Consider the following 57,671-nt stretch of genomic DNA (forward strand, 5'->3'; position numbering starts at 1 on the left):
GAACAGATCCGGATGGAGATTCTATCGTTTACTCTCTTTCAACACCGCTGAACAGTTCTGTTGGTGGCATACCCCTTCCAATTCCACAACCAAAACCCTTCCCTGAAGTTTTCTTTGCTGGTGGCTATAGTATAGATAATGTAATTCCTGGAAACCCATCATTGGGTATCACTAAAAATGGATTTTTAACTGTAAATCCTTCGAATGTTGGATTATACGTGTTTTCAGTTTTGGTGGAGGAATACCGGGACGATGTCAAAATTGGCGAACAAAGAAGAGACTTTCAAATGCTTGTAGTAGATGGATGCGACCCTCCTACTCCACCAAATGCTGAAGTGAGACTGGATGGAGAAACAGGTTTATACGATGGTTCCACAATCAACTATTCAACAGCAGATGAAAAATGTTTCGAAATATTGGTTGTTGATAATGTTGGAGAAAATGTAAATTTTAAGGCTGTTGGGGTCAATTTCGATGAAGAAGTTTCAGATATTTTCAAAATAGAAAGTAGCACAACGATTAACGACGAAGGTGATACCTTGAGAGTAGAGGTTTGTATTTCGGATTGCCCTTACATACAAGATGAGCCTTTCATCATTGATCTTATTGCTTCTGACAACGCTTGTCCACTCCCTCAAAGAGACACAGTTAGAATGACTTTTGATGTGCAACCGCCAAATAACAATGATCCATTTTATGACAGTCCAAATTCTTCTACGACAGTCACTCGAGAAGTAGCCGAAGGAATTGAAGTGGCTGTGGATGACCTCTTGATAGGAAAAGATATTGATCTAGACTCCTTGCAGTTTTTCTTTGTAGCAGATGGGTATAACCCAGAAGAATATGGAATGTCATTGGACACTACCTATGACGAATTAGGTGAAAAAAGAGTTCGATTCAATTGGAATACTAGTTGCGAGTTCTTCCCATTTGGCAACAAAAACACATTTGATTTAGGGATTGTTTTAGAAGATTACGACACATGTTTATTAGTGAATGGTGATACGTTGTTTTATGAATTGGAAGTGATCATACCAGAGAACACTTTACCAACGATCTCTGTACCATCAACTACATTCATTAGGCAAATCAAATCAAACTTACCTTTTGAAGTTAGTGCATCTGACGCTGATAATGACCCTATTGTTTTAAATGCACATGGAGTTGGTTTTGACCTTCAAAGCATAGGAATAGAATTTGAAAATCAATCAGGAAACGGGTTTGTTTCATCAGATTTTTTCTGGGATTTATCTTGTGAGAATTTAAATATCACCTCTAACCGATCTTATAAGGTACTTTTCGCAGTAGAAGATGAAGATGTATGCCATGAATCCAATCAAGACACGGTGGAAGTGGTTATCAATGTAATAGTTCCTCCTAATAACAAACCCATATTTGAAGTAGAAAACAACTACGCACTAAGTATCAATGAAGAATTTGTTTTGGACATCATCGCTAGCGATGGAGACAATCTAGACTTACTTACGTTGGACTTACTTTCGATTAATTCAGCTCCACCTTCAGAAGGATTTTCCTTTGAAGGCAGCACAGGAGTTGGTACCGTATCTTCTACTCTGACTTGGATTCCAGAATGTGGCCTTCTTGGCGATAATTTTGAGCCTGACAATTACTCAGTAGACTTTATAGTTTATGATGACAACTGCCCAAATATTGAATCAGAAGTGCATACCATTTCGTTTGAAATCAACGAACTCGACGTAGATTATGGAGAATTTGCGCCGCCCAATGCATTTTCTCCAAATGGAGATGGACACAACGATACGTACACATTAAGCAATCTAACTGATGAATTTTACAATCTCCCACCTGACAATTGCGCGGATCAATTCCAATCTATTGTAATATTTGATAGAGCTGGAGGAACGGTTTTTAAATCCAGTAACCGAGAGTTTGAATGGACTGGTGATGGTGCGGATGCAGGTACTTACTATTATCATATTGATTATCTCCATACGGATTACAAAGGAGTGCTCACATTAGTCAGGTGAATTAGAATCCAAGACCTACTCTGAATCCATTTCCATAATTGGACCCGTTTTGAACGGCTCCATAAAAGTCAACTCTCAGAACTTTGAACAAGTGTTCTAACCCAATTCCATACTCGAAATAATGTTGTGTAGCATCAGAATGAAGATAGTTAACAGATGCAACCACCTGAGCCTTGGTTTTTCTGATTAAAGGGAACTTGTTTAAAATAAATCCATTGAAATGATGGTCTACATGTACGCCAATCCATGATTTACTCGTACTGAATTGATAGTAGTCCAGAAGCTGATAATTGTCATTATCAAATTTGGCAAAAACAGATTGATTACCTGCATGATGTTTGAAATCAGCGAAAGTCATTTTTTTGTCATTTAGAAAAGTCCCAGCCCAAATGGTGTAGTTACCACTTCCTAAGAGTCCGTATTGCAACTCTTGATAAACTCTCATCACCACTTCATCAAAATCGACATCTGACCCCAACACTGGAATTCCCTTTTTATAATGCACAAAAAAAGAAGGGTAATCACTGTCCAAATTGTACTTCATGTCGGGTCGAGTAATATACTTCTGCCCTATTTTGATAAACAAACTGGTGGTAAATACTAATGCATCACTTGAACCGAACGAGGTATCATCTATCTCAGCATTCCCTGGCGCGTTCGGCGTGAACGCACGATCATTTTCATAGAAAAATGAATAATCAGTGGTATTATAAAGTTCATTTCTTCTGCCGTATTCAAGTGTTGATTTCAATCTGAGTCCATTGACCACTTCGCTCGAATAGTACAACTTGACAAATGACTTTTCATACAACTTCATGTGATTTCTTCGATTGACTAGTGTTTCGAATGAGTTAATCAAAGGTGTAATGGGTACGTATTCATTAAACTGAGAAACAAATTTACCAGCTTCAATAAAGGCTCTGGTTCTTTTAATTGGATCAAACTGATAGGAAAATTTAGCCTTATAATAGAAGTCTTCACTCGAAAACCCATAGCGTAAAGTCGGAGTAATCTGATATTTCCAAATCCCCTCCTTCTCTTGCGTATAAATGGTTTTGAAATTGACTAGCGCCCCTTCTACCGTATTGTATTGGATCAGATCATAAATGGGCTGAAATTTAAAATATTGTTCTCTGTAAGACTTTTGGTAAAAATACCCGCCAACAAAAAGATTTTCTATATTGAATTTATTTACCGCCTTATCTATAGAATCCTTATATGGTTTTGAATTCATTAAAACTTCCAGACTATCTTTCCAGAAATAATCTATTTTTTCAATTCGAGTAAGTGGAATGGGTCTCACTTCTTCCCAGTAAGAGGCATCTCTCAGATTGGCCTCTTTTTCAATTTTAAGAATTTCATTATCAAAATAACCATCTGGAAATAATGGAGAATCGGCCTCATCGCCACCATTTCCATGTTTTTTAGGCTGAATTTCATAATCCGAATGTATACCCACAAAGTTTCCATTTCCCCTAAAGCCCAAGACATTGAGGTAATAAGTGAACTGTTGGGAGAAAAGCATCCAAATATCGTCCTGTACTGGTGCAAACACCTGATTAATGTTTACTTCGTCTATGAATTCAACTTGGTGATCTTTGGTCAATTTCAGGTCTATGCTGTGCAGTCGCCATGAATCTTCTATGATGTAAATAAATCCCTCGAATACCGGGTCATTTTTCCTTTTTGGAATGACTTTGATTTTGTTGATCAACATACCACTTTCCATAAAGGTACCTTCCAGTTTATAGTCATAAAACATCAAAGCATTATTCGCAATAGGCGAAACAAAACCCCTCTCGGATAAACCTGGAAATGTCATGAGATTGTCATAAAAAGAGATGAGCATTTGAGATCCTTGGTTATAGCTAAAGGCGGAATTGCTCCCACTCACTTTTGAGGATATCATGACCTCCTTTATCTGATCTGGCCGAGCCACACTCAACTCAGACACAGATTCTGACAGATAGACTATACCAGTATCAAGTGCTATATTGACTCCTAAGATTTGATCTGGTTTCTCATCTAAGGTTTGCATGCCTTTGATATACACTTTACACTTGTAGGCCTGCACCTCTTCTAAGTGATACTTTCTCTTGGCTATGGCTTCTCTAATCACGGCATAAGCCGGATCCTCGCCACCTGCTATTACTACCACCTCTTCTAATTGCAATACTTCTGGCTCTAGTACCACATTCAAAAGAATTCGTCTATTATCTACTTTAAGTGGAATTTGTTGCTTTTTGTATCCGACGTATTGGTAAATCAATTCGTAGTTGCCAGGCGGAAGATCTAGACTATACCGCCCTTCTATGTTAGTGGTGGTGCCTTTTGTAGTATTCAAAATGTACAAAGTAGCATAAGGCAAGGGTTCGCCTTTTTGATCAGTTACAGTACCGAAAAGTTCTGTTGCCATCGCTTGAAACGATAGCGTAATCAGTAATAAACCAACAAATACATTTTTTAAATATAGACGCATGAAGGAGCTGTCCAATAAAGCGAATTCAAGTACAAATTAATAAAGAAATCAAAGCTGGAAACAATTTATCCCAAAAACGAGTATTACCTCAAGACTTGTTAAATTCGAGCAGAAATAATTATAAATGCCCAAAACACAAACCGCAATAATCACAGGAGGAACTTCCGGCATAGGTAAAGCTTGTGCAGAACTCTATGCTTCCAAAGGATACAACATTGTAATCACTGGTCGTGATCAAAAAAAACTTGATGCGGTAGTACAATCTTTCGAATCCTCAGATTACACCATATTGGGAATACAGGCTGATACCGCAAGTGAATCTGGTGCTAAAGAAGTAGTCGAACAAAGCATCAATAAATTTGGCTCTATAGATGTGCTCATCTGTAACGCTGGAGTTTCTATGCGCGCTATGTTTGAAGATTTGGACTTGAAAGTCTTCAAAGAGGTGATGGATATCAATTTCATGGGCACTGTAAACTACGTAAAGTATGCCCTACCGCATTTATTAGAGTCCAAAGGAACTATCATTGGTATTTCATCCATAAATGGACACAGAGGCACTCCAGCTCGAACGGCCTATTCATCATCCAAATTTGCTATGGTTGGCTTCTTTGAGGCCTTACGTACTGAGCTGCTGTATCGTGGGGTACATGTACTTGTTGCCAGTCCTGGATATACTGGAACTAATATTAGAAATTCCGCATTGACTGCGCACGGAGATATTCAAGGAGAATCCCCTAAAGATGAAAGCAAAATGATGACCGCTGAGGAAGTAGCACTAAAGATTTATAAAGGCCATCAAAAAAAGACCAGAAATTTCATCCTGACACCCTTATGTTGGTGGTTGAATTTCTTAAATCACTTCGTACCCAGACTTATGGATAAAATTGTGTACAATGTATTGGCTAAAGAAGCAGATTCACCTTTAAAAGAAAAAACTAGCTGACCCGTTTGATCATTTTAGATCGAACATAAGCTTCCTGGCCATTCCAATCAACTTTAATCCAAATTCCATCTTCTTCTATAATTTTAAGGCGGTGACCTTTTTTGACTACTTCCACTAAATCTGCACCAGCAGACGGCCCAGTCATGAGATAGGCATGATTTTCTATAATAATGCCACGTGGTTCACTCAACTCAAAATTAGTTACCCACAAAAACAGCAGCAATATAACGACCGCTGATATGGCATAAGGAGTTGCATTCGAGCCAGATTTGAATTTACGATAAAGGACAATCCCAAAAAGAAATAGTATAACACTAAAAAGAAGAATATTAAACTCCACATAGTACTTATTCACCAGTCCTTTAATAAATGTAGTATCTGAAAGTGCATAGCCGTTCAGATCATTTTCTGTAGCCAGCTCTTCCATCTTGTTTTGCGCACGTTTGTCGGAAGTCTGCAAATAATATTTATTCAGGTAAAGCAGTGCCTGACTATAATCCCCTAGACCTTCCTTGATATAAGCCATTTTCATAAGCATTTGTGGTGACGCCTCATTTTTATCATTCAACAACTGCTCATAAAGTTCGAAAGACTCCGTATATTTTTGAAGCTTAAAAAGTGAATCTGCTTCGGCTAATTGTTGCTTCATATCTCCTCCAAAGGAGGAAAAAGAAGTAGCCATAAAGCCGACCAAAAGTATTGTAATAAAATTGAAGATATTGTTTTGTTTTTTACTCATCTCGTGCCTACATTTGCAACCGCAAAATAAGGGAAGGCTCAATAAAAATGAAACTTTCAACTGCGAAAAAAATTTGATTCGTTAGCTCAGCTGGTAGAGCAACGCCCTTTTAAGGCGTGGGTCCTGGGTTCGAGCCCCAGACGAATCACATTCAAATAGAAATCTCGGTACCAGCCGAGTTTTTTATTGCCTTTAGTTAGGCCAACGACTGGTTAGCTCAGCTGGTAGAGCAACGCCCTTTTAAGGCGTGGGTCCTGGGTTCGAGCCCCAGACCAGTCACTTAAAACCGTCACACAAAATGTGGCGGTTTTTTTTGTTTAATCCTTTGAAGCAAAGGAGTAACTTCAAAAATTTACGACTAAATCAAACTGATACTTTTTGGAAATTTAGTGGTAGTATCAATCTAAAAACCGTTCCCATATTTAGTTCACTTTCTACTTCTATCTTTCCATGATGCTTTGCTATAAATTCTTTGGCCAAAATTAAACCTAAGCCAGACCCCATTTCCCCTGAAGTTCCACGAGTGCTCAATTGTCTATTGATCTCAAATAATCTATTCACTTGTTTTTCTGACATCCCCACCCCATTATCGTGAATCGATATTATGGCATTGTCATTCTCACACACAGCACTGATCACTATTTCCCCTCCATTGTTTGAGAACTTAATTGCATTTGAAACTAAATTTCTTATCACTGTTTCTATCATATTTCCATCAGCAAATAATGATAACTCAGATTTAGACTCGTTTTTAATTGTTATGTATTTTAAGGATGCCTGTTCACTGAGTGTATCAATGATTTCCTTTATTAATCCATTTAGACTGAATTGAGTAGGAATAAACTCTATTTCGCCAGTTTGCGAAGTTGCCCATTTCAGCAAATTATTTAGTAGGTTAACAGTATTTTGAACCGATTGCTCCAAGCTGTAAAAAAGACGGTTTAATGAAGTATCCTCTAATTTTTCAGATTTTAAAACATTCAACAATCCCTGTATAGCATTTAATGGCCCACGTACATCATGACCTATTATGGCAAAAAATCTATCCTTTGTTTCATTGAGCTGATTTAATTTATCATTTTTAGTTGAGATTTCTTGCTGATGAAAAGTTAACAGTTTGTTCTTCCTTCTTATGATAGAAGCCATTATTCTAAATCTGGTGATTTGCCAGGTCATAAGTATTAAAAATAAGACGACTACTAGATAAAATAGATAGAGCAAATTACTACTAGCGTAAGATTCTATTTCATTTTTGTAGCTTGTTCCAATTTTAAATTCCCTACCATAAAATTCAATTTTAGAGTAAACAAAGTCATTGCTGTTTACTCTAAAATTTTTATAGTATTCTTTATCCACTTGATTGTTGTAAATTTTAGAACCATCATGATAAGATTCCCGATCAAAATCAAATCCATGGTCCGTGGAAAAATGAAATACAAATTCTTTAGTTACTTCATCATCATAAATGTTTTGGATAATGCTTTTGAAATTAATTAATGCTGCCATATAGCCTAATGTTTGTCCATTCCGATGGACTCTAAAATCAATTGGTATTCCTACCCAGCCCTCAACCAAGTTGAGTGGATACATCAGCTTAACACTATCTGTTTTCATGACCAACTCCAATCTGGCAATTTCAGCATCATCCCGAAACTCTCGCACCGAACGTCCTGTAAGATTAAATGGGTCCATTATTTCTCTTGAAAATGAATAGACAAAATTGTGAGTCGAATCAATGAAAGAGACTATAATTGAATCACCAGCATGGGTCTGATCCAATTGGCCTATAACGAAACGTTGCATTTCTTGCGCAGTAGGAAAATCTCTAGATAAATTTGCATATGCCTGCATACCAGACACCAAAGTAGCAAAATTTTCAACTGATGTAGAAAGTTGATTCAGTGCCCTTTCATGGGTATAATGCAACCTTGATTGACGCTCTTTATAATAATTATTCTCCTGTTTTTTAACTATTAAATATACAGTAATCAAGCCCATAGTCATAATTACTACAGACCATATCCATTCTTTATAGTCATGAACAAATTTTCGCATTCATCAAATTTACAAATTCAGGTTTTATAAAAAGATCCCTGAAAGCACCAAACATTCATTACAAAAAAAGTCCCGATAAAATCGGGACTCAATACCTTTAATAAAAATGAGATATAATTTAAGCTAGTTTTACGTCAACCGCATTCAAGCCTTTTTTACCTTCTTTTAAATCAAACGTCACCGCATCACCTTCTTTCACCTGATCGATCAAACCAGAAATGTGAAGGAAATACTCTTTTGAATCTTCATCATCAACAACAAACCCATATCCTTTAGACTCGTTGAAGAACTTAATTTTACCTTGTTTCATTGTACTATATTAGAATAAATTATACTGTAAAGTATGTAGGTTATATGATAATACAAAAAAATGACAAATTATTTTTATATACATTTCAGGTAACTAAACAGCGATTCCCATCATGAAAACACTAACATCACTATCAATTATTCTAATTTTATGCTACCATGTCTCCGCACAAATTCCATCTGCAGAAGATCAAATTACGGCTGCCATTCAAGCTGGCCCAGAGGAACAGCGGGCAGATGCGACCGTACTAGGATATAATCCCGAAGGGAAACTAATAGAGCTCAAAAAGGGAACTAATCAATTGGTTTGTCTTGCAGATGACCCCAACAAAGATGGATTCAATGCGGCCTGCTACCATTCAAGTTTGGCAGACTTTATGGCAAGAGGGCGTGAACTAAAAGCTGAAGGAAAATCCAGAAAAGAAGTCTCAGACATCCGTGAAGAAGAAGCCAAATCAGGCCAACTTAAGATGCCCGAAAAACCAGCTACACTCCATGTACTTTATGGAAAAGAGGCCTTCTATAACCCTGAGACCAAATTAGTGGAAAATGCCAATTTGAGATATGTGGTCTATACTCCTTGGGCTACTCAAGAGACCAGTGGATTACCTTTAAAGCCAATGGTACCTGGCGGACCTTGGTTGATGTTTCCTGGAACTCATGCAGCTCACATTATGATAACGCCTCCTGGGAAGTGAGAATTTTCACTTCCTTTCTTGTTATCTCGAACGTATGACGGTATGTCGAAACAGAGAAATCAGGATGGTTTCGAATGTGCAATCAATGAACACCGTTTAGAAAAACTTCTATGGCCTCGATAACTTGTCGGGGTTCTTCTATGGTAGAGGAGTGTCCTGCTCGTTTGATTACTGCCAAGTGGGCTTGAGGAATTTTGAGCTTAATATTTCTGGCTTTTTCTAACGTAGTAGCCACATCTTCATCACCAGCAATCACCAGAGTCGGCACTGATACTTTGCCCAGTTCTTTGCTCACAGAATCTCTTTGAATTACACCAGTTACTGATTTGGTTATCGTCTTTTGATTGTTCAATATCTCCCCTCTCCAAAAATCCACTTCATCTTGGCGATTTGGGTCATTCAAGAACGTTTGGCCAAACATAATAGGCATGACTTTATTCACCACTGCTTTGACACCAAACAATTTCACTATCGTATTCAACACATTGTACTTGAATTTATTTGGTTCAACGTCTGCAGAGGTTTCTATCAAAATGATAGACTTGAGCAATTCTCTGTGACGAGCGGCTAATCGCATGGTAACAAAACCGCCCATCGAAAGCCCCACCATATGACAAGGCCCTAGATTCAATTCTTTGATTAAGCCAATCGCATCTGAAGTCAAACTCTCTATATCATATCCTTCTTCTGTGACTTGGCTTCTTCCTTGCCCTCTGTGATCGTAAATCACACATTTATAACGTGCCTTGAAGTAATCTACCTGCGCTTTAAACATCTTTCCACTCATCAATAGGCCATGACTGAAGACAATGGTTTCTGGGTCTATCCCATGTACTTCATAATAAATTTCTGCACCGTTGATATTAATTGAAGGCATATGTAAAGGTTACTTTATGACCTGAGGTCTGGTTAAGGTTAAATACAATTGAATCCAAAGTTATCAAAATTAATGATGGAGTGAGGGTAATTATCGAAACCAATTATCCAATTAATCGGCCATCCAAACTGAAATAAAGCAAATAGAAATCATTAGCCTGACTTATTTCATGAGGCTATATTATTCTATCTAATTTTACATAAACAACTACCCCCACTATATGAAAAGAGCAGCTGTCATTGTCTTCATTACTTTGTCTTCATTCGCGATTTTACAATCTTCAAAAATGGAAATCTCACAAGACACACCATACACAAGGCTGGATAGCCTCAGAGGCTCTATAACGCCAGAAAGAGCTTGGTGGGATTTGACTTATTATCATTTAAACATTAGTGTAGACCCAACGACAAAAACGATCAAAGGAACCAATCAAGTCGACTATAAGGTGTTATCCGAAAATCAGGTCATTCAAATCGACTTACAAACACCCATGATGCTCACCAGTGCCATGCAAAATGGGCAAAATCTTGAATTCACTAAAGAAGGTCCAGCACATTTCATTTCATTAAAAGACAAACAATCCATAGGTGAAGTAAACACTCTAATGCTCTCTTATGAAGGAACGCCGATAGAGGCGAAAAATGCGCCTTGGGATGGTGGCATTACTTGGGCTAAAGATGATAACGGAATTGACTTTGTGGCCTCTTCTTGTCAGGGCATAGGTGCCAGTTTGTGGTGGCCGTGTAAAGATCATATGTACGATGAGGTAGACAGTATGCTTATGAGCATTACGGTTCCAAAACATTTGATGAACGTATCCAATGGAAGACCCAGAGGTGTAGATGAAAACAAAGACGGCACTAACACCTATCATTGGTTCGTGAACAATCCGATCAACAACTATGGAGTAAATATCAACATTGGAGATTATGTACATTTTAATGAAACTTACGATGGAGAAAAAGGCCCATTGGACATGGATTATTATGTACTCAAAGACAATCTCAAAAAAGCCAAAAAACACTTTAAGCTAGCGCCTAAAACCATAGAAGCTTTAGAACATTGGTTTGGACCCTACCCATTCTACGATGATGGCTACAAGTTAGTAGAAGCCCCTTACTTAGGTATGGAACATCAAAGCTCTGTGACTTACGGAAACGGATATCAATATGGATATAGAGGCTATGACCTTTCACGTACTGGTTGGGGAATGAAATGGGATTATATCATCACTCATGAAACTGGCCACGAATGGTTTGCCAATAACATCACCTACGAAGACATGGCCGACATGTGGATTCATGAAAGTTTCACCTGTTATTCCGAAGGCCTCTACACAGAGTACTTCTTTGGTAAAGAAGCCGGTGCAGAATATATCAGAGGGTTGCGAGCCGGAATAGGAAATATTGCACCTATGATCGGTGACTATGATGTAAATTCAGCGGGGCATGGAAATGTGTACTCAAAAGGTGCAAATGTTTTGCATACATTGAGACAAGCTATCAACGATGATGGCAAATGGCGAGGCATACTGAGAGGATTGAATGAGACCTTTTATCACCAAACAGTGACCACTCAACAGATAGAGGAATATATCAGTGAACAAGCAGGACAAAATTTTCAATTCGTTTTTGATCAGTACTTGAGAAACAGCAGTCTACCTGTTTTCGAATATGTCATCAAGGAAGACAAAATCAACTATAGATGGTCAGGTGTCGTTGATGGATTTGATTTGCCAATCAAAGTGACTATCGATGGTCAGGAAAAATGGCTGGAACCCAAAACGAAATGGCAAGAGGTTGAGATGAAAAATACTACCTCACTTGTAGTAGATCCCAATTTTTACGTTTCGGTTTTGAATGTGATGGGGTCGTAATTTAAGTACGTACTGCACCTGTTGCAGCACCCGTTTCCAAAACAACGGCTGTGCTTTCAAACAGATCTCGGAATTGATCCGCGAAGTAAGTGATTAAGGCTTCAATTTATCCCAAAGAACACCTCCTTTGAGCTTTAATTTATCGATCGTGCTCAGGCTAGAAAGTTGTGCAAGCATTTTTTCTTTTATTAAATCAATGGCTTTTAATGGACGCACCATCACTTTGAATTCGGTGATTCTACCAGACTCGTTCCAAGTAATGAGATCAATGCCGTCTATCAGTATTCCATCTATCGCCGCATTGAATTCCAACATGGCATTTCGATCCTGAACAATCTCTTTGATGTATTTGAAATAATCAGCTTGACTAAACATTTGAAAGGCCGCCGTTAGATACATAACTGTTAATCGTTTGCCTTCTTGTGGCTTGAAAACTATTGGAGAATGAAAGATACATTTCTCATCAATCAGTTGATCTAACTGACTCAAATCTTTACTTTCAAGCATCAGGTGCCATTGGGTTAACGGTGAATTGTTCATTGGACTAAGGTAAATGGTTTTTGGGTCACTAAAAATCACCATTCATGTAAAACTATAAACAGCACAACCACATCTCCGTAATAGCAGTTAATCAAAAAACTCAATACTCATGCTAACGGACTATATCAAAGTAACACTTAGAAGCCTTGCCAAGAACAAGCTCATTTCATCCATCAATATTCTTGGGTTGGCTATTAGCCTTTCCGCTTTTATTTTCATTACGCTTTACATTAAGAAAGAGCTCAGCTACGACACCGGACATCCCAATACGGATCGAATGTACAGGGTAGCAGAAATCATCAAAAGTGATAATTTCACAGAGAACTCCGCCAGCTGCCCCCCAAATACGGGCAAATTTCTACTCAAGGACTTCCCTGACGATATCGAATACATGGTAAGGTTTTTCGATTTCCAGAATCCTATCGTCACCATTCAACTCGAGAATCAAGAACTCTACAATGAGAAATATGTCTACTTCACGGACTCGTCTGTCTTTGATATGATGGATTTTGAATTGGTTCAAGGCAATAAAGAGACCGTTCTGGATGCACCGTGGAAAACAGTGGTATCCGAATCCATTGCAAAAAAATACTGGGGAGAAGAAAACCCAATCGGTAAGAAAATTACCCGAGTAGGTTTTCAAAACCCATTCGAAGTCACAGGTGTATACAGACAAAACTCTGTCTCTCACATCAAAACTAACATCTTACATTCGTTTGCTACCGTCGATCCTTTTCCATTCTTACAACAAAACTGGGTTTGGAATCCGGCATGGACTTACATCACACTTAAAGAAAATGTATCCGCAAAAAACTTTGAAGCCAAGTTTCCAGAATTCATTGAGAAGTACTACGATCCTAGGTCTAAAGATGGCACTTCTCATTACTTAATACCAATAGAAGATGTGCATTTGAAATCTCACTTGGAATTTGAAATGGCACCGAATAGCGACATCAAATACGTGTACATTTTTGCTTCTTGTGCAATCTTCTTGCTGATTATTGCTATGGTAAATTTTGTAAACCTCTCCACTTCTTACTCTCTTTTGCGAGGAAAAGAAATAGGAGTTCGAAAAGTAACTGGTGCTACTAAAAGCCAACTGATCATCCAGTTTTTAGCGGAGTCAATTATCATTGCCTTTATCTCCTACCTCATAGCTCTGGTTATCTCATTTGTATCCATTTCTTACCTAGAGCCTTCTTTGGAAATTGGAGTTGGAGAATTATTCAATCTCAAGATGCTTTCGATCATGACTGGCATTGTTTTTCTGATTGGCTTTCTATCAGGTGTTTACCCTGCCTTCTTTATTTCTTCATTCGATCCGTTAGTCGTCTTCAAAGGAAAAATGATCTCTCAAGGCAGTGGAAAAGTATTAAGAAAAGTATTAGTTATAGCTCAATTCACGATTGCCATCGTGCTCATTATTTTCACTTATGTGACTTATAATCAGCTGGCCATGATGAACAACAAAGACTATGGATTTGATGCAGATAAAATCATGGTACTGGATGTAGCCAATACTAGAATAGGTCAAACCTATGATGCTTTCAGAACGCAACTCATGAGCAATGTAGCAGTAGAAAATGTAACGGTTATGAGTGACATTCTAGCCGTAAACAACAACAACCACGAATTCAACCATGAAGGTATGGCGGCTGGTGTTTGGAACTACTACCCTGCTCTGGTGGTGGATGAAGAGTTTGTTTCATCATTGGGAATGGAAATCATCGCCGGCCGAGACTACTCGGTCAAATACGCTCGGGAAGACTCCATGTCTATGATTGTAAATAAAACTTTAGCCAAGACATTAGGCTATGCTAATCCTGAAGACGCCATAGGTCAAAGAATGGTGTCGAGAGGAGGCAATGAAAAAATCATCGGTGTAGTGGAGGATTTTAATTACAAATCACTGCATTCTCCTATCGGCCCTTTTGCACTCGATGTCAGACGAAATCGACAAAACAACAATGGTAATTTCTTTACAAGACACATTGCTATTCGATTGAATAACACGGATAAAGCAACATTGGCTCATTTGGAAGAAGTATGGAAAAAGAATGTAAACAACGTGCCATTCACGTACAAAATGTTAGATGATGAATTGAAGAAACTCTATCAAGAGGAAAACAATATGGGTTCTATCTTGGGCACATTTGCAATTCTTACAGTCATCATTGCCTGTTTAGGGTTATTCGCTTTGGCCTCTTTTATCGCTCAGCAAAAAATGAAAGAAATCGGAATTAGAAAAGTTTTAGGAGCCAACTTTCTGAAATTATTTTATGTTGGTTACAAGGAACAATTTATTCTGATAGTCATCGCATTCACATCTGCTATCCCAATCAGCTACTACTTTATAGAAGGCTGGTTGGATGACTTTGCTTATCGAATCAATATTGGCTTCTGGCCCTATATATTGGCTGGTACGCTGGCCATTGTCATTTCCTCTATTACCGTCTTAAGCAATTTCTACAAGGTGATTATTTCCAACCCTTCTGAAGTATTGAGAGATGAATAAAAATACGATTAGTTAATAGTTAATAATGAATTGCAATTGGTTCAACGAACTCATTGCAAGAATCTTGGTGATAACGAAGCTCATTTGATCATTTACAAATCTCCCTAATGATCGGATGACTTCGTTTTTTTTATGCCTTGCTTCCTAGCGCTGTATTGCTATTGACGGTGAAATTGAGTAACTTTTGTATCAACCAAAACACTACTAGCATGGTCAAAAATTATAAAGGAGCACAAATAGAAAAAGATACTTCAGTAGAATCTCTTCCAGTTTCAGTTAGTGATTATATGTCCACCCGACTCATTACTTTTCACCCAGATCAATCGATGATGGAAGTAGTAGATCAATTGCTTAAAAATCGTATTTCAGGTGCACCAGTTGTCAATGATCAAAAGGAACTTTGTGGTGTGATTTCAGAAGGAGATTGTTTGAAAGAAGTGGTCAAAGGAAAATACCACAACCATCCAATCATGGATGGAAAAGTTAGGGATCACATGGCCAAAAATGTGATTACCATTAAACCTGGAACAAACATTTTCGAAGCGGCGAATATGTTCTTAGAAAAGAAAATCAGAAGATTTCCAGTATTGGATGAGACTGGTAAATTGGTTGGACAAATCAGCCAGAAAGATATCATGCGAGCTGTCAAAAACATAAAAAGCGAGAACTGGCACTAGCCAATTCTCGCTTTATGTTGTATTACTTATGTTACTTCAACTCATTGATTCCAACAAAGACTTTATCCATAATGGACTCATCTTTGAAGTAACCACTTTCATTATTTGACGAGTGAAATACCCACTCATTATTTTTTTGATATCCGTCAAATAAAACCGTTTGACCATTATTCATGTCTATTGCAGCAGAGATAACAGGAACGCCCAACTGCTTTTCTTCATCCATAAATTCTTTACCATTCACATAACCCAGACCGTTCATGTACTTTGCCACAGCGACAGAATCAGCAGGCTCGCCATTAGCTTGCCAAACATCTCCTACTCTGTGCAACTTAAATGAAGAATCCATTGGATAATTGAACGTAATGGCTGCTACAGAATCTTTCTTGATTCTAGCTAGAACCTGATCACGATAAGCCGATGGATCTGAAGAAACAGAAAATCCCATGAAATCCTTAGCCACATATACTTCTTCATCACTAAACAAACGAACGAAGGTATAGAACGAACGCTGTCCTTCGGAACCAAATCTGCCAATAACCAAATCCAGAGTAAGGTCGCTCCCTTCATAAATTCTTACTCGCGTTCCAGTAGAATCCACTTGATAATCTTTCCATTTGGCTTCAGATTTTGTTGCCATACGAGAAGGCGATATGCTCAACAAAGCAAATAACGCATTATCCACCGCACTTGCACTAGCGACCACTTTTTTATCGTTTTCCAACGTAATTTCCCATTCCCCTTTCACCTTATCTAGCAGTACTACCTTGTCGCCAGGTGCTTCGATTTTGATCTGTGTGACTTTCGCTGTATCAATTGTTACTAGCTCCGTTCTTAGCGATTTACTTTTGTTTTTACTTCCGGTAAAGTCTACCACAAAGTATATCAAACAGAGTGCGATTAATACACCAATTAATTTAACATTAGATAGTTTTTTCATTTTTTAGCTGATTAAAAGTTGCCTTCCATCCATCGTTGTTTCTTACTCATATACCGTTGCCTTCGTACGAATGCATAGATAAACACAAGCAATATTGGGATCGCTACGTTGCCATATTTCAGCATTTCACGCGTGCTATCTTCTACAGTATCTAAAGGTCTATTGGTAATTCCTTTTGTTCTCAAGTCAATCAATCCAGTATCGTCAGACAACCAGTCAATCGCATTGGATGCGAAGTTAACATTATCCTCACTGATCTGCTGCGGTGGATTTCCATTGATAATAAACTGGCCATTAGAGACCAAGATTAATTTTGATTCTTGATTACCTACTAGCGCACCTTCCAGAGCCACAGCTAAAGTTTGTGTACCTTCCCGGAAATCATTTTCATTCCACCTTTTTTGAATATCCACACCTGATGGCGTAGGTGCCAGTCCAGACATTTCAGAAGTCAACATTAATGGATTATACCTAATGGTAGAATCATTGCCCGTATAATTGATCGCACTTACAAATGGAAGCATGATTGTTTCCAAACCATTTGTCGTAGCATGTTCTGGAAAATCATTGATCATTGGAAAATACGGGAATTTTAACTGCGAACGATACGTAAATACACCATTATTTTGCTGCACACTTACCGAACCACTTTGTGCGTCCACTACAAATTGACTTCCCAAATTCACCTGTTTATTTCTCAACCAACCTTCCAGTCCTATATCATTTCCTTTGCTTAAATAGCCTTGTTGAAGGTTCCCATTCATATTGGAATAAGCAATAAACACCGCACCGCCATTGCTCATGAAGTCGTCAATTCTTGAAAACTCAACAGCAGAAATAGTGTCGCTAGGATTGATGATTGCCAGCGTCCTCACATAGGACGGCACTTCGGTCTTTTCAGACAAATCTATTGTCTCAATTTCATAAAGTACCGAAAGCTGCTGAGCCAGTTGTGACACTTCTTGCAGTGACGGCTCGCCATGTCCTTGCAATAAGGCCACTTTTGGCTTATCCGTCACAGAAAGTTTTTTAATCGAAGTAGTCAAACCATATTCCATGTCAACTCCTGGTTGTACGACCGGAATGATCTCCTTTTGGTCTCCCATCATCAATACAGCACCCATGTATGCCTTCAATTGCTGCACTTGATCCTTTTCCGACACATTAATTATGATAGGCTGAATTCCGTGTTGCTGTGCTTCAGCTTCCAGCGTTTCGTCTTCATTTGGACTAATGAATTCATATACAATATTTCCTCCACTCCTATTTTCATACTCCAAAAGCAAATCCTCAAAATCTTGACGATTACTTATCAATTGCGTGGGTAGATCCTCTGAAAAGTAGGCTTTTACTGTGATAACATCATCCAAATTGGTGAGTATATCATCAGTAGCTTTACTCAAGGTGTATCTCTGATCTTCCGTGAAATCCAATCGAAAATATAGCTTAGAAGAAATCATGTTTACCACTACTAAAATGAGTGCAAACACCATCAATCTGATTATTACAGTATTTCTCTTCATGTTTTTAGTTCTTTATACTTTTTAAGTCCCTTCTTTGAGATTTATGATTGCCAATTACGCTTAGACAGCATGGCTTGTGCGAATGTCAACCCGATGCCAATCACAGAAAAGAAATAAATCAGATCTCGACTGTCTAAAACGCCTCGCGACAAGGAATCGAAATGTGTTCTCATACTTAGATAGTTCAACACATTGCCTATTGTTCCTCGAAGTGTAAAACCCATAATATCGAAGAGTAGATGAAAGAATATCCCAATCAATAAAGCAATCAGAAAAGCCACAATTTGATTGTTGGTAATAGAACTAGCAAACAGTCCTATACTAATATATCCCGCAGACAGCAGCAACAATCCCAAATAGCCCCCAATCATGGCGCCATGGTCTATAGAGCCCAACTGACTGACGGTCACATAATATGGAATTGTACAAGTCAAAGCGATGACAACCAATAGCAAACAAGCCAAGAATTTGCCGGTTACAATTTCCCAGTCAGAAATGGCTTTGGTACTTAATAATTCGATGGTGCCAGATCTCGTTTCTTCCGCCAACATCTTCATTGTCAATGCTGGAATAAAGAAAAACAACGTCCAGAATCCAATCTGAAAGAAGACTTGCAAGTTGGCTTGCCCCATCAAAAAGATATTATTACCCGTCAACCAGGTAAAAAACCCTGTGAACCCCAAAAACATAATGATGACTACATAGGCAATCAAGGAGTCAAAAAATGAGGCTAGTTCTCTTCTGGTGATAATCCAAATTTTGTTCATTTTCTGTGTTTTTAGTTTGTTAAATCTCTAAATACATCCTCCAATTGGGTTTCTATTCCCCTAAGTTCGGTGAGGTACCATTTTTTGCTGACGCAAAGGTCGAATATGACTTTTCTAGATTCCTTTTCAGGTTTGCTTTGTACGGTAAACAATCCAGATTTACCATCGACAGGTGTTACTGTTTCTACAGTTGCTAATCCTAGCAATTCCTTCTTTACCTCTTCGTCTGCAGCTTCTATGCTCACATGAAGCAACTCCTGCCCTTGAGATTGCTTTCGCAGAGTCTCAGACGAACCATCAGCGACAATTCTGCCTCTGTTGATAATCAAGATTCGATCACAAGTGGCTTCGACTTCTGAAAGAATATGAGAACTGAGAATTACAGTTTTTTCTTTACCGAGCTTCTTGATTAGTTTTCTAATCTCGATAATTTGATTAGGATCAAGTCCGGTAGTGGGCTCATCTAAAATCAACACTTCGGGATCATGGATCATGGCTTGTGCCAACCCTACCCTTTGCCGATATCCTTTAGATAGCTCATTGATTTTTTTGTGTTTTTCCAGATCCAATCCACACATCGCAATCATTTCTGCGATTCTTGATGAGATTTTAGATTTCTCCACTCCCTGTATTTCAGCAGCGAATCGGAGATACTCTACAATTGGCATATCCGAATAAAGTGGATTGTTTTCTGGCAAGTAGCCAATCTTTTTCTTTACTTCTTCTGGTTGATCAAGAATAGACAAGTTGTCCAATCGTACATCTCCAGAACTCGGAGACATAAAGCAAGTGATCATTTTCATGGTGGTACTTTTCCCAGCACCGTTTGGTCCTAAAAACCCCACCACTTCACCCGTTTTCACTTCAAACGAGATATTGTTAACTGCTTTTTGTTCTCCGTACTTCTTGGTCAGATTTTCAATAACTATCGACATGTACTTAAACTGATTTAATTCAATATTTTTTTATTGATCCTGCAAGTATAAAAATCGAATCGAATTATTTCAAGAATTGAAAAATAGATGTTGTTAAATAATGTTAAGCGTTATTAAATCACTTCTAAATTATTCAAACCAACTTTTTGCTATTACATGCGATACGCCAGTCTGGGAATGATCCAAAGCATGCAACCAGGTATTTGATTCCTGATCGAAGTAAGTTTTTGAAACAAACGCATCACCATATTTACCTTCGTGTTTGAAAGTAATATCAATTTTTCTCAGACTATGATTATCTAAATACTCGCCTCCTAGACTATCAAGTACCCATTGATAATACTTGATATTGTTTACATGATCGTTGATATCGATATCAAACCAAGACACTTGAATGTCTCTGGATCGCTGGGTTCGGTTTGTATCGTATTTGACCTTATCGAATATGGGAGCTACATTATTCCTGTCTACGACAAAATTGGCTTCTTTAATGTATTCTGGAATGGCTATTAGTTTTCTTTGGTTGATATCCATCACCAGCCAGTTTGAAGTGGCTTCAACAAGTAGATCTCCATCGAGACTCCAAACCCTAAAATCGCGTTTGGTAAAATACTTATCCATATCAGCTGGCCAAGTTTCGACTTTGATTTTCTCTTTATGTTTAGGCAATCGAATAATCTCCAGTCTCATTCTGTTCATCACCCAAGTAATGTTGTTTTCCATCAAGTCGATAGTCGAGAAACCCAATTTGGTGGCGTTAGACCAAGCTGCTTCTTGCATATGATCCAACAAGTTGGGCAATTTGATGGTTTTAAGTTTGGTGCAGTCTTTTGAAGAAACTTGAAGATGGTGGAAATAAATAGAATCGTCCATTTGGGTTGGGTTGAACTATGAATTTAAAAATTAATGATTTGACTGATCATATGTATTCAAAATTGGTCATAAAAAAACCATTCCGATAGCTATCAGAATGGTTTTTTGAGTGTAAGCTTGATGCTTATTATTTTTCTTCTTTGTCTTCCTTTTTCTTAGCGGCAGCTTTTTTAGCAGCTGGCTTCTTAGCAGCAGTTTTCTTCGCTGCAGGCTTTTTCTCTTCTTTAGCTTCAGCATCCTTTTTAGGAGCAGCAGCTTTTTTCTTAGGAGCAGCCTTCTTTGCTGGAGCCTCTACTACAGCATCCTTAGGAGCTTCTTCTTTTTTAGCAGCAGCTTTAGGTGCTTTAGCAGCAGTTTTGAACTCCTCTTTTATTTGTTCAACATCTACTTGCTTGATGACAGGCGTAGCGCGCAATCTTTGGATTGTAGCCACTTTAGTCTTCGCAACCACTTTATTTCTTCTTCCTTTTCTTTTTAATCTTGTTACAGCCATTGTTCTGCTATTAATTTTCGAGGTGCAAATCTATGTCAATTGATTTTTAATTCAAAGGAGACCTGTAGGATATTTGAATTATTTCAAGATTGATTTTTAAATCATAAAAAAAGCCGAATCACACAACGGCGATTCGGCTCTAATCTGAGTTAGAAAATCCTTAGGCTGTTTCCCCAGCTGCCTTTTCTGTATTCATAATTTCAGTCTGGCGCTTGATTGAATTGTCATGGATCAATTCATACAAATGCTTTACAAAATCTTCTTTCAATAAGACACTTTTTCCTTTCTGAATTCGATCATTCATGATCTCTTCATATCTGTTGACTTGAAGAATGGTAATGTTATGCTCCTTCTTATGTAGTGCAATTTCTTCTGCTACTTGCATTCTCGCGCCCATTACTTCTAATAGCTCACTATCGATCTTATCAATTTTAGAACGTAGCTCTTTCAATCTCAACTCAAAATCCACATTTTCAGTAGCCGGTTCTCTGATGATCAGACGATCTAAAATGCCAGCCAATGTTTTTGGTGTAATCTGCTGCTTCGCATCACTCAGTGCATTATCTGGATCGATATGAGACTCGATCATAATGCCGTTCATTTGTAGATCAAATGCTTTTTGTGAGATCGGCTCAATCAAAGTTCTATTACCCGCAATGTGACTAGGATCACAAACCATTGGGAGTTCAGGTACTATTCTTTTCAATTCGATCGGAATCTCCCAAGATGGATCATTTCTGTATTGCGAACCGCTCATTGGAGAGAAGCCTCTGTGAATACCACCCAGCTTAGTGATGCCTGCCTGGTTGATTCTTTCTAGAGCTCCAATCCACAATTGTAGATCTGGATTGATCGGGTTCTTTACCAATACCGGAACGTCATAACCTCTCAAAGCATCAGCCACTTCTTGTACTGCAAATGGATTCACTGTTGTTCGTGCTCCTACCCATAGGATATCCACGCCAAACTTCAACGCCAACTCCACATGCTCAGCAGTAGCTACTTCAACGGCTGTTAATAATCCAGTTTCCTCTTTGGCTTTCTTCAACCATTTCAATCCTACTACACCAATACCTTCAAAAGCACCTGGTCTGGTTCTAGGCTTCCAGATTCCTGCTCTCAAAACTTTGATATTAGTGTGTGCTTTGAGCTGTCTCGCAGTCTCCAACACTTGCTCTTCGCTTTCTGCACTACAAGGTCCAGATATCACTAGGGGCTGGTCGAGTCCTTCGATCCAGTTTTCTAGTGGGGATAAAGTTAATTTTACGTCCATGTCTATGTATACTCTAAATAATTTGATTCAGTTTTTCTCTTTCTTTTGATTTATCATTGATCCCATCTAATACGCGACGGATCTCATTCGCATTCTCCATACAATCCATCATGGCTTCTTCTTGCCCTTTATCGATCATATTTTTGAATGCTTGTAAATTTTCTATGTATGCTCCCAAGGAGTCTGAAATGTGTTTTTGATTCTGTTTGAAAATCGGTCCCCACATCTTTGGAGAACTCTTAGCCAAACGAACGGTAGATTCAAATCCACTGCCCGCCATATTGAAAATGGTGGCTTCGTCTTTCTCAATTTCCAATACGGTCTGTCCCAACACAAACGAACTGATGTGAGACAAATGTGATACATAGGCTATGTGTAAATCATGCGACTTACTGTCCATCTCCACCACATGCATATCTAACGCCTCCAGGCACGCTTTCGCCAATTGGAACGATGATTCCTGACTTTCTTCTCGATCGCAAAGAATACCAGTCTTACCATCGAACAGAGAATCAAAAGCCGCTTCCGGACCAGAGTTCTCCGTACCAGCAATCGGGTGAGCCGCTACGAAATTTTTTCGGTTTGGATGACCCAATACCGCACCGCAAATGCCAGCTTTGGTTGAACCCAAATCAATCACTGTGGTTCCATCTTCGATGCGATCCAATACGCTTGGCAAAAGTTTTCTGATAGAGTCCACAGGAATTGCCAGAATTACCAAATCCGAAATAGCCAATGCCTTTGGCAACACCAAGGTATCATCCACCAAACCTAATGCTTTGGCTTTCTCCGCATGCTCGTCATTCACATCTACGCCCATGACCTGAGTGGCAAAACCACTCTTTTTGAGCTTGAGCGCTACTGACCCACCGATCAATCCCAATCCAATGATAGATACGATCATGCCTTTACCATTTCCAGCCGTTCGATGGCTGTGTTGAACATTTCTTTGTTTGAGCAAAGTGAGATTCTGATGTATCCTTCTCCATTGGATCCAAATATGGTTCCTGGAGTAATGAACACAAATCGCTCTTGTAATATTTCTTCTATAAACTCTTCGCTTTTTCTTCCTTTAGGAATCTTAGCCCACATGAACATCCCAGATTGTTTACTATCATAACTACATCCTAGTATGTCTAAAATTCTCTCAGCTAATTTTCTTCTTTGAGCGTATTCTAAGTTTACATCTTCAAACCAAGAATCAGGTAAGTTCAAGGCTTCCACAGAAGCTTCCTGCACTGGTTTAAACATACCTGAGTCCACATTGGATTTCACTCTCAAAATGGCATTTACATATTCTTCTCTTCCGCAAACCATTCCTACTCTCCACCCTGCCATATTAAATGCCTTACTCATAGAGTTAAGCTCCAGACAGTTCTCTTTAGCTGCCGGAGCAGAAAGCAAACTCATTGGGTTTTCATTAAGAATGAAACTGTATGGGTTGTCATTCACCACCAGGATATTATGCGTTTGAGCGAAAGCAGCCAATTGCTCATACAACTCAGCTGTAGCCTTTTGCCCGGTTGGCATATTGGGGTAGTTCACCCACATCATTTTGGCGGAAGCCAAAACCTCTGCATCCAGATTGTCTAAATCGGGAAACCAGTTGTTCTCTTCCGTTAGATCAAAAGTTACCGCTTTGGCTCCCATCATGTCAGCAGCCGTCTTGTAAGCAGGGTAACCAGGGTTCGGGATCAACACCGTATCTCCGGGATTTAAAAAAGCCATGGAGATGTACATCACCCCTTCCTTTGAACCCAACAACGGAAGTATCTCTGTTGTGCTATTCAAATTCACATTGTAGTGACGTCTGTAGAAACCAGCAATAGCATCTCTTAACTCAGGGATCGATCGATACGATTGATAGGCATGCGTATTCGCTTGACTAGCACTGTGCACCAATTTGTCCGTTACCTGCTTGGCAGGTGGCAAATCAGGACTACCAATACCTAAGTTGAGTACATCACACCCTCGACTATTCATCTCCCTGATCTCGTCGAGCTTTTTTGAGAAGTAATATTCTTTTACTTCTGCAATTCTGTTTGCTACTTCTATCATACCGTTGGTATATTTCCTTTTTTATATTCTCCATGCACCTTCACGAGTTCAGCTTTTGTGCTCAACGCGTGCAAGGCATCTTTGTAATTATCATAATCTTCCCATACTACATCAATATTGAATGCGTACTGATACGGCTTACCTAATATAGGCATAGACTGAATTTTAGTCATGTTGATTCCATTGAGCTTAAAGATCAACAACACATCCGCTAATGCGCCAGGATCGTGCTTCGTGATTACTCGAAGCGAAGCTTTTTGCGGGATTTGATCATGACCATTCATTCGGCTTTTTATGATCAAGAACCTCGTGTAATTCTTTTTGTTGGTTTCGATATTGCTGTCCACGATATCCATTCCAAAAATCTCAGCGGCTTTTTTGCTAGCAATGGCTCCAGCATTTTCTAGTTGCTTATCACGGATCATTTTCACGCTATCCGCCGTATCGTCATATTCAGACAATTTGATCTGAGGATAGTTGGCCAAGTAATCTGCACACTGTAATAAGGCCATCGGGTGTGAAAACACTTGATCGAGATCAGTAGCTTTCTTGCCTTTGTGCGCAATCAGGTTCATTTCGATTCTCGTGTAGATTTCTCCTGTGATTTTGAGATCGTATTCATTGATCAAAGCATAGTTTGGCAGAATCGTACCAGCAATGGTATTTTCAATAGCCATTACACCATAATCCATATTTTTGGCTCGAATAGATTTTGCCAATGACCTAAAGTCATGAAATGGCTGGATCGCAATCTCCTTATCTACGAAGTACGAACTCGCTGCTTCGTTGTGAAATGATCCCTCTACCCCTTGTATGCCTATTTCCATTTGTTTGTCTAATTCAATTTTTGGTAAAAAAAAAGCCCCGAATAATTTCGGGGCTTTGCTATATTTCTTCAAAAACACTAAAGAACTATTCTCTCAACCCCTTTGCTATCGCATAGAAATAAAAATAATAATAGTTCCAGAAAAATGTTCTTGTGTTGTTCATCTTGTTATTTAACGAGTCAAATGTGCTCATCTAATTTTTAATATCAAAACATAAACAAGAAAAAAATAGCACATTTTCAATTATTCAAGAAAACACTATCATATTTTGCAATTATTCTATCAAAAACTGAAGAGTTGATCTAATTTGCAACTTTATTGAACAACGGCGCATTTGGTACAAAAGACTTTATACTTCATCATTACCTGGTCTATCCAGGTAATCTGTGAGAATTAGACGAACCTTACCAATGCGGATACCTTGAATACCTGCTTATCAGCAAACTAGAATTGGGGTATGACGTCAACAGTTATTAGCTAATTGAATTAAATATATGTCTCCACTAAAGACACTCTTTGTAATAATCCTATTCACCTTCATTGGACAAGCTTCCTATGCACAAGGCATCATCAAACGGGAAGCACTTACCAGCATGGACCGTGGGGTGGAAGCCATGGAGTCTGGCTACTACGAAGCTGCGGACCAGTTTTTTAAAGATGCCCTAAGCAAGATGACGAAGCTCCCGAGTAATCTTACCTATTACTTTGGCAGAAACTCCTATCATCTGGGTAAATACAAACAGGCGATTAACTGGTTGAATAAGTACGTAGAACTCAAAGGCAATACGGGTCAATACAATGACGAGGTAAGAGAATATCTTGAGCTAGCGAATGAAGGCTTTCGCAAACAAAGAGAAAATGAAATAGGCCGAACGCAAAAACAACTGACCGAACAACAATATTTCGATTGCCCATCTGAATATATGCACTGCCCCATCTGCAATGGCACCGGTGTACTCATCACCCCTGGGAAGTTCGGCGCAGTTTATCAAACCTGCCCCTACTCTGGTTTATCCGGCAAGCTCACATGTGATGAATATAATCTTTATCTCCGGGGAGAGTTAGAGAAGAAAACGGAGTAGTTTAACTATTTGAAGGTGGACAATTGATCGGTTAACAAATGATAGTTGATAATTTAAAACAAGGCTATTTTGGCATAGGAATACAAAACGGAAAAACCCCTGAAAATCTAGGTGTACTCTGGCGATCGGCTCAAAATATGGGAGCCAGCTATATCTTCACCATTGGCAAGCGCTATGCGAAGCAAGCCAGTGATACGCATAAAGCGACGGGCGCCATGCCCTATTTTCATTACAAAGACTTCGAGGAGTTTTACGAGCAGCTACCCAAAGGCGCGATGCTGGTAGGCGTAGAATTGGACGACCGAGCGATACCATTGGAGACTTTCGAACACCCAAAAAACTGTGTCTATCTCCTAGGCGCTGAAGACCATGGTCTACCCAAACGAGCCATAGAAAAATCTCATCATTTGGTGAAATTCAGTACTACCCTAAGCATCAATGTAGCCGTAGCCGGTAGTATAGTGATGTATGATCGGAATTTAAAGAGTAACTAGGGCGGAAACTCAACTGAGTAAAAAATGAACCAACATCTTCCGTTTCATAACTTTATTGTCCTTTCGACGAAAGGAGAAACCTCATTACCATATCCAATGCTATTGAGGTTTCTCCCCTTCGGTGAAAAGTCTATGGTCGAAATGGCTCCAATTTACTTCGAAAAGTAGTCCGGAATCACTTGCTTTAGTTGCTCTACTACTTCTTCTACAGAAGCCTTACTCATGCCACCAGCGGCGTTGGCATGTCCACCACCGTCAAAATGTTCTGCTGCTAAGGTGTTGACTGGATTATCATCACCTTTGGATCGGAAAGATAGCTTGACGATGCCGTCTTTTTCAGACATCAAGATCGCCGCTTTCATGCCTTTGATAGACAAAGCCAGATTGGCCAAACTGTCCGTATCTCCTTTTTTATAATTGTATTTGGCCAGCTCCTCTTTCGTAAGCGGAATAAGTGCGACTTTATAATCCTCCAATATCTCCAGTTTCTCTGCCATAGCAAATCCCTGCAAGCGCAATCGGCTGGCCGTATTATTGTCATTGAGTGCTTCGTGAATCAGATGATGCTCCACTCCTTCCGCCAGTAAATTAGCGATCAGCTCATGGGTGCGTGGCTGTACCGCTGGAAATCTAAAACTACCCGTATCAGTCAGTATACCAAGGTATAGTGGCGTTCCGATGTGTGCATCCAGTAGCTCTTCATGCCCTGACTGCATCACCAATTCTGCTATAAGCTGAGCAGTAGAGGACGACGAAGTCTCTGACACCATCAGCGTAGCAAAATCCTGCGGATGCAGGTGATGATCAATCATTATTTTCTTACAGGTAGCCGCTTCCAACAAAGCTTGCATATCTGGCCCGATGCGATCGGTACCATTGTAATCCAAACAAAAAATCAAATCGGCTTTCTCAAAAGCATTCGTCACTTCGGCTGGTTGATCCGTCATAAGCAATATAGGATCAAGACCCACCCACTCCAAAAAATCGGGTGCCCCATCCGGGTGACAAACCACTGCCGAATGTCCAAGTTTTTCGATAAATCTTAGCAAGCCTAGTGAACTCCCAATCGAGTCTCCATCCGGCGACTTATGAGAAGTAATCACAATATGCTTGGCGGAGCGAATTTCGGATACAATCTGTTCGTATATATTCATGGAAATAGGATCTATCTAAATATGAGATCGCGAAAATACAGAAGTCGACATCAATCTTTAGACTTTTTCCATCCTTGTTGACATGATCAACAAGCCTCCGAACCATTAATGAATAGGAATATCCCTTTTCTCGCGGTGTTTGTCGAGGTGAAAATCCAAATGATGGTACAAACTCAGTCGAAAGATACTGCGATGCTCATAGACATGAGGCGCCCCAAAATGGCGAAAAGAATACATATAGCCAGCCTGGACTTGCAACTGCTCGCTGAGATTATAACCTAACCCAGCATAGGTTCTACTGTCCTCCAAATGATTGTAGATCACACTCTCTCCAGCCTGAATGAAGATCTCCTGATAAAAACTCAGAAATAAGGTATGATTTTCAAAAGCTGGTTTATTCAGTGGCACGTACAAAGTGATCTTATACCTGAACCGATGCGTCAGTTTGAAACTAGAGCCTTTCTCGTACCCTCTTTTGTACCGCTGCTCGAACCGCAGCTGATGATACAGTTTGATATGATCAAATGGCGTGGCAAATACCAACTGCTCCCACGTCCTAAACTGAGGCACTACATTATCCAGATTGGGGTCGTCCTGATCGGGTGCCCAGTAGTAGGGATTCACAATTCCCACGGTCAAATCTGCATACTTTGCCAACGTGTACGTGACGCCAAATCTCAGATAGAGTTGCGCCATGTCTTTGAAACCATTTCTCCTACGGATGTGGTACTCCCCATAATACGCCCATTTGTCATTGAAATGATATTTGGTATAGAGACCGAACCACACACCTGTGCTTTGCACTTTTGTTTTTTCCGGTGGAGGGTTATAGGACAAGGATTGTGCTGAGGCACAATAGCCAAAGCCTACACAAAAGAGTGTAAGCCAGATCATTACACGAAAATGACTCATGCGAATTGTAGAGAGTTGAACTGGTAGTTGAATTATTTCAAGTAATTAAAGGAATATTTTAATAGAATAAAAGCAATCTTTGATTTACGTCTGCCCTGCCCTATTTATTCCCTTGCAAACTTCTACTAGATTCTGTATTCTTGTTCATGGCCTGCCTAGCAGCTAGGCCTTGACCATCGCGAGATTGGCCATGCCTGTCGGCATACAAGCCTGACCACAGCACTTCTGAGAAAGCGTATTATTAAACGTTTAAATAAATGTGTAATACATATATAGAGACCTTTGTCCACATATCACTACGTTATCTGGCATACACTAAATGAGAGTGAATAATACAGATAGAATTGGAGTATATGCCGTAGGACATTTAGTTTCAAAAGAATTAGACTGGATATTTAGGGAGCAACCACTAGTAGATGTAGGAATAGATGCTTTACTTGAGGAAGCAATCGAAGGGAATCCAACTGGCAAATTTCTAGCAGCTCAAATCAAAACAGGTCTGGGCAATTTTAACGTCTCAGAAAAACATCTCACATTATATGTATCAAAGGTCCATTATCATTATTGGTTGAATCTTGATCTTCCAATAATACTTGTTGCGCATATTCCTGACTCCAACGAAACATTATGGGAACTGATCAATGAGCAAAACTTAAAACCTACCGATAAAAAATGGAAAATCAACATTCCAAAAAACAAACTGCTGCAACAAGAATCTCTTCCAGAGCTAGCCTCAATAGTAAATAGTGACAATCAAGATGTTTTTACACAAGAATTTATTGACGGAGAAGTTTCTGATGAAGAAATGGATTTTATTTTAAGCTCTGCCAACTCCATAGGTGAATCTGAATCGTCCACATGGAGGATGAATGAAATTGTTGAAAACCTTGGTGCAGAAACAAGTAAAATGACAACCAAAATCAATGGTTATGTGGAACTTGGCTACCTAGACAATGATTCAAGAGTTAAAAAGGCAACAAAAAACTACGCTGAACTTTTAACTTCAATTGCAAGAAAATTGGATGAAGAAATTGACGTTTTTGCAGACTATTTTTCTGAAGGAATAAGAGCATACGAAAAACTGGCAATGATTTACTTTGACATCTCACAGGATTATAAAGCCATTCAAGAATCGCATGATACAATGATTGGTTTGCCAGATGCAATGAATGAAGCAATCGAAGGAATGAAATTTATGAGAAATGAAGTTTCTGGTTTACCTTCCAAATACTCACACCTAAAAAAAGCTAAAATAAAATTCACCTCAACAATAAATGAAATTCTTAACGAGTTCAAAGTGGCTAAAAAAATGAGTGAAGATTTCACTGATCAGTTATCAAAAATACTAGACTAAAAGCCATATAACATTACCTATCTCCCCGCTGGCGTAAGCTTGTAGCTTGTGTCATACGCTGCACAAATTAGACCGCAGTATACTTGAATTAAACTGGATCATTTAGAATTAGGTAATGAGTAGGAAATATAAATTTCATAACCCAGAGGGGTTGTACTTCATCAGTTTTGCTACTGTTTATTGGGTTGATGTGTTTGTACGCGATCAATACTTTGATTTGATAGCCCAATGTTTAGACAGTTTTGGCAGCAACATAATAAGCCCATCGAGCTGTGGAGTTCAAAAGTGATAGATCAGAAAGTAGATTATATACACAATAATCCCGTAGAAGCTGGTTTTGTGATTGAACCAGAGCATTGGAAATACAGTAGTGCCATAGATTATGCTGGTGGTAAAGGGCTTATGGAGATTGATTATCTATGAGCAAGATGGGTGTAGGTACGAGCTACAAGCTCGCACCAGCTAGAGTCAATAAAGAAATATTCAACGAAAAAAAGTACATTAGCCATTCATCTATTTTACCAGATTTCATCAATTGAAAAAGATTAGTCTAGTCCTTATTATATTCATGATCCATTCAATTGCATGGGCTCAAAACATGGACAGCACCAATTCAAATATTAAAGACCTTAGCAAAGACTCGTTGGTTAAACGGGCTCATCAATTACTGGAGACCAAATACCCTGATTTCATTTTCGATGCCAAGAACTACGAAATCACAGCCTGGGCCAATACAAAAAAAACAGTAGTCAAATTCAGGCGTATCCTCCGGTTTACACCCTTAGACAAAAAGGAAGATAATTTGGACTTTGATTTTGAAGTAGACCTCACAAACCAGACTATTTCTCCATTTGATATTTGGGGAATGGGTCGGTTTTACAAGCCAACCAAGGACGAACAAGTGAAAATTGATTTTGTCATTAACGCATTTGGAATGCCAAGGCTGGGCTTCAACAACAGCATTGTAGAAGATTCGGCGATGTATAAAATCCATATCGATAATGAAGTGGCCTTCGGACATTACTTTATCGACAAAATCACTGGAGAAGAATGCATGGGATCCATAGAAGGAAGTTATGCTCCGATGCCTGATGATATTCCAGAGCTGATCGACCCAGACCCTCTGATTGAAATAAAGGAGCAAGTGAAACCACTCTCGGGCACTCTGTGGTAGACCACAGTTTCAGCTATATTGCAAACTAAACCACAAACGGACGTTCGGAGTACTTGAACTTAATTAGAACAAACTTTCGAGAATAGATGATTGAAAAACTTCAAAACAATAAACTTGAAATTTCTGATCAAATACATACTGTTTTTCAATTGTCGTATGCTATTGAAGCAGAACTGTTAAATGCGTCTGATTTTCCTCCACTTAAAAGACCTCGTGAAAGCTATCAATCAAGCAACAATGTGTTTTTTGGATATCGTGAAAACACTGAATTAGCAGGAGTTATTGAGGTTGAATTTACCGATACATACATAGACATCAATAGCTTGGTTGTAAATCCGAAATTCTTTAGACGTGGCATAGCAAGAAAGTTATTAGAATTCATCTTTAATAAGTTTGACGACAAGCCTTGTATTGTTGAAACTGGCTCAAATAACTTACCTGCTACAGAATTATATAAGAAGTTTGGTTTTAAGGAAACAAAGCAATGGGATACTGACTTTGGAATTAGAAAAATTCAATTCGAACGACCAATACGCAACTAAACATAAACCCTCTCTGGTGCCAGAACACTAGAGCAGCTAAACTTTGCGATCCACCCTCCTCAGCTCCTCCAGCTTCCTTTTCAAATCCCAAGACTTGGAGTCCTTACCTAAAGTCTCAAACAACCATTCTACTGCATCCGAGATCAGTACGTTTGGATAAAACTCATCACGTGCGAAGTGAACGAACTTCAACGCTTTAAACCCATCAAACCATTGGTAGAAGCGCTTTTGAAAAGTGGCTAAAGAATTGGCTTGTGAGTTAAATTCCTGAATTTGGTTTTTGAATTCTTCGAATGGAATAAACTGCTGAATAGAATTAGAGAAGTCTTGCCAAACTTGCTCCACTTCAGCCAACTGATACAAGCCATTTACAGACGAAAAGAAGACTTTCAGTTCCTCGAAAATTTGCGGATCGTAGCTGAGCAGTTCGGACTTGCCTTCATCCAACCAAGTTCCAATTGCTCGCCCAGTACCGAAAGGCACGCGATCCGATCGTCTTGGAGATGGGATGATTTTCGTAACGTTTAGTTCTTTAAAATTCCCCAAGGGAATGATCTTGTGCAAGAAGTAGAAGTCCTCTCCTGCCTTGCGGCGATTCATGCCCCCTTGTTTTTGATATGCAGAAGATCGAACTGCCATACTCGACCCAATGGTCTGAAAGGCATAAGGGAAACCCGCGTATTTCAATCCGTCCACATAGTAGCGCAGGTGCAGTTCATAGTTGAGGATACCTTCATAGACTTCTGACTCTAAGCTTCCTTCGAGTGGATGTTCGAAATGAATGCTGCAACCAGGAGTTTTCGGCTGATCTTTGAAAAGTTTTTCTACCTCTACAAGTAGATTGGCTTCGCAAATACTATCCGCATCGAAGCATAGCAAAATACCATCTTTTTCCTGCGCTTCAAATATTCGAGCGGCTTCGTCCATACCGATCTTTCGTGCCAAACCTACCCCGGCGTGTTTTTTGGGCAACTCATTTTCTAGTATGAAATGGTAGTTGTATTTCTTGTCAGATGCTTTCTGCCAGTTTTGACAAGCTACGAATGTTTGTTCATTGTGCTTTTTAATTGCTTGATCGGCTTTTGCCGAAGCATTGATCACCACAATGATAGCTACGTACCCTTCTGGTGATTGGCAGGCTTCCAAGGCCTCCAGAGAAGTCAGCACGTCAGGTTCGTTATGACAAGGCAACACCACAATGAGGTCAGGTTGACCATAGTCAGCGGCCGCTATATAGGTCTGTTGATAAGCATAGCGCTCAAGATAGATATTAGACAAAACTTATGGTGCCAATCTTTTGGTCACCCATTGTCCATCCGCCAGGTCATAGATGATTCGATCATGCAAACGACTTGGACGCCCCTGCCAGAATTCGATTTTGACAGGTGTCAATAAATAGCCACCCCAAAATTCAGGACGTGGAATGTCATGCTGATTTTCAAACTTGTTTTGAATCTCTTCTACACGATCTTCAAGAAAATCTCGATTCGGGATTTCTTGACTTTGTGGAGAGGCCCATGCCCCAATACGACTGCCATAAGGGCGTTCACTAAAGTATGCATCTGAAATTTCCGCAGGTACTTTAGAAATACTGCCTTTGATTCTTACCTGTCTTTCCTGAGATTTCCAATGGAAAGTCATCGACGCAAAAGGGTGTTTTTCCAATTGTTTGGCTTTGTTGCTGGTATAATTGGTGTAAAAAGTAAAACCATCCTCTGCATAGAACTTCAACAAAACGATACGCCCTTCAGGAATTTGATCTTCACCAAGGGTAGAAAGTGTCAATACATTGGCTTCATCACCATCAGACTTCATAGCGTCTTTGAACCAATTTTCAAATTGCATCATCGGATCTGGGTGCACACTTTGCTTGGTCAAAGAGTCCTTTCCATAATCCTTTCTCATCCCGGGTAAAAATTCTTTCGCCATCCTTACAGTTGATTATTTATTGTACTTATTACAAATATCACTAAATGTTAGACTTTAGATGATAGATTTTAGACTTTAGATGTTAAACTTGAAACTTTAGACTTTAAACTTATTTCACTATCTTAAAATATGCAGTTACGAGTTCCCTTATGCTACGACAGTTCACCCGAATGGGTTGAAACTGTGATGAATGATTTCGATTCTTTTTTACAAGACCATGCCGACTGCGAACGCAAAGCCTCCTCAATGGCAATGAGCTTTGTCGCTAAATTTCCTGACCGATTAGAAATTATCCCTGAGCTGATCGACACCGCAGTAGAAGAATTAGAGCACTTTCGTTCGGTCTATCAGATCATGCAAGAAAAAGGCATCAAACTGAATCATGAGATTCGAGAAGATAAATACGTTAAGCAGCTAATCCAATCTTGCAGAAGTGGACGTGAAGAAAGATTCATGGATCGTCTGTTGCTGGCCTCTATTGTAGAAAACAGAGGTGCAGAACGATTCAGACTCGTTTACGAAAATTTACCCAAAGGCAAACTCAAAGAGTTTTATCAAGACCTTTGGGCTTCTGAAGCCAAGCATGGTGAAGTTTTTGTAAAAATGGCTTTGATCTATTTTGATGAGAACGATGTCTACAAAAGAGTAAAAGAAATGAATGAGATAGAAGGCAAAATCATGGAAGCTATGCCGCTATCTCCAAGATTACATTAAATTAAATAGCCTATGGATTACTTTCATTCAAAGCAGAAATTCAACCCTCAACGGGGCGATGTATTAATCTCTGAACCCTATTTGCCAGACCCAAACTTTGAACGCACTGTAGTTCTTATCTGCGAGCATGACGAAAATGGAACGTTCGGATACGTTTTGAATAAACCAACTACAGCCCTGTTTGACGAAGTCATAGATCAGGTCAATGATTTTGGCGAAAAGCTCTTCATAGGTGGCCCTGTACAACAAGACACTCTACATTTCATCCATCGCGCGCCAGATTTAATGCCTGAAGGTAAAGACGTTGGTGGTGGCATCTATTGGGGTGGAGATTATGACAAGCTGCTGTCTTATATAGACCTCAAACAATTGAATCCTAGAGACTTTCGATTTTTTCTTGGGTACTCAGGATGGGCTGCAGGACAGCTGGAGGAAGAACTGGAGGCAAAGTCATGGATCGTATGTAAGGGTATCTCGGCTCAACGTGTTTTTGATATAGAAGAGTCAATGTTATGGAAGGAAGTGTTAGAAAGTTTGGGAGGAAAATTCAAAATGTTTGCCAACTACCCTGCGGATCCTAATATGAACTAATGCCATAAAAATTGCCTAAATTGCAAGGTAGAGAAAAAGATTTATGATTAACGAGAATGAAATGACTGGATCAACTGATGACAAATCAAAGAATCCGGGGGCTGTTCAGGAAAACCCTGAATTAACAAATGAGAATGAAAATACAACGAATTCCACCTCCGATTCCACTGAAAAAGAAGTAGCACCTGAGGCTCCTGTAGCAGCCGAAGAACCGACACCAGAGGTCACCTCTCCTGAGGTCGAAACCGTGGAGGAAATACCTATTACGGAAGAGACAGAAGCCATTCCTGAAGAAACTACTGATCAACCAGAAGCAGTTGAAATTAAACCAACAGAAAAAGTCGAAGAGACTCCTACCGAAGCGTCCAAGGAGGAAACTCCTGTAGCTGATACCAAAGAAGAGACTCCAAAATCAGAAGCACCTGCTAAAGAAGAGAAAACAGACGATACTCCTCCAACTGAAACTAAAGCAGTAGAAGAAAAAGAAGAAGAATCTGAAGAGGAAATCGACTACACTACTTTTAGTAAAGAAGACTTAACTAAAGCACTTGCCGATTTGTCCAATGATGAAAATGGATATAAAAAAGGCAAAAAAATAAGCAATATTAAAAAGGCTTACGACGAAATCTTTCAAGTGGAAAGAAGTGAAGCGTTGAAGAAATTTGAAGCAGATGGCGGATCAAAGGACGACTTTCAATACAAGCTCGATGAGTTCTCTATCAAATTCGAAGCCTATTACAAAATTCTAAGAGAAAAGAAATCTAAGAATGCTAAAGAGCATGAAAAACAAAAAGAGCGCAATCTTGAGTTGAAAAATGCTTTGTTGGAAAAATTAAGGGTTTTCGTAGATGATGATGAAAACACATCCAGCATCAACGCTTTAAAGAAAATGCAGGAAGAATGGAAAGCCATAGGGCCTGTACATCACCAGCACAACAGATCTTTATGGGCCAACTACAATGCCTTGATGGATCGGTATTACGATCACAGAAGTATATACTTCGAACTTAAAGAACTAGACCGGAAGAAAAATCTGGAAGCAAAGTTGGATCTCTGTAAACAAGCAGAATCTCTGGATGCGCTAGAAAACTTGAATGAAGCCATCAAAAGATTGAATGAGCTGCATGAGGAGTATAAGCACATAGGTCCTATACCAAAAGAAGTACAAGAAGAAACTTGGCAGCGATTCAAGGCAGCATCCGATTTGGTCTATGCGAAGCGCAAAGATTATGTTTCTCACCTCAAAGAAGAATTAGGTGAGAACTTCGAAAAGAAAACTGAAATCGCAGAAAAAATTGCTGAATATGTAGCCTTCACTTCTGATAATATCGGAGAGTGGAATGCTAAAACCAAAGAGCTCCTAGCCATTCAGAAAGAATGGGAAGCTATAGGTGCCATGCCTAAAGATCAGGCAAAAGCGGTCAACAAAAAATTCTGGGGAGGTTTTAAATCCTTCTTTCACAATAAGTCTGCTTTCTTCAAAACACTAGATTCTCAACGTGATGAGAATCTAAAAAAGAAACAAGAACTGGTAGACAAAGCTGTTTCATTACAAAACAATGAGAACTGGGAAGAAACAGCCAATGAATACAAGACACTACAGCGCGAGTGGAAAGAAATTGGCCCCGTACCAGGCAAGGAACGTGAGAAAATTTACAAAAAATTCAAAGCGGCCTGTGACGAGTTTTTCAACAAAAAACGAGGTCACAACAAAGAAATGGAGTCGTCATATGACGACAATCTGAAGAAGAAAGAAAATATCTGTTCGTCATTGGAAGCACTCGCTGGAGCAGAAGATTTACACCCCGAGCAAGTATATGAATTGCAGGATGCTTTCAATGCCATCGGTTTTGTACCGAAGAAAACAATCAAAGCCATCCAAAACAGGTATCAAGAAGCCCTCAATAAAATCATAGCACAGGCCAAAGATTTTGAAGAGGACGAATTAACGGAGTTGAAATCATTAGTAAGAATAAACAAAATCAAGTCTGGCCCTCATGGGGATCATAAGTTGCAGCGCAAGGAGCATTCTATCAAAAGAAAAATTCAAACTATTGAGAAGGATGTGTCTACTTGGAAGAATAATTTAAGTTTTTTCGCTAGCTCAAAAACTGCCAATGAAATGCTCAAAGATTTTGAGGACAAAATCAAAAAAGCAGAGGAAGAATTGGTAGAGCTAAAAGAAGAATTAAAGTTGATTACCTACGCGGAACATTGATAATCAGCGTCTTAATAAAAACTTTAAAATTAAATTATAGAGAAACTTGCAGAAGAAAAATTCTGCTTTACTTTTGCACTCGCAATTAGCCAAAAGGGCTAGTGAAGTTTAAAAAAATATTGCTTCCATCGCTTAGTTACGGTTCGACGATTCGACCAGAACAACTAACTTTGAATCTCTCACGAATGAGAGTAAAGCAAGAAGAAATTATTGCCTCCATAGCTCAGTTGGCCAGAGCAACTGACTTGTAATCAGTAGGTCGTTGGTTCGAATCCGACTGGGGGCTCTTAGACAAAAGCAGCACTTGAAAAAGTAGCTGCTTTTTTTATACTCTCTAAATAACTCTCTATTTTTCACTACCTTTGAATTGCATTTCTGAGAGATCATTTATTCGAATTTTACATTTATGAAAACCGCCTCACCAGACATTGGGACTTTAAAGCATGCCCAAGAAATTCTAAAAAACACCTTTGGATACGACCAATTCAGACTACAACAGGAACATGCAATAACACAAGCACTTACAGACAAGGATGCACTGGTCATCATGCCTACAGGAGGCGGAAAGTCTCTCTGCTATCAAATTCCAGCCTTGGTTAAAGACGGAGCCTGCCTAGTCATCTCACCGCTTATTTCTTTGATGAAAGACCAGGTCGAAGCCTTGAAACAAAACGGCGTCTCTGCAGCTTTTCTCAATAGCTCGATTAGTGCTTCCGAGCAACGTCAAGTCGAAGAAGATTTTATGGCAGGTCAGGTCAAATTGCTTTATGTCTCTCCCGAGAAGCTCATGACTCGGGACTTTTTCAATGTATTGAAATCAAGCACGCTCAATTTAATCGCAGTGGATGAAGCACACTGTATCTCACAATGGGGACACGACTTCAGACCGGAGTATACTAAACTCAAATTTTTAAAAGAGCAATTCCCGGAAACACCTATCATGGCCCTAACCGCTACGGCTGACAAAGCCACTAGAAATGATATTCTGAGCCAACTTAATATTACAAAAGCTAAAACCTTTCTTTCCTCATTTGACAGACCCAACCTGAGTTTGGCTGTAAGGCCAGCGCAGAAAAGAGTTGAGGCCATTACTGATTGGATAAATAGCCAGCCAGAGGAATCTGGCATCATCTATTGCCTATCACGAAAAAGCACAGAATCTCTTGCCCAGAAACTACAGAAACAAGGCATTGATGCTGATTTCTATCATGCCGGCATGGACCCTCAGGTCAAGGACAAAGTACAAGAGCGTTTTACAAAAGATGATTTAAAAGTCGTCTGTGCTACCATCGCCTTTGGCATGGGCATAGACAAGTCCAACGTACGATGGGTCATTCATCACAATCTGCCAAAAAACCTGGAAAGCTACTATCAGGAAATTGGTCGGGCTGGTCGTGATGGCGTAGCATCCAAAACCCTACTATTCTATAGCTATAGTGACGTCATGCAGCTCAAGCAATTCATTGAAGAAGGCGAACAGAAACAACTACTGGAAGCTAAACTACAGCGTATGCAACAGTTTGCGGAAGCCACCTCCTGCCGGCGCAAACTCCTACTTAGCTATTTTGGTGAACAACTGGAGAAGGACTGTGGCAACTGCGACATTTGTAAAAACCCACCGGAGTTTATAGATGGACTAAAGCTAGCCCAAATGGCACTGTCAGCTGTGGCTCGTACGCAGCAAAAAGTAGGCACTCGGATGCTTATTGATATCCTGCGCGGTTCTGGCAGAAATGACTTGTTCCAACTCGGCTACCAAAACATCAAAACTTACGGAGTCGGCAAAGCACACAGTTATGTAGATTGGCAACACTACATTGGACAATTTCTCAACCTGGGATTATTGGAGATTGCCTTTGACCAACACAACATACTGAGAATAACAGACTTAGGAAAGAAAGCACTCTATAGTGAAATTGAAGTAAAAATCAGCAAGCCAGAAACACAAGAGCAACGAAAGCAACGACTCACTCCTGCTCAACCGACCAAGAAAGCACAACAAACCAACGCTCTTTTTGAACGATTAAGGACTTTGCGAAAGCAAATAGCCGAATCACAAGGCGTGCCCGCTTATGTGGTTTTTAGTGACTCTACACTCCAAGAGCTTTCTACTCACAAGCCAACCACAGACGATGAGTTACTCAATATCTCAGGCATCGGGCAACGCAAAGCCGATCAGTATGGCCGTGAGTTCATACATGAAATCGTGACTTTCATTAAGGAGAAAACTTTGGAAGGAGAGAAAATCAAAGGTGCCACTCATTTAGTAACTTACGAATTACTGAAAGAAGGTCTAACGCCTCAAGAGATTGCGACTAAACGTAATCTTAATAAGGTGACCATCTTTTCACATATTGCTACGCTCTATGAGCAAGGACGTGATGTCGACATCTCTCAATACATAACTGAAGACAAACTAGAAAAAATTATCACTGGCATAGAGGAAATTGGTCAAACCGAGCAACTCAGACCACTATTTGATTTTTTCGAAGAGAAGATCCCGTACGATCAGCTTAGACTGGCCATGGCCGTTTACAAAAGACAAACAAAAACGGAAAGGACGTGACGACCATATTGGTAGTAAAGCCGATAATATTTATTATTGGCAAATATACCAATATTTGTATTTATTGGCAATAAAGCCGATATTTACCCATCATGACAAGCATTGTTACAGGAGATATCATCAACTCGAGGCAGGTAGATAGCAAAATCTGGCTACCAGTACTGAAAAGTACACTGAATAAATACGGCGAAACTCCTAAAATTTGGGAGATCTACCGAGGTGACAGCTTTCAGCTGGAGATCGAACCAGTCCAGGCACTAAAAGCCGCCATTCATCTTAAAGCAACCATCAAACAAATGACATCGCTCGATATTCGAATGGGAATTGGTGTGGGTAAAAAAGAACATGCCACGGCAAAGATTACCGAATCCAACGGAGAAGCTTTTGTTAATTCCGGTCGAGCCTTTGATCAACTGAACAATAAAAGGACAATAGCACTTATCACTCCTTCGACCCCTCTCAATGAGCAAATGAAGCTCGCCATAGACCTTGCTTTGCTTACCATGAATAACTGGCCTGTGAATGCTGCTCAGTACATTCAGGCTTCGATAGAACATCCAGATTGGAAACAACAAAAGTTAGCCAAGCACCTCGGGAAAAGCCAAGGTACGATCAGTCAAAGTCTGAACCGCGCTGGATTTGACGACATCATGCGACTAGAAAAAAGATACCGTGAATTAATAACCAACCTATGATTTCATTGACACTAAAACTCCTTTTGGCACACCTTATCGGAGACTTTTTGATCCAACCCGACCATTGGATCAAAGACAAAGAAGAGAAGAAGCATAAATCAAAGTATATGCTGGCACATTTACTAATTCATGCACTAGCCACGCTCTTGCTTTTGCAGTTTAATTTATCCTATTGGAAAGGATTACTCATTATCATCGTTTCTCATTTCATCATAGACTTGATTAAAATCAATCTACAAAACCCCTCAAATAAACGACTTCTCTTTTTTGTAGACCAATTGGCGCACCTATTGGTGATTGCATGGGTGGTATATTTATATGAGCCTTATAGTCTGGCTGCTACAAATGTGATGAGCAATCAAGTACTCTTAACTGTCATTGCTCTACTCACCACAACAGTAGTCTCTTCGATTTTGATGAAGGTGATCATAACCAAATGGGAACTAGAAGAAGATATCAACAGTGCCTCTCTGGAGCACGCTGGTAAATACATTGGCATCCTAGAGCGTCTTTTTGTTTTTGGTTTTATTGCACTGGGTCAATGGCAAGCCATTGGTTTCTTACTTGCTGCCAAGTCTGTTTTTAGGTTCGGAGACTTATCCAAAGCCAAAGACAGAAAACTCACCGAATACATCCTGATCGGTACACTATTAAGTTTTGGATTGGCTATCCTGTGTGGATTAGGCTACAATTACTTTTCTGAAGTGATCAGCAATTAAATTCCCCCTACTGTTCCTTTCAGTTTGTGCTTTTTCCCGTCTCTCCAAACGATAAGTGTAAACGAATCACCTTTTTCTAGCTTGGCAAATTCACCAGCTATTTTTTCAATTCCTGCTTCTGTCGTTATAGGCGTACCATCTACTGCCAGAATTATATCCCCACCAATTAGGATCGTCTCACCATTGTATTCCATAGGAATGGTTCCACCTTCTATACCTAATGCCCCAATTGGAGAAAAGAGTGTAACCTTCTGCACCAATAAACCAATGTTTTGAGGAATATTGAGTGCACTGCCCAACTCTCCACCAACGAGTACCGCTTCCATTCCGGTCCAAGGCGTTACTTCGTCCAATAAGAGTTCTTTACATACATTGGATGTCGCAGCAAAACCTAATCCCTGAAATCCACCGGATTCTGACAAGATATAGCTCGCTAAACCTACCACTTCCCCTTTCATGTTAAACATAGGTCCTCCAGAATTTCCATGATTAATGGAAGCATCCGTTTGAAAAAACTCAATAACATGAGCTCCGTTTGCAAAGCGCCTTTTAGTATGCCTCCCACTTATATAACCCACCGAAAGACTAAAATCAAGCCCATAAGGCGATCCAACCATAAATATTTCATCACCGACTCTTACTTTATCAGAATCCCCCAATTTGGCTACCACTTTATCTTTTGGTGCCCAAGACAATTTGATGGCTGCCACATCCGCAAACGGCGCAGAGCTCACTACTTTTGCAGGAATAGTTTCTCCATCGCTAAACTGCACCTTAATATTCTCTGCGGTTTGAACTACATGTGATGCAGTTAAAACTAAACCATCTGCATCTATCAAGACTCCAGATCCTATTCCTTGATTGGTCACCATCTGACCTTCTTTAACACTAAAATCCTTTCCTTCAATGATAATTTTTACCACAGATTTTGAGAGTGTGGCATACAAATCACTAAGTGATTGGGCATTTGATTTGAAGTTTATCAAAAGAAAAACCGCTAAAAAGAGTGTTGATTTTTTCATGCTTTGCTAATAAAAATTATGACTTGTTATCTGAATCTCTTAAAAATTTTCCCACGAAGGTGGCAATCACTACTACTAGATAGAACTGCCCAACAAGGCCCATGACGATCGAAAGTCCTTTCGATGCAGATATTAGAGGTGCGATGTCTCCATATCCTATAGTGAGCATGGTGATATAACTGAAATAGAGTAAATCCTGGGACCCTTCTCGTCCTTCGGCAACATTTGTATAGGCTCCTGGATCCAGGAAATGAATGGCCAATGATAATAGTGCGCCTATGTAACCGATAAGCATATAGCCATCAAAGGCTCCAAAAATCTCACTGATACCTATGTTTTTTTTTGATACTAAATCAGAAAATAGTTCAAACGAAACTATTCCAATAAACATGGAAAAAACAACCAAACCAATTAATCCAGCATATCCTTCATACCAATTAAAAACAACGCCCAATATGCCGAATATAAAAATATAAAGCGCAGTTCTTCTAAGTCGCTGAATCACAATAAAACAGGCACCCAACAACATGACATTTAAAGCAGGCAAAATAAATGCAGATCTAATTTCTTCCGGAAAAAAACCAGGCAGTAGAATATTCACCAGCATGATCAAAAATAGAATTTGATACTTATATTGGATTACTATGGATTCTCTTATTTTATTCTCAAAAAATGGCATCTAAACTTACATATTTATCCAGTTAATACTGACCATACACTGCTCAAATGACTGGAATTAACTAAGACTTGAATTTTAATTTTTCATCTTCGACCCAATAGAAAAAACTAACGGCGATGAAAAAATTAAATAATTGATCCACATAAAAATTAATTAGGTTACATTTTAATATGAATCAAAAAACGTTTTACAGTTGAAAGATAAACACATCCTTTTTTAAATATTCCTTCAACTGAAATAATTACAGTAATATATTATTATTGCTCTACCAAATTAACATGCTAAACTCGATGAAACATCATAGCCACCAGCTGTTCATTATATTTTATTCCGTTTTATTTACAATCACACTAAACAACTGTGCTACCACGCACCCATTGGTACTCGATGCGGTCTGGGAAAATGCAAATTACGAACCCAGAAATTATAGAAAGGTAGCTGTATTCGGAATGTCCAAAAACCTTAAAAATAAAAAGGCTTTTGAAAACGACGCAGTCAAATACCTAAAAAAGAAGGGCGTACCTGCGGTGGCTGGTTACACCATATTCGATCACGAACCTGAAGGCAATGATGTTAACCGGACAGACATAAAAATAGACCTGTATTCGCAGGGATTTGATGGGGTACTTGCTGTTTCCAGTGTTGAAAATATTTCTCAAGATGATGATGACATCACTGATGAAGAATTGGCCAATCATGCAGAAGGAATCTACAAATTTGGTCAATATTTTGAAGCGAGATATGATCACCTGCAGTCAGATGTCGATCACAGCCATCATAAATACTCCATTTTAGAGGCTAATTTTTATTACCTCATGGACTATAATGAATTTGATGGCAACGGACTTGTTTGGATTTCCCATTTCAAGTATGATCTGGAAAAGAAAACTGATGTCGCCATCGAAATAGACAATTATGCACACGTGATTATTAATGCACTAGTTGAGGATCAGGTAATTTTGGAGAGATAAATCTCTAGTCACTATTCCTCAAGGACAGCAATGTGCTTTTCGATATTTTCATTGTGCCCACAGTTGTCACATCTGTAATGTTTGATAAGTCTGCCCTCCTTTGATCGGGTAGGTTCATCAATAATTTCCTCTTTTATTTCATGAAGTGTTCTGAATCTACACTTCTCGCAGATCAAACTAGTATGATGTACATCGTATTTTTCGATGATTTTTCTCCCTGTTTTTTCATCTACCCATACGTCATAGTCATAAGCGAAAATTTCCTCATGAGCTATTTGTTCCTCTGTCAGGTGGACGTCTTCCTCATCCTCATTCATCAACTTCATTTCATTACCATTCCATGGAGCGATCATTTTCTTGAATCTGATATTAGCTAAATGTTTGGCGAGATAATAGGGATAATAAATCCTAATAACTACTCTTGTGATGTACCAAAACATGGCTCCTATCACTAAAGAACCAGCAGATTGTACGACTAGCTCGAAGTTATTTACTGTTTTGTATTGTCCAATAAACAAACTATTCATAAAAAGAGCCAAACTAATAGATACGAAGATCATCACATTTAAAAATGCAGGGATCTCATGTGAACTGACATAGTTGTAAACCTTCGTTCTATTTTTCCCGATTAGAAGGCCTATCACATAGAAAAGAAAAATATTGAAGGCAATAAATAAAAACAGCAAAGCCCATACTTCGGCTCCTTCTTGCCAATTGATGATAAATTCTGAATAATTGTTTTTCATGATTAGATTATTTGATAAACATAAATTAACAAACGATTGAGCGAAACTCAAATGAGAAAAACTTCACCAAAAACTGACCTTCATCAGTTATTCGTCATTTCCAGTTACAATCATATTCCTAAGTAAAATATACATAAATTTGCTGTAAAAATCTAATAATCAATACTTTAGTAGTCTGATAGCATCAGAATTATAGACTATCCAACTACTTTTCACTTATTACAAAGCTTACTTTAAGACTGCTGATTTATTGTTGAGCGCTGGGAAGTCGGTTAAAGTGAAGTGAGTTGAAGACGACCATTTTTATGTGATTTTAGATTGCTGCTTGAAGATCAAGAGAATTTGAAACGACAAAAAATTATAAACAACTTCCTATCGATTACATAAATTTATATTTTACAGTAAAAATTAAATCTACCAATGAAAAAAATATCAATCCTCGCTTTGGCAGTCGGATTTCTTATGGGGTGTGATTCCTCATCGGCCACTCAAGAAGCGAACATCAAACTCATCGAATCTTATATCTCATCAGTGGAGAATAATGATTACGACACTATGGAATCATTACTTGCTGACAACTATGTTGGTATCGGTCCATCGGTCTCTGACACCACGACAAAAGAACTCGCACTAGCAGCCTGGAAAGTCAATAGCGAAGAATTGTACGAGTCTATCAAATACACGAAGTCCAGAGTTTTTCCTATTACCGTTGCTGGCGGAGACTATCCTGGAGAATGGGTTTCTAATTTCGCGTTGCTCTCTGTCAATTACAAAAATGGTAAATCAGTTGAACTATTGGCAAACACTTCCTACAAGATAGAAAATGGAAAAATCATCAATAGTTTCACTTTTTACAATGAAGCTGATGCCCTAGAGCAACTCGATTATGTATTCATAGACCTCAACGATTTAAATCAATAATCAGATGAAGAATATTTTAACTCTAATTTTTATACTGTTTGGATTGAATGCGTTCGCACAATCTGACCAGAACTTAGCTAAAGGTTTGGGGCTTTTTGTATTTCCGGCCAAGGATCAAGATCAAGCAACTCAGAACAACGAAGAATATGAATGCTATAAGTGGGCGATGAAAGAAACTGGGATTAACCCATTAGACCCTCCCAAAGTTGAAGCTGAGAAAGTAGAAACAGGACCTGATGGTTCTGCTGTAGTAGGCGCAGCAGGTGGTGCTGCAGCGGGTGCTGCCATTGGTGCCATAGCAGGTGACGCTGGCAAAGGCGCTGCAATAGGCGCAGTAGTAGGTGGTCTGCGTGGGCGCAGAGCACGTAAGTACAGTGAGTACAAAGAAGCTGAACAAAACCAAGCAGTTGCCCAAGCCACTGAAGAAGAAATGATGAATGATTTCAAAAAGGCCTTTACAGCCTGTATGACAGCCAAGGGCTATACCGTTCAATAAATTCTAAAAACTTTTTGGAAAGGGTTGTAAGTAATTGCAACCCTTTTTTTGTGTCTTACGCTTTATTTCCTTAAAACGGTGAATCTTTATATTTTTATTCTGAATAATACACTACCCAATCTTCCTCACCTTCTGCTGTTCAGTGCTTGCATCTATCATTTTAGCGTAGCTCACCTTTTCTCCTGAAGTAGATTCGTAGTAGTAATGCAAACCATCAAGAATAAGTGTGCATGCTCCCAGCTCATACCTGAGCACTTCTACTTTATCTCCCTCTTCCAACAACTCACCATTGATATCTAATAACTGTGGAGCTTGCTTCTCTTTTTTCTTCTTTTTGAATAATCCAAACATCTAATTCTTCTTTTTCTCTCAGAGTCACCTGCAAGGGACTCTGAGTCAACATTCGCCAGAGTTCTCTATGAGTAACTCTGATTGGACTACAGTTCTTTGTCCCTTTCTTTGCAACTCGCAAATTATTTATTTCTTTCTATAATATTGAATTGATATCGGCTAATTTTATACCCAGTATAATCCACTTATTTAAATTAAAGCAATGAAATATTCCTATATAATTATAGCGAGCCTTTTTTTATCCGCTTGCAGCAGCAACCCAAAATCAAATACAGAAGCTACTCCAGAACCAGTTGAAGCTATAGCAGAAACTGCAGATAGTACGGCTACGGAAGGTGTTAAGTTCAAAAGTAAAGGCATCCAAACTATCTATGGGGCTTACGAAAAACTACGTGACGCATTAGTAGCTACAGATTTCGAAACAGCTAAAACTTTTGCGGCAGAATTGAGTGAAGCGCTGAAAGAAGATGAAAGCACCTGGCAACAAGCCAGCATTGCGGATGGTATCATGAATGCAAGTGAAATTGAAACCGCCAGAGCCGTATTTTCTGAACTCAATAACTCTATGGAAAGTGTCTTTGAAGGTGCTGTAGAGTCAGGAGAAATCAATAAGTGCTTCTGCCCAATGGCACTAGACAACGCAGGCGCTTCCTGGTTCAGCACCACCAAAGAAATCAAGAACCCATATTTCGGAGACAAAATGTTGAAATGCGGAGTGGTAAAGAAGACGATAAAATAAATATTGCATTCTTCGTCATGTCGAAGCGGTGTGAGATATGACGCTTTTCCAATTTCAATTTCAATTCCTCAATTAATATTTAGGCTCTCCCATGATCTTGCACCTGTTTTTGCTATATTCGTGGCTCGTTGAGCCTTGGATTTTACTGAAGTAAAATTCGCAATTGGACTCAGAATTTAATAGATTAAATAGCAACATTAAATAATAAATAAGCACATGAAGATTCTTGTTTGTATTACGCATGTTCCAGACACGACTTCCAAAATTGCCTTTACGGATGGCAATACCAAGTTTGATCAGACTGGTGTTCAGTATATCATTGGACCTTACGACGATTATGCTTTGGCTAGAGCCGTGGAGCTCAAAGAGCAAACTGGAGGAAGTATCACAGTATTGAACGTAGGAGAAGCCGAAACTGAACCCACTTTGAGAAAAGCATTAGCCATTGGTGCTGATGACGCTATTCGCGTGAATGCATTTCCAAAAGATTCGTTTTTCGTAGCCAACCAAATTGCCAATGCAGCAAAAGAAGGTGGATACGACCTGATCTTGATGGGTAGAGAATCTATCGACTTCAACAGCGGTGTAGTACATAGTATGGTAGGTGAATTACTAGGCATGCCTTCCCTATCTCCTGTGATGACTTTGGACATCGAAGGCAGTACAGCCAAGATGACAAGAGAGATCGAAGGTGGTAAAGAATATTTAGAGGCTGATTTGCCGTTGGTATTGGGTTGTCAGGAACCAATCGCAGAATGGAAGATTCCTAACATGAGAGGAATCATGACTGCAAGAACTAAACCTTTGAATGTAGTAGAACCTGCAGACGATACGGTTAGAACTCAATTGAGTACTTACGAAATGCCTCCAGCTAAAGGAGCTGTGAAAATGATCGATGCGGACAACGTATCAGAATTGGTTGATTTGTTGAAAAGCGAAGCCAAAGTACTCTAATTTATCAAGCCCTTAAAAATAAAGAAATGTCCATATTAGTATTCATAGAAATATCAGAAGGCGAAATCAAAAAATCGTCATTGGAAGCGGTAAGCTATGCCGCAGGAATCGGTGGTGATGTCACTGCCATTGCATTTGGAGAAGCTAGTAGCGAAGCCCTAGCTGCCGCTGGAAAAGCAGGCGCAACAAAAGTACTACACGTTGCAGACGAAAAATATAAACAAGGAAATATTCAAGCTTACGCTTCAGCACTTGCAGCTGCGGTAGAAAGCATTGGAGCTGAAACAGTGGTCTTAGCAAAATCATCTTTAGGAGATCCAGTTTCTGCAAGATTAGCTATCAAAATTGGTGCTTCACTCGCCACTAACGTGACAGAATTGCCTGACACTTCAAACGGTTTCACTGTAAAGAGAAGCATCTACACAGGTAAAGCTTTTGCGAATGTTAACCTGACTGAAGGAAAGAGAATTATTGGCATTAAAAAGAACGCAGCCATCATCAAAGAAGATGGCGCTGATGCAGCTGTTGAAGCGTTTAACGTAAGCGCTGATGATGCAGATTTTAAAGTAAATGTTACTTCCCAAGAGAAAGCAACAGGAGATATTTTACTCCCAGAAGCTGACTTGGTCGTTTCAGGCGGTAGAGGTTTGAAAGGCCCGGAAAACTGGGGAATGATTGAGGATCTGGCAAAAACTTTGGGTGCTGCTACAGGATGTAGCAAACCCGTTTCGGATATGGACTGGAGACCCCATCACGAGCACGTAGGACAAACTGGAATCAAAGTGGCTCCTACCTTATATATCGCTGTGGGAATTTCAGGAGCCATTCAGCATTTGGCTGGTGTCAATTCTTCGAAGTTTATCGTGGTAATCAACAAAGATCCAGAAGCACCATTTTTCAAAGCAGCAGATTACGGTATCGTAGGAGATGCTTTTGAAGTAGTACCTAAATTAACAGAAGCTATCAAGGCATTAAACAATTAGTAGGCAGTTGGAGAAAATAAAACTAGACATAATAGGATTATCCTCCAGCCATGCACAATCGGGCTCATTTGCGCTTGTGTTAGGCGAATCGGAAGGTGGTCGAAGACTACCTATTATCATTGGCATGTTTGAGGCGCAAGCCATTGCCATTGAAATCGAGAAGATTACGCCTAACCGGCCCATGACCCATGATTTATTTAAGTCATTCGCCGGTCACTTCGAGATTGACATCAAAGAAATTCTTATTTCTGATCTGAAAGAAGGAGTTTTCTTTGCCAAAATCGTGTGTGTAGACGGCAATGGTAAAAAAGTAGAAATTGATGCTCGCCCATCTGATGCAATAGCCATTGGTATTCGCTTCGAAGCAGAAATCTATACAAATGCTGCGGTCATGGAAGAAGCTGGAATTGTAGTAACAGACGAATTCGAAGAAGAGCTGGATACACTTTCCTCTCCTGAAGATGACCCTAAAAAGGAGTCAAAAAGTAAAGGAATTAAAAAACACTCAGTAGAAGAGTTGAACCGACTTTTGGATAAAGCGCTAGCTGAAGAAGACTATGAAAAGGCTGCACAGCTCCGCGATGAGTTGAATCGTAGGAACTGATATTAGTTTAAAGTAGAAAAGTCTAAAGTGAAAAATTGGCACTAAATGCTGGTATCAGATCGAATTCTTGAGTTTTATCAATCACTCGCAGCCCCTGCAAAACTTCCTAAGAAAGTAAAAACTTTGAACCCATACCAATCTGACGATGGTTGGGAAACTACCACACAATTTTATCAGAAGTATTATTCGGACAATAACTCTAGGCGAATGCTCTTTGGCATCAATCCTGGTCGGTTTGGTGGTGGTATTACCGGAGTTCCATTTACAGATCCTTTGCTGCTCGAAGAAGTATGTGAGATACCCAACTCATTCAACAAAAGAGCTGAACTAAGTTCTAGATTTATCTATGAGATGATTGATCACTATGGAGGACCAGATGCATTTTATAGCAAATTCTATATTACTGGGATGTCACCTCTTGGTTTCGTCATGGACGGGAAAAACCTAAACTATTACGACCTCAAGGATTGGCAAAAAGTATTCGAAAAGGATATGATTCAGTGGATCAAGTCACAACTGACTTTTAACATTGACACATCGGTTGCCTACAGCATTGGGCAAGGCCAGAATCTAAAATTTCTAAAACAACTCAATGACAAACATCAATTCTTTGAGGATATCATCCCAGTTCCTCACCCTCGCTGGGTGATGCAATATCGACTAAAAAGGAAGCAGGAATTTATTGACGAATATTTGCAAAAACTGGGCTGATATTTACCGTTTGTCAAACTCATTCCAATTTTAGATTCGATCTTTCCAAGATTATATATCTTGGCAGTTGGAACACATTAATTCAATCAACTATGAGCAAGTTTATCACCCTGGTTGCATTTCTAGCAACTTTTTCATTGCATGCCCAAGAAGCCTATCAATTCACTTCTGTCATTGATTTGGAAGCTACACCAGTAATTAGTCAAGGACGAACTGGTACATGTTGGAGCTTTTCGGCTTCTTCTTTTATCGAATCAGAAATTATTCGTTTGACAGGGAAGCCCATCGATCTATCAGAGATGTATACGGTTCGTCAAACGTATATGGATAAAGCTGAGAATTTCGTGATGCGACAAGGATTAGCTAATTTCAGTGAAGGCGGATTGGCACATGATGTTTTAAATTCAATCAAAAAAAATGGACTGGTTCCTAATGACGTCTATAATGGTTTGGGTGATGAAAGCAATTCCCACAATCACGCTGAAATGGTTGCAGTTCTTGAGTCTATGGTTAATACTTATGCAGATAATCCAGGTAAAGAATTAAGCAAAAAATGGAAGCCAGCAGTAGGCGCTGTTTTAGATGTTTATCTAGGAGATTCGCCTGAAACATTTACGTACGACGGAAAGTCATACACGCCACAGTCTTTTTTGGAAATGACCCAAATTAATCCAGATGACTATGTGTCGATTACCTCTTTTAGCCATGCTGAATATTACGCTCCATTTATATTAAATATCCCGGACAATTTTAGCAATGGCAGTTTCTACAACCTCCCTCTTGACGAGTTTATCAAAACGCTAGATCATTCTTTAGAGAATGGATTTTCAGTTGAATTTGATTGTGATGCTAGTGAGCCAACGTTCTCCGCAAAACATGGACTTGCCATTATCCCTGAAGATGAACAAAACAACAAGACAGCCTTGGAGGCGCTTTATCCAGAACTAAAAGTAAGTCAGCAATACCGCCAGGACGAATTTGAAAATTTCAGCACTACAGATGACCACTTGATGCACATTACCGGCCTTAAAAAAGACCAAAAAGGAAACAAATATTACAATGTAAAGAATAGCTGGGGTACTAATCCAGATCGCATTGGAAACGATGGATTTATCAACATGAGTGAATCATACATGAGACTCAAAACCATCAGCATCACTGTTCACAAAGACGCTATTCCAAAGGATATTGCTAAAAAATTGGGATTGAATTAGTAGTAATTGTACTAAATATCAATATAGTACAATTACTTATTTACATTGTACCTAATCATCATATAGTACAATTGATATCACTATATTCTGCAATGATTGCAACTACAATTTAAAGATGCGATATTGGTATTATCCAATCTAAATACATAAATCACAACAATCTATTAGTATAATACAATTTAGGAATATTACCTATAAAATATTTTAGGTAATTCTACGAATTACTTTTGTGCAACATATCATTCATATTTGTGTCAGATACTTAAACCGAACAGTTATGAAATTAGTCAGAAGATCAATTATCGTAGGTACTATTTTAATGAAAGCGATTCCATTAGCATTGTACTTGATCCTAGTTTGAGCATAAGAAATTGTAAAAGACCGCAGGGTCTTTTTTATTAGCTATAGAGAAAGGTAGTCAGAATATTGACGACTCAGATTTAGTCGTCAATAATTCGAGACTATGAAAACCTCGCACCGAATTGCCCTTTTTATTTAATCTAGGGCTCCAAACTGCCACTGCAAATTCTTCTGGATAGACGGCAGCTATCCCGCCCCCTACTCCACTCTTTCCTGCCAACCCTACCTTGAAGGCAAACTGACCCGATTCATCATAAAACCCGCAAGACAACATCAAGGCATTTAATCTTTTGACTTGACTCATAGTCAAACTAAAACCTGCATGGGTATATGCTAGTCCATTATCGCCAAAATGAAGAAAAGCCTCGGCTAGCTCTCTGCAATTCATTTCTATAGAACACTGCTTATAGTAAAATTCCAAAATGTCATCTGCGTCATTTACTATGTTGCCCTTCGCTTTCATCATATGAACAAAGGCCGTATTCAGATGCCCTGTTTCCTTTTCCGACTGAGCAACTACAGGATTGTACGAAATATCTTTAGAACCTGTCAACGATCGTACAAAGGCAAATAGATCACCTTTTGGATCTTTTAGTTCAGAAAGCAACACATCTACCACCACCAAAGCACCGGCATTCACGAACGGATTTCTTGGAATACCATGCTCATACTCCAACTGCACAATAGAATTGAATGGATTGCCAGAAGGCTCCACGCCTACTCGTTTCCAAAGTTTCTCACCAAGAAGAGAAAAAGCCATGGCCAGACTGAAAACTTTAGAGATACTTTGAATAGAGAATTTTACTTCACTATCCCCTACAGCATAATGTTCATTACGTACGGTTGTCAAATGAATACCAAAACGATCTGGGTTAACCTTAGCCAACTCTGGAATATAATTCGCTACTGTACCATCATCTGGGAGAGCATTGATTTCTACTTCTATTTCTCTAAGTATTTTTTGATAATCCATAGTCAAAATTGAAAGGATAAATTGATACCATGAAATTCCTGCACCCTTTTTTCAAAAGAAATTTAAATTCAACTATTCATTGTTTACCATCACAAATGCGGCCCAGTAATAAGGGTCTTCATATTCCTCCTTAACAGCTTTTTGCGCCTGATTAAATGCCACCTTTATTTCCTGTCCACCCAACCAATTTTTGTAAAAATTACTCATCAGTTTCATGGTTGCCTGATCATCCACTTTCCATAAACTTATGACTAAATGTTTGGCACCGGCCACACTAAAAGCTCTGGATAGCCCGTAGACTCCTTCCCCATTGACTACTTCACCAGTGCCTGTTTCACAAGCACTCAGCACAACCAACTCCGTGTCACTGAGGTTCATATTCATCGCATCGTAGGCAGTAAAAATGCCGTCTGAAGGGTTCTCAACATTCGATTCATCTTGTTGCCCAGCTCCCGCCAGCAACAACCCAGATCTCATCAACGGATTTGAAGATCTCAGCGTACGACTTGCAATATTCCCTTCATTGGACACTTTATCACCCATGAAAAACCCATGAGTAGCAATATGCAAAATAGATGGATTGGAAACTTGCTTTAAAGATTTCTCGGTGGCTAGGTTTTGTTCATAAAACTGGGTATTGATATGGTTTCGATTGAGTAATTCATCGATCGTTTTAATTTCAGTAGCCGTACCTGGCAAGGGTGCAATTTTAGTCGACCCAAATATCGGATTGCCCATCAGCACGCCTTGATTTATGGATGGATTATTATCCTTATTGAAAACTAAGACTGCACTATTTGGGATGATCTCTATCTGACGCCTATCCAATAAATATTGACCATTGGTCATCAATGAATTTAGATTCAACAAATTATAAACTCCATCGAGTGACACATAGACTCGCGACGTACCAGCTGTTTCAGCAGCCAATGGCTTCCAGAATTTTTCATACGACAAACTATCTTTCCATTTCAATCTCACTGCATTTTTATAGTACTTGATCATTCTAGACTCCAGCAAGTCTGCCTCTCCAATATTTTCAAATTGCAAACTTCCATCGCGAACAATCCATGCTCCGTACTGTCCTTTGCTATTTTGATTTTTGCCACTCAGCCTGATGATTTCAATGGCCGCTTCTCTGTCTTTCAGGCTTGTTGCCACCATCTGAAAGGTGATTTTTTTCGACTGTTCATTGATTTTTCCTGATACCCCTAGATTAACCGCCTTTTCCAGTTCATTCGCTTCCGCCTCCAGCTCAGACAAATCGATTTGCATCTCTTCAATCATAGCCTGGCTCATACTATAGTAATTGGACAAATCCTGCTTCAACAAAAGCCAATCCTGGTATTGTTTTTTTACCTCAGTGTTTTGTGTTTTATTAACCTCGTCAAGCACTTTATTCGAGTTATGAAGCAAAAGCCCCTTAGTCTTTAACCTCACTTCATAGGCATAGCCAATCGCCCCTTCTATGTCGTATCCATCTGTTGCCACGAAAGTATACATTTCTTCTAACGATGGTTTTATGGCATTCCAAAATCGAGCTTTTTCCTTCTCACTCATATTGAAGAAGAATTTATCAATGACTTGCAAGTATCCATCAGTAGCTTCTTTGTATTTGTTGAAGGCGGGTATACGCTGTCCTAAATTCCAGGCGCATGATCCTTGTTTCTGAATAACCGAGAGATACCCCTTGTGCAACACACCCAAGTTGGTCTTCCTTATCACAGCCACCTTTTCGTATTCAATATAAGCTTGATGGTAATTGGATGATTGCACCAAGTAATCCGCTTGTAGCTCCAAAGCATTGGCATAGGGCAACGAGTTTGAGCCATAATTCTTACCCAATGCGTTGAGTGCATGATTAATCAACTCCTGTAACTCGCTCATCTTTCCAAGACTCAAATAAACTTCACCCAAGTAAAGCGAAACCTGCACGTAATCAGGGTCCTTTTCTTTACCCCTCTGTTCATATTTTTTCAATGAGGCTTTCAAGAAACCCTCGGCTTCTTGAGTGCGCCCCTCCTCCAGCAATAAAAGCGCATAATTGGTCCGCACTCTAGATGGATCGAAGGACCAGCTGGGAAATTCAATTTGATCCAAGATGGTTTCCTGACTTTCCAGCAATTGAACCGCTTGCTTGCTACGACCCATTTCGTTGAGTAGCATCGCATGATTGTTGGCTACGATACTATATTCCGTGCTGTTTTTTGTTTTTTTATGAAGATAAAAACGAGATACATATTTTAGCATATCTTCGGCTGCATTGTATCTTCCCTGATCCTTTCTAAGTATGGCTAGATTGTGCAGACAACTAACGTAATGCTCACTCGTATTGCCAATATTTTCTTTCCTTGTTTCTAGTGCTCTCAGATAAAGCTTCTCGGCTACCTTATAGTTGCCAATTCCATGATAATAAATCGCCAAAGAATTAACAGCTCTTGCAAAATATACCCATTGCTCTTTCGTCAATTGAGCATTCGGGGATATCTTCTTTAAGATACGTTCAGTCCCTGTAAATCGAATATCACGATTTTCCGAAATGGAAAAAACGTCGATTGTTCGAGGATCCTTATCAGTTTCAACTTTAGGAGCGAGTTTATCCAAAGCCTTATGATAATAACTTATGGCTGTATTATAATTCCCTTTATACATATAGAAATCACCCATATTCAGCTGATGGGGAATTGAACCATTAGTATTGGACTGTGAGATTTCTCTCGATGAGGATCTCGGCACATTATCATAGGCCATTCGTACTTGGTCGCCTATGCTGACGACAAATTTGATATCATCAATTTTTAGTCGTTGTTGTGCAACTAAAGGAGATACAATAAAAAAAAGGGAGCAACAAATTATTGCTCCCTGACAAATTTTTTTTTTCATTTCGTTTGATCAGAAAGTAGTATCCAAATATTTTAATGTTTCTGCCGGGTTATTCATTTTGCGCAGCCCTTTTTGTGCTTCAGATTCCATTTTTAAATAATCAATCGACCCCATCAATTCGGCTTCCACTTGTTGATAATTAGCTCCTGGGATATACATAGCCGATCTATTTAATTCAGTATCTAATATAATGTGCTCCTTAGCATAGATGGCGAATTGATCAAAAGACATAAAATCAGTTCTTTCTCTTTTGAGAAGATTATCAGCGGCTCGAACTGCCTCTTCATTTCCCTCTAGTGCGGCTATAACCCTTCCTTCCGCTATTTTCTGGTCTACATAGTCCTGCCCGGCTGTCATGGCTGCTCCTGAAAAATAATTCAGTAAATCACTCCCCATAGTAGGCGTAGTTGGGTGTGGATTTCTAAAATGCACCCAATCTCCTTCGCGTTGTAAAACCTCTACGTAAGCATTATCAAAAGCTATGAATTCTTTTTGTTTGCCATCCACAGTAACAAAAACCTGACTAAGAGCACCATCACTGGTATATTCGTTTACTGTACCTGCAGCATCAGTTATAATCACGTCTGTAGCAAACCATAATTTTGGTGGAAAGGAAATTTGAACTTCTCCATCAATGCGTTGACCGTCAGATGTAATCACATAACCATTGCTCACCACGTCTGTCTCAATCGTCTTGGTCATCAAGAAGCTATCATCTGCGGGGTCATAGGCAGCAAATTCTTCTTCAATATCCTGAACAACATCTGACGCTCCATTATTCACAAAAAACACATTAGCTGCGCCATTTATATCCTCTGCAAAAAAGAAGGTATCGTAGTCATCCTTTTTTACAGGCTTTGCCCAAGCTATCCAACCGTTTTTGGAAGTTCCATTATCGCTAAATGAACCAGGGTGAAAGTTCTGTTTCTTATCGTCAAACAGAATCACTCCATCGTTTGTCAAGTCACTCACAGCAACATCGGTCAGTCCATAAACGTCAATACTAGACTCTTCAAATTTTCTTTTATCTCCATCTACTTTTACAATAAATGTTTTGAGCATGACACCATCTTGAAATCCATTTCTTGAATTAGCTTCTTCTGTTTTTATTGTCAATTCACCTTCTACTCTCTCGCCCGATCCCATCAAAACCACAAATCCAGGTTTCGGTTCATTAAATAATCTTTGTGGAAATGCCGTTTTAGGTTCATGCTGAATCAGCCCATATCGCGCTACTTCTTTCGCTGGATATTTCTCCGGCTTATTGTCACCTATTTTGATTAGGTATTTCACAATCGTCCCCTGACTCACAATAGAAAAAGAACCCACCTTAGCTTCTCCAGACTTCAATACCACGTATCCCGGCTGAAATTCTGTTTCGAATATGTTTTGCATGTCTGGGTTTTTGAACTTGTAGATGTACTGAGGGGGATATTGAATCAGATAATCATTGACATGCCAAGAATCATAAACATATTGATCATAGGCATCTATCTCATCTTGTCCTATAT

General features: G+C 39.2%; 54 protein-coding genes and 3 tRNA genes (2 of these 57 running past the window's edge). 30 read left to right on the forward strand and 27 right to left on the reverse strand.

Translation table 11 applies throughout. The annotated features are described in order from the left end of the window. Positions 1-2,009 carry the 3' portion of a gliding motility-associated C-terminal domain-containing protein gene (locus tag ABJH98_RS09545; RefSeq protein WP_348307439.1) on the forward strand. The gene continues 565 nt to the left of window position 1, outside the view, so only the last 2,009 of its 2,574 coding nucleotides appear in the window; its start codon lies beyond the left edge, outside the window; its stop codon occupies positions 2,007-2,009. Position 2,010: 1 nt separating this feature from the next. Here the strand turns inward: ABJH98_RS09545 and ABJH98_RS09550 are convergent, their stop codons facing one another. Next, entirely contained in the window at positions 2,011-4,488 is a 2,478-nt protein-coding gene (locus ABJH98_RS09550) for a DUF5686 and carboxypeptidase regulatory-like domain-containing protein (protein ID WP_348307440.1), read from the reverse strand. 124 nt (positions 4,489-4,612) lie between these two features. Between ABJH98_RS09550 and ABJH98_RS09555 the strand changes: the two genes are divergently transcribed. Then, positions 4,613-5,434, forward strand: coding sequence for an SDR family oxidoreductase (locus ABJH98_RS09555; RefSeq protein ID WP_348307441.1), 822 nt, complete (start codon positions 4,613-4,615; stop codon positions 5,432-5,434). Here ABJH98_RS09555 and ABJH98_RS09560 read toward each other — a convergent pair. Continuing rightward, positions 5,427-6,173, reverse strand: coding sequence for an SH3 domain-containing protein (locus ABJH98_RS09560; protein ID WP_348307442.1), 747 nt, complete (start codon positions 6,171-6,173; stop codon positions 5,427-5,429). The two genes, ABJH98_RS09555 and ABJH98_RS09560, sit on opposite strands and share 8 nt — an antisense overlap. A gap of 75 nt (positions 6,174-6,248) precedes the next feature. Here ABJH98_RS09560 and ABJH98_RS09565 point away from each other — a divergent pair. Together ABJH98_RS09565 and ABJH98_RS09570 are read left to right on the forward strand one after the other, a co-directional pair. After that, positions 6,249-6,321, forward strand: a tRNA-Lys gene (locus ABJH98_RS09565). A 58-nt stretch (positions 6,322-6,379) separates the two neighbouring features. Beyond that, positions 6,380-6,452, forward strand: a tRNA-Lys gene (locus tag ABJH98_RS09570). Between the two features lie 84 nt (positions 6,453-6,536). On the opposite strand, the gene ABJH98_RS09575 is transcribed toward ABJH98_RS09570, so the two are convergent. Both ABJH98_RS09575 and ABJH98_RS09580 read right to left on the reverse strand, forming a co-directional pair. Then, positions 6,537-8,228, reverse strand: a complete 1,692-nt coding sequence (locus ABJH98_RS09575; RefSeq protein ID WP_348307443.1) for a HAMP domain-containing sensor histidine kinase — start codon at positions 8,226-8,228, stop codon at positions 6,537-6,539. Positions 8,229-8,346: 118 nt separating this feature from the next. Continuing rightward, positions 8,347-8,538 carry a cold shock domain-containing protein gene (locus tag ABJH98_RS09580; protein WP_348307444.1) on the reverse strand — a complete coding sequence of 64 codons (192 nt, stop codon included), beginning with the start codon at positions 8,536-8,538 and terminating at the stop codon, positions 8,347-8,349. Positions 8,539-8,650: 112 nt separating this feature from the next. Here ABJH98_RS09580 and ABJH98_RS09585 point away from each other — a divergent pair, with 112 nt between their 5' ends. Next, positions 8,651-9,235 (forward strand): hypothetical protein, encoded by a 585-nt coding sequence (locus tag ABJH98_RS09585; protein ID WP_348307445.1) that lies wholly within the window; start codon positions 8,651-8,653, stop codon positions 9,233-9,235. An 82-nt stretch (positions 9,236-9,317) separates the two neighbouring features. On the opposite strand, the gene ABJH98_RS09590 is transcribed toward ABJH98_RS09585, so the two are convergent. Beyond that, positions 9,318-10,112, reverse strand: a complete 795-nt coding sequence (locus ABJH98_RS09590) for an alpha/beta hydrolase (protein WP_348307446.1) — start codon at positions 10,110-10,112, stop codon at positions 9,318-9,320. A 220-nt stretch (positions 10,113-10,332) separates the two neighbouring features. On the opposite strand from ABJH98_RS09590, the gene ABJH98_RS09595 reads away from it, so the two are divergent. Continuing rightward, on the forward strand, positions 10,333-11,988 hold the full coding sequence (locus ABJH98_RS09595; protein ID WP_348307447.1) for a M1 family metallopeptidase: 1,656 nt from the start codon (positions 10,333-10,335) through the stop codon (positions 11,986-11,988). Between the two features lie 93 nt (positions 11,989-12,081). Here ABJH98_RS09595 and ABJH98_RS09600 read toward each other — a convergent pair whose 3' ends face one another. After that, complete coding sequence (locus ABJH98_RS09600; RefSeq protein WP_348307448.1) at positions 12,082-12,528, reverse strand: nuclear transport factor 2 family protein; 447 nt, start codon at positions 12,526-12,528, stop codon at positions 12,082-12,084. A gap of 109 nt (positions 12,529-12,637) precedes the next feature. Between ABJH98_RS09600 and ABJH98_RS09605 the strand changes: the two genes are divergently transcribed. Then, positions 12,638-15,043 (forward strand): FtsX-like permease family protein, encoded by a 2,406-nt coding sequence (locus ABJH98_RS09605; protein WP_348307449.1) that lies wholly within the window; start codon positions 12,638-12,640, stop codon positions 15,041-15,043. A gap of 209 nt (positions 15,044-15,252) precedes the next feature. Beyond that, positions 15,253-15,720 (forward strand): CBS domain-containing protein, encoded by a 468-nt coding sequence (locus ABJH98_RS09610; RefSeq protein WP_348307450.1) that lies wholly within the window; start codon positions 15,253-15,255, stop codon positions 15,718-15,720. A gap of 31 nt (positions 15,721-15,751) precedes the next feature. On the opposite strand, the gene ABJH98_RS09615 is transcribed toward ABJH98_RS09610, so the two are convergent. From ABJH98_RS09615 to ABJH98_RS09660, 10 genes are all read right to left on the reverse strand, one after another. Further along, positions 15,752-16,660, reverse strand: coding sequence for a DUF4340 domain-containing protein (locus ABJH98_RS09615; protein WP_348307451.1), 909 nt, complete (start codon positions 16,658-16,660; stop codon positions 15,752-15,754). A gap of 11 nt (positions 16,661-16,671) precedes the next feature. Next, positions 16,672-18,183 carry a Gldg family protein gene (locus ABJH98_RS09620; RefSeq protein WP_348307452.1) on the reverse strand — a complete coding sequence of 504 codons (1,512 nt, stop codon included), beginning with the start codon at positions 18,181-18,183 and terminating at the stop codon, positions 16,672-16,674. Positions 18,184-18,224: 41 nt separating this feature from the next. Further along, positions 18,225-18,950 carry an ABC transporter permease gene (locus ABJH98_RS09625; RefSeq protein ID WP_348307453.1) on the reverse strand — a complete coding sequence of 242 codons (726 nt, stop codon included), beginning with the start codon at positions 18,948-18,950 and terminating at the stop codon, positions 18,225-18,227. Positions 18,951-18,961: 11 nt separating this feature from the next. Beyond that, a complete protein-coding gene (locus ABJH98_RS09630; protein WP_348307454.1) occupies positions 18,962-19,885 on the reverse strand; it encodes an ATP-binding cassette domain-containing protein in 924 nt (307 codons plus the stop codon). Positions 19,886-20,014: 129 nt separating this feature from the next. Further along, positions 20,015-20,758, reverse strand: a complete 744-nt coding sequence (locus ABJH98_RS09635) for an acyl-ACP thioesterase domain-containing protein (RefSeq protein ID WP_348307455.1) — start codon at positions 20,756-20,758, stop codon at positions 20,015-20,017. A 127-nt stretch (positions 20,759-20,885) separates the two neighbouring features. Further along, positions 20,886-21,251 carry a hypothetical protein gene (locus ABJH98_RS09640; RefSeq protein ID WP_348307456.1) on the reverse strand — a complete coding sequence of 122 codons (366 nt, stop codon included), beginning with the start codon at positions 21,249-21,251 and terminating at the stop codon, positions 20,886-20,888. A 160-nt stretch (positions 21,252-21,411) separates the two neighbouring features. After that, positions 21,412-22,524: a chorismate mutase gene (locus ABJH98_RS09645; protein ID WP_348307457.1), complete on the reverse strand. Its 1,113-nt coding sequence runs from the start codon at positions 22,522-22,524 to the stop codon at positions 21,412-21,414. Between the two features lie 13 nt (positions 22,525-22,537). Next, positions 22,538-23,485, reverse strand: coding sequence for a prephenate dehydrogenase (locus tag ABJH98_RS09650; RefSeq protein ID WP_348307458.1), 948 nt, complete (start codon positions 23,483-23,485; stop codon positions 22,538-22,540). Continuing rightward, complete coding sequence (locus ABJH98_RS09655) at positions 23,425-24,582, reverse strand: aminotransferase class I/II-fold pyridoxal phosphate-dependent enzyme (protein WP_348307459.1); 1,158 nt, start codon at positions 24,580-24,582, stop codon at positions 23,425-23,427. Before ABJH98_RS09655 ends, ABJH98_RS09650 begins: the two co-directional genes overlap by 61 nt. Next, positions 24,579-25,409, reverse strand: a complete 831-nt coding sequence (locus ABJH98_RS09660; RefSeq protein WP_348307460.1) for a prephenate dehydratase — start codon at positions 25,407-25,409, stop codon at positions 24,579-24,581. Before ABJH98_RS09660 ends, ABJH98_RS09655 begins: the two co-directional genes overlap by 4 nt. A gap of 494 nt (positions 25,410-25,903) precedes the next feature. On the opposite strand from ABJH98_RS09660, the gene ABJH98_RS09665 reads away from it, so the two are divergent. Together ABJH98_RS09665 and ABJH98_RS09670 are read left to right on the forward strand one after the other, a co-directional pair. Then, a complete protein-coding gene (locus ABJH98_RS09665; RefSeq protein ID WP_348307461.1) occupies positions 25,904-26,491 on the forward strand; it encodes a hypothetical protein in 588 nt (195 codons plus the stop codon). Positions 26,492-26,529: 38 nt separating this feature from the next. Further along, entirely contained in the window at positions 26,530-26,985 is a 456-nt protein-coding gene (locus ABJH98_RS09670) for an RNA methyltransferase (RefSeq protein WP_348307462.1), read from the forward strand. Positions 26,986-27,137: 152 nt separating this feature from the next. On the opposite strand, the gene ABJH98_RS09675 is transcribed toward ABJH98_RS09670, so the two are convergent. Both ABJH98_RS09675 and ABJH98_RS09680 read right to left on the reverse strand, forming a co-directional pair. Then, positions 27,138-28,139: a DHH family phosphoesterase gene (locus ABJH98_RS09675; protein WP_348307463.1), complete on the reverse strand. Its 1,002-nt coding sequence runs from the start codon at positions 28,137-28,139 to the stop codon at positions 27,138-27,140. A gap of 105 nt (positions 28,140-28,244) precedes the next feature. Further along, a complete protein-coding gene (locus ABJH98_RS09680) occupies positions 28,245-29,051 on the reverse strand; it encodes a DUF2490 domain-containing protein (protein WP_348307464.1) in 807 nt (268 codons plus the stop codon). 319 nt (positions 29,052-29,370) lie between these two features. Here ABJH98_RS09680 and ABJH98_RS09685 point away from each other — a divergent pair, with 319 nt between their 5' ends. The 4 genes from ABJH98_RS09685 to ABJH98_RS09700 all read left to right on the forward strand — a co-directional run bounded on the left by ABJH98_RS09685 (position 29,371) and on the right by ABJH98_RS09700 (position 32,121). Next, entirely contained in the window at positions 29,371-30,405 is a 1,035-nt protein-coding gene (locus ABJH98_RS09685; RefSeq protein WP_348307465.1) for a DUF4365 domain-containing protein, read from the forward strand. Between the two features lie 228 nt (positions 30,406-30,633). Continuing rightward, positions 30,634-30,828: a hypothetical protein gene (locus ABJH98_RS09690; RefSeq protein WP_348307466.1), complete on the forward strand. Its 195-nt coding sequence runs from the start codon at positions 30,634-30,636 to the stop codon at positions 30,826-30,828. 145 nt (positions 30,829-30,973) lie between these two features. Then, positions 30,974-31,579: a hypothetical protein gene (locus ABJH98_RS09695; protein WP_348307467.1), complete on the forward strand. Its 606-nt coding sequence runs from the start codon at positions 30,974-30,976 to the stop codon at positions 31,577-31,579. Between the two features lie 86 nt (positions 31,580-31,665). Next, a complete protein-coding gene (locus ABJH98_RS09700) occupies positions 31,666-32,121 on the forward strand; it encodes a GNAT family N-acetyltransferase (protein ID WP_348307468.1) in 456 nt (151 codons plus the stop codon). A gap of 36 nt (positions 32,122-32,157) precedes the next feature. On the opposite strand, the gene ABJH98_RS09705 is transcribed toward ABJH98_RS09700, so the two are convergent. Together ABJH98_RS09705 and pdxH are read right to left on the reverse strand one after the other, a co-directional pair. Further along, positions 32,158-33,399 carry a hypothetical protein gene (locus ABJH98_RS09705; RefSeq protein ID WP_348307469.1) on the reverse strand — a complete coding sequence of 414 codons (1,242 nt, stop codon included), beginning with the start codon at positions 33,397-33,399 and terminating at the stop codon, positions 32,158-32,160. Positions 33,400-33,402: 3 nt separating this feature from the next. Further along, positions 33,403-34,050: a pyridoxamine 5'-phosphate oxidase gene (gene pdxH, locus ABJH98_RS09710; RefSeq protein ID WP_348307470.1), complete on the reverse strand. Its 648-nt coding sequence runs from the start codon at positions 34,048-34,050 to the stop codon at positions 33,403-33,405. Between the two features lie 129 nt (positions 34,051-34,179). Between pdxH and ABJH98_RS09715 the strand changes: the two genes are divergently transcribed. From ABJH98_RS09715 to ABJH98_RS09745, 7 genes are all read left to right on the forward strand, one after another. Beyond that, entirely contained in the window at positions 34,180-34,764 is a 585-nt protein-coding gene (locus ABJH98_RS09715; protein ID WP_348307471.1) for a tRNA-(ms[2]io[6]A)-hydroxylase, read from the forward strand. A gap of 12 nt (positions 34,765-34,776) precedes the next feature. Continuing rightward, on the forward strand, positions 34,777-35,355 hold the full coding sequence (locus tag ABJH98_RS09720; RefSeq protein WP_348307472.1) for a YqgE/AlgH family protein: 579 nt from the start codon (positions 34,777-34,779) through the stop codon (positions 35,353-35,355). Between the two features lie 43 nt (positions 35,356-35,398). After that, a complete protein-coding gene (locus tag ABJH98_RS09725; RefSeq protein ID WP_348307473.1) occupies positions 35,399-37,573 on the forward strand; it encodes a DUF349 domain-containing protein in 2,175 nt (724 codons plus the stop codon). A 212-nt stretch (positions 37,574-37,785) separates the two neighbouring features. Further along, positions 37,786-37,859 (forward strand) — tRNA-Thr (locus ABJH98_RS09730). Between the two features lie 120 nt (positions 37,860-37,979). Continuing rightward, positions 37,980-40,139 (forward strand): DNA helicase RecQ, encoded by a 2,160-nt coding sequence (recQ, locus tag ABJH98_RS09735; RefSeq protein WP_348307474.1) that lies wholly within the window; start codon positions 37,980-37,982, stop codon positions 40,137-40,139. Between the two features lie 92 nt (positions 40,140-40,231). Continuing rightward, a complete protein-coding gene (locus tag ABJH98_RS09740) occupies positions 40,232-40,834 on the forward strand; it encodes a transcriptional regulator (protein ID WP_348307475.1) in 603 nt (200 codons plus the stop codon). Beyond that, positions 40,831-41,553 (forward strand): DUF3307 domain-containing protein, encoded by a 723-nt coding sequence (locus ABJH98_RS09745; RefSeq protein ID WP_348307476.1) that lies wholly within the window; start codon positions 40,831-40,833, stop codon positions 41,551-41,553. Before ABJH98_RS09740 ends, ABJH98_RS09745 begins: the two co-directional genes overlap by 4 nt. Here the strand turns inward: ABJH98_RS09745 and ABJH98_RS09750 are convergent. Together ABJH98_RS09750 and ABJH98_RS09755 are read right to left on the reverse strand one after the other, a co-directional pair. Then, positions 41,550-42,575 carry a trypsin-like peptidase domain-containing protein gene (locus ABJH98_RS09750; RefSeq protein WP_348307477.1) on the reverse strand — a complete coding sequence of 342 codons (1,026 nt, stop codon included), beginning with the start codon at positions 42,573-42,575 and terminating at the stop codon, positions 41,550-41,552. The genes ABJH98_RS09745 and ABJH98_RS09750 overlap by 4 nt on opposite strands. A 16-nt stretch (positions 42,576-42,591) precedes the next feature. Next, positions 42,592-43,254: a potassium channel family protein gene (locus ABJH98_RS09755; RefSeq protein ID WP_348307478.1), complete on the reverse strand. Its 663-nt coding sequence runs from the start codon at positions 43,252-43,254 to the stop codon at positions 42,592-42,594. Positions 43,255-43,544: 290 nt separating this feature from the next. On the opposite strand from ABJH98_RS09755, the gene ABJH98_RS09760 reads away from it, so the two are divergent. Then, positions 43,545-44,225, forward strand: a complete 681-nt coding sequence (locus ABJH98_RS09760; protein ID WP_348307479.1) for a hypothetical protein — start codon at positions 43,545-43,547, stop codon at positions 44,223-44,225. 11 nt (positions 44,226-44,236) lie between these two features. Here the strand turns inward: ABJH98_RS09760 and ABJH98_RS09765 are convergent, their stop codons facing one another. Then, positions 44,237-44,971, reverse strand: coding sequence for a hypothetical protein (locus ABJH98_RS09765; protein WP_348307480.1), 735 nt, complete (start codon positions 44,969-44,971; stop codon positions 44,237-44,239). Positions 44,972-45,391: 420 nt separating this feature from the next. On the opposite strand from ABJH98_RS09765, the gene ABJH98_RS09770 reads away from it, so the two are divergent. Both ABJH98_RS09770 and ABJH98_RS09775 read left to right on the forward strand, forming a co-directional pair. Next, a complete protein-coding gene (locus tag ABJH98_RS09770; RefSeq protein WP_348307481.1) occupies positions 45,392-45,892 on the forward strand; it encodes a hypothetical protein in 501 nt (166 codons plus the stop codon). Between the two features lie 4 nt (positions 45,893-45,896). After that, positions 45,897-46,388, forward strand: a complete 492-nt coding sequence (locus ABJH98_RS09775) for a glycine zipper domain-containing protein (RefSeq protein WP_348307482.1) — start codon at positions 45,897-45,899, stop codon at positions 46,386-46,388. 111 nt (positions 46,389-46,499) lie between these two features. Here the strand turns inward: ABJH98_RS09775 and ABJH98_RS09780 are convergent, their stop codons facing one another. After that, positions 46,500-46,739 (reverse strand): hypothetical protein, encoded by a 240-nt coding sequence (locus ABJH98_RS09780; protein ID WP_348307483.1) that lies wholly within the window; start codon positions 46,737-46,739, stop codon positions 46,500-46,502. A gap of 202 nt (positions 46,740-46,941) precedes the next feature. Here ABJH98_RS09780 and ABJH98_RS09785 point away from each other — a divergent pair, with 202 nt between their 5' ends. The 6 genes from ABJH98_RS09785 (at position 46,942) to ABJH98_RS09810 (ending at position 51,944) form a co-directional block, all read left to right on the forward strand. Then, positions 46,942-47,478, forward strand: a complete 537-nt coding sequence (locus ABJH98_RS09785; RefSeq protein WP_348307484.1) for a DUF3347 domain-containing protein — start codon at positions 46,942-46,944, stop codon at positions 47,476-47,478. 216 nt (positions 47,479-47,694) lie between these two features. Beyond that, positions 47,695-48,432, forward strand: a complete 738-nt coding sequence (locus tag ABJH98_RS09790; RefSeq protein ID WP_348307485.1) for an electron transfer flavoprotein subunit beta/FixA family protein — start codon at positions 47,695-47,697, stop codon at positions 48,430-48,432. Between the two features lie 26 nt (positions 48,433-48,458). Next, positions 48,459-49,415 (forward strand): electron transfer flavoprotein subunit alpha/FixB family protein, encoded by a 957-nt coding sequence (locus tag ABJH98_RS09795; RefSeq protein ID WP_348307486.1) that lies wholly within the window; start codon positions 48,459-48,461, stop codon positions 49,413-49,415. Positions 49,416-49,422: 7 nt separating this feature from the next. Continuing rightward, positions 49,423-50,019 carry a bifunctional nuclease family protein gene (locus ABJH98_RS09800; protein WP_348307487.1) on the forward strand — a complete coding sequence of 199 codons (597 nt, stop codon included), beginning with the start codon at positions 49,423-49,425 and terminating at the stop codon, positions 50,017-50,019. A 45-nt stretch (positions 50,020-50,064) separates the two neighbouring features. Next, positions 50,065-50,730 carry a uracil-DNA glycosylase family protein gene (locus ABJH98_RS09805; RefSeq protein WP_348307488.1) on the forward strand — a complete coding sequence of 222 codons (666 nt, stop codon included), beginning with the start codon at positions 50,065-50,067 and terminating at the stop codon, positions 50,728-50,730. A 92-nt stretch (positions 50,731-50,822) separates the two neighbouring features. Further along, positions 50,823-51,944, forward strand: coding sequence for a C1 family peptidase (locus ABJH98_RS09810; protein WP_348307489.1), 1,122 nt, complete (start codon positions 50,823-50,825; stop codon positions 51,942-51,944). Between the two features lie 418 nt (positions 51,945-52,362). Here the strand turns inward: ABJH98_RS09810 and ABJH98_RS09815 are convergent, their stop codons facing one another. The 3 genes from ABJH98_RS09815 to ABJH98_RS09825 form a co-directional block, all read right to left on the reverse strand. Continuing rightward, the gene (locus ABJH98_RS09815; protein WP_348307490.1) at positions 52,363-53,277 is read right to left on the reverse strand and encodes a glutaminase; all 915 of its coding nucleotides are present in this window, start codon (positions 53,275-53,277) and stop codon (positions 52,363-52,365) included. 72 nt (positions 53,278-53,349) lie between these two features. Beyond that, positions 53,350-56,160 (reverse strand): CHAT domain-containing protein, encoded by a 2,811-nt coding sequence (locus ABJH98_RS09820; RefSeq protein WP_348307491.1) that lies wholly within the window; start codon positions 56,158-56,160, stop codon positions 53,350-53,352. A gap of 9 nt (positions 56,161-56,169) precedes the next feature. Further along, positions 56,170-57,671: the 3' portion of a hypothetical protein gene (locus ABJH98_RS09825; protein WP_348307492.1), read on the reverse strand. The gene runs 1,033 nt beyond the window's last position; 1,502 of the gene's 2,535 nt are visible here — the last part of the coding sequence; the start codon falls outside the window, past its right edge; its stop codon occupies positions 56,170-56,172.

This window comes from Reichenbachiella sp. (assembly GCF_039969095.1).
GTDB lineage: Bacteria > Bacteroidota > Bacteroidia > Cytophagales > Cyclobacteriaceae > Reichenbachiella.

Excerpts from the sequence above, each read along its gene's own strand:
- ABJH98_RS09550 (WP_348307440.1), bottom strand. The coding sequence starts at position 4,488 with ATGCGTCTATATTTAAAAAATGTATTTGTTGGTTTATTACTGATTACG.
- ABJH98_RS09555 (WP_348307441.1), top strand. The coding sequence starts at position 4,613 with ATGCCCAAAACACAAACCGCAATAATCACAGGAGGAACTTCCGGCATA.
- ABJH98_RS09560 (WP_348307442.1), bottom strand. The coding sequence starts at position 6,173 with ATGAGTAAAAAACAAAACAATATCTTCAATTTTATTACAATACTTTTG.
- ABJH98_RS09575 (WP_348307443.1), bottom strand. The coding sequence starts at position 8,228 with ATGCGAAAATTTGTTCATGACTATAAAGAATGGATATGGTCTGTAGTA.
- ABJH98_RS09580 (WP_348307444.1), bottom strand. The coding sequence starts at position 8,538 with ATGAAACAAGGTAAAATTAAGTTCTTCAACGAGTCTAAAGGATATGGG.
- ABJH98_RS09585 (WP_348307445.1), top strand. The coding sequence starts at position 8,651 with ATGAAAACACTAACATCACTATCAATTATTCTAATTTTATGCTACCAT.
- ABJH98_RS09590 (WP_348307446.1), bottom strand. The coding sequence starts at position 10,112 with ATGCCTTCAATTAATATCAACGGTGCAGAAATTTATTATGAAGTACAT.
- ABJH98_RS09595 (WP_348307447.1), top strand. The coding sequence starts at position 10,333 with ATGAAAAGAGCAGCTGTCATTGTCTTCATTACTTTGTCTTCATTCGCG.
- ABJH98_RS09600 (WP_348307448.1), bottom strand. The coding sequence starts at position 12,528 with ATGAACAATTCACCGTTAACCCAATGGCACCTGATGCTTGAAAGTAAA.
- ABJH98_RS09605 (WP_348307449.1), top strand. The coding sequence starts at position 12,638 with ATGCTAACGGACTATATCAAAGTAACACTTAGAAGCCTTGCCAAGAAC.
- ABJH98_RS09610 (WP_348307450.1), top strand. The coding sequence starts at position 15,253 with ATGGTCAAAAATTATAAAGGAGCACAAATAGAAAAAGATACTTCAGTA.
- ABJH98_RS09615 (WP_348307451.1), bottom strand. The coding sequence starts at position 16,660 with ATGAAAAAACTATCTAATGTTAAATTAATTGGTGTATTAATCGCACTC.
- ABJH98_RS09620 (WP_348307452.1), bottom strand. The coding sequence starts at position 18,183 with ATGAAGAGAAATACTGTAATAATCAGATTGATGGTGTTTGCACTCATT.
- ABJH98_RS09625 (WP_348307453.1), bottom strand. The coding sequence starts at position 18,950 with ATGAACAAAATTTGGATTATCACCAGAAGAGAACTAGCCTCATTTTTT.
- ABJH98_RS09630 (WP_348307454.1), bottom strand. The coding sequence starts at position 19,885 with ATGTCGATAGTTATTGAAAATCTGACCAAGAAGTACGGAGAACAAAAA.
- ABJH98_RS09635 (WP_348307455.1), bottom strand. The coding sequence starts at position 20,758 with ATGGACGATTCTATTTATTTCCACCATCTTCAAGTTTCTTCAAAAGAC.
- ABJH98_RS09640 (WP_348307456.1), bottom strand. The coding sequence starts at position 21,251 with ATGGCTGTAACAAGATTAAAAAGAAAAGGAAGAAGAAATAAAGTGGTT.
- ABJH98_RS09645 (WP_348307457.1), bottom strand. The coding sequence starts at position 22,524 with ATGGACGTAAAATTAACTTTATCCCCACTAGAAAACTGGATCGAAGGA.
- ABJH98_RS09655 (WP_348307459.1), bottom strand. The coding sequence starts at position 24,582 with ATGATAGAAGTAGCAAACAGAATTGCAGAAGTAAAAGAATATTACTTC.
- ABJH98_RS09660 (WP_348307460.1), bottom strand. The coding sequence starts at position 25,409 with ATGGAAATAGGCATACAAGGGGTAGAGGGATCATTTCACAACGAAGCA.
- ABJH98_RS09665 (WP_348307461.1), top strand. The coding sequence starts at position 25,904 with ATGTCTCCACTAAAGACACTCTTTGTAATAATCCTATTCACCTTCATT.
- ABJH98_RS09670 (WP_348307462.1), top strand. The coding sequence starts at position 26,530 with ATGATAGTTGATAATTTAAAACAAGGCTATTTTGGCATAGGAATACAA.
- ABJH98_RS09675 (WP_348307463.1), bottom strand. The coding sequence starts at position 28,139 with ATGAATATATACGAACAGATTGTATCCGAAATTCGCTCCGCCAAGCAT.
- ABJH98_RS09680 (WP_348307464.1), bottom strand. The coding sequence starts at position 29,051 with ATGAGTCATTTTCGTGTAATGATCTGGCTTACACTCTTTTGTGTAGGC.
- ABJH98_RS09685 (WP_348307465.1), top strand. The coding sequence starts at position 29,371 with ATGAGAGTGAATAATACAGATAGAATTGGAGTATATGCCGTAGGACAT.
- ABJH98_RS09690 (WP_348307466.1), top strand. The coding sequence starts at position 30,634 with ATGTTTAGACAGTTTTGGCAGCAACATAATAAGCCCATCGAGCTGTGG.
- ABJH98_RS09695 (WP_348307467.1), top strand. The coding sequence starts at position 30,974 with ATGATCCATTCAATTGCATGGGCTCAAAACATGGACAGCACCAATTCA.
- ABJH98_RS09700 (WP_348307468.1), top strand. The coding sequence starts at position 31,666 with ATGATTGAAAAACTTCAAAACAATAAACTTGAAATTTCTGATCAAATA.
- pdxH (WP_348307470.1), bottom strand. The coding sequence starts at position 34,050 with ATGGCGAAAGAATTTTTACCCGGGATGAGAAAGGATTATGGAAAGGAC.
- ABJH98_RS09715 (WP_348307471.1), top strand. The coding sequence starts at position 34,180 with ATGCAGTTACGAGTTCCCTTATGCTACGACAGTTCACCCGAATGGGTT.
- ABJH98_RS09720 (WP_348307472.1), top strand. The coding sequence starts at position 34,777 with ATGGATTACTTTCATTCAAAGCAGAAATTCAACCCTCAACGGGGCGAT.
- ABJH98_RS09725 (WP_348307473.1), top strand. The coding sequence starts at position 35,399 with ATGATTAACGAGAATGAAATGACTGGATCAACTGATGACAAATCAAAG.
- recQ (WP_348307474.1), top strand. The coding sequence starts at position 37,980 with ATGAAAACCGCCTCACCAGACATTGGGACTTTAAAGCATGCCCAAGAA.
- ABJH98_RS09740 (WP_348307475.1), top strand. The coding sequence starts at position 40,232 with ATGACAAGCATTGTTACAGGAGATATCATCAACTCGAGGCAGGTAGAT.
- ABJH98_RS09745 (WP_348307476.1), top strand. The coding sequence starts at position 40,831 with ATGATTTCATTGACACTAAAACTCCTTTTGGCACACCTTATCGGAGAC.
- ABJH98_RS09750 (WP_348307477.1), bottom strand. The coding sequence starts at position 42,575 with ATGAAAAAATCAACACTCTTTTTAGCGGTTTTTCTTTTGATAAACTTC.
- ABJH98_RS09755 (WP_348307478.1), bottom strand. The coding sequence starts at position 43,254 with ATGCCATTTTTTGAGAATAAAATAAGAGAATCCATAGTAATCCAATAT.
- ABJH98_RS09760 (WP_348307479.1), top strand. The coding sequence starts at position 43,545 with ATGAAACATCATAGCCACCAGCTGTTCATTATATTTTATTCCGTTTTA.
- ABJH98_RS09765 (WP_348307480.1), bottom strand. The coding sequence starts at position 44,971 with ATGAAAAACAATTATTCAGAATTTATCATCAATTGGCAAGAAGGAGCC.
- ABJH98_RS09770 (WP_348307481.1), top strand. The coding sequence starts at position 45,392 with ATGAAAAAAATATCAATCCTCGCTTTGGCAGTCGGATTTCTTATGGGG.
- ABJH98_RS09775 (WP_348307482.1), top strand. The coding sequence starts at position 45,897 with ATGAAGAATATTTTAACTCTAATTTTTATACTGTTTGGATTGAATGCG.
- ABJH98_RS09780 (WP_348307483.1), bottom strand. The coding sequence starts at position 46,739 with ATGTTTGGATTATTCAAAAAGAAGAAAAAAGAGAAGCAAGCTCCACAG.
- ABJH98_RS09785 (WP_348307484.1), top strand. The coding sequence starts at position 46,942 with ATGAAATATTCCTATATAATTATAGCGAGCCTTTTTTTATCCGCTTGC.
- ABJH98_RS09790 (WP_348307485.1), top strand. The coding sequence starts at position 47,695 with ATGAAGATTCTTGTTTGTATTACGCATGTTCCAGACACGACTTCCAAA.
- ABJH98_RS09795 (WP_348307486.1), top strand. The coding sequence starts at position 48,459 with ATGTCCATATTAGTATTCATAGAAATATCAGAAGGCGAAATCAAAAAA.
- ABJH98_RS09805 (WP_348307488.1), top strand. The coding sequence starts at position 50,065 with ATGCTGGTATCAGATCGAATTCTTGAGTTTTATCAATCACTCGCAGCC.
- ABJH98_RS09810 (WP_348307489.1), top strand. The coding sequence starts at position 50,823 with ATGAGCAAGTTTATCACCCTGGTTGCATTTCTAGCAACTTTTTCATTG.
- ABJH98_RS09815 (WP_348307490.1), bottom strand. The coding sequence starts at position 53,277 with ATGGATTATCAAAAAATACTTAGAGAAATAGAAGTAGAAATCAATGCT.
- ABJH98_RS09820 (WP_348307491.1), bottom strand. The coding sequence starts at position 56,160 with ATGAAAAAAAAAATTTGTCAGGGAGCAATAATTTGTTGCTCCCTTTTT.